At 35.5% G+C, this 57,671-nt stretch carries 55 protein-coding genes (2 of these 55 only partly in view); 43 read left to right on the top strand and 12 right to left on the bottom strand.

The window, feature by feature from the left end:
- Together C7J90_RS07250 and C7J90_RS07255 are read left to right on the top strand one after the other, a co-directional pair.
- Positions 1–586 carry the 3' portion of a cytochrome d ubiquinol oxidase subunit II gene (locus C7J90_RS07250; RefSeq protein ID WP_103208855.1) on the top strand. Its footprint begins 434 nt before the window's first position, so only the last 586 of its 1,020 coding nucleotides appear in the window; the start codon falls outside the window, past its left edge; it ends in the stop codon at positions 584–586.
- Between the two features lie 281 nt (positions 587–867).
- Entirely contained in the window at positions 868–1,527 is a 660-nt protein-coding gene (locus C7J90_RS07255; protein WP_103208853.1) for a potassium channel family protein, read from the top strand.
- A gap of 68 nt (positions 1,528–1,595) precedes the next feature.
- Here C7J90_RS07255 and rnjA read toward each other — a convergent pair whose 3' ends face one another.
- Positions 1,596–3,281, bottom strand: a complete 1,686-nt coding sequence (gene rnjA, locus C7J90_RS07260; protein WP_103208852.1) for a ribonuclease J1 — start codon at positions 3,279–3,281, stop codon at positions 1,596–1,598.
- On the bottom strand, positions 3,281–3,496 hold the full coding sequence (locus tag C7J90_RS07265) for a DNA-dependent RNA polymerase subunit epsilon (protein WP_103208850.1): 216 nt from the start codon (positions 3,494–3,496) through the stop codon (positions 3,281–3,283). Before C7J90_RS07265 ends, rnjA begins: the two co-directional genes overlap by 1 nt.
- A gap of 491 nt (positions 3,497–3,987) precedes the next feature.
- Here C7J90_RS07265 and C7J90_RS07270 point away from each other — a divergent pair, with 491 nt between their 5' ends.
- Entirely contained in the window at positions 3,988–4,257 is a 270-nt protein-coding gene (locus tag C7J90_RS07270; RefSeq protein ID WP_103208849.1) for a hypothetical protein, read from the top strand.
- Between the two features lie 398 nt (positions 4,258–4,655).
- On the opposite strand, the gene def is transcribed toward C7J90_RS07270, so the two are convergent.
- Positions 4,656–5,207: a peptide deformylase gene (gene def, locus C7J90_RS07275; RefSeq protein ID WP_103208847.1), complete on the bottom strand. Its 552-nt coding sequence runs from the start codon at positions 5,205–5,207 to the stop codon at positions 4,656–4,658.
- Positions 5,208–5,457: 250 nt separating this feature from the next.
- On the opposite strand from def, the gene C7J90_RS07280 reads away from it, so the two are divergent.
- The 14 genes from C7J90_RS07280 (at position 5,458) to ltrA (ending at position 19,727) form a co-directional block, all read left to right on the top strand.
- Positions 5,458–6,090 (top strand): YkyA family protein, encoded by a 633-nt coding sequence (locus tag C7J90_RS07280; protein WP_103208845.1) that lies wholly within the window; start codon positions 5,458–5,460, stop codon positions 6,088–6,090.
- A gap of 157 nt (positions 6,091–6,247) precedes the next feature.
- Positions 6,248–7,360 (top strand): pyruvate dehydrogenase (acetyl-transferring) E1 component subunit alpha, encoded by a 1,113-nt coding sequence (gene pdhA, locus C7J90_RS07285; RefSeq protein ID WP_103208843.1) that lies wholly within the window; start codon positions 6,248–6,250, stop codon positions 7,358–7,360.
- 3 nt (positions 7,361–7,363) lie between these two features.
- Positions 7,364–8,341: an alpha-ketoacid dehydrogenase subunit beta gene (locus C7J90_RS07290; RefSeq protein WP_103208842.1), complete on the top strand. Its 978-nt coding sequence runs from the start codon at positions 7,364–7,366 to the stop codon at positions 8,339–8,341.
- 143 nt (positions 8,342–8,484) lie between these two features.
- A complete protein-coding gene (locus tag C7J90_RS07295; protein WP_103208840.1) occupies positions 8,485–9,780 on the top strand; it encodes a dihydrolipoamide acetyltransferase family protein in 1,296 nt (431 codons plus the stop codon).
- A gap of 3 nt (positions 9,781–9,783) precedes the next feature.
- A complete protein-coding gene (gene lpdA / locus C7J90_RS07300) occupies positions 9,784–11,190 on the top strand; it encodes a dihydrolipoyl dehydrogenase (RefSeq protein WP_103208838.1) in 1,407 nt (468 codons plus the stop codon).
- Positions 11,191–11,278: 88 nt separating this feature from the next.
- The gene (locus C7J90_RS07305) at positions 11,279–11,533 is read left to right on the top strand and encodes a UPF0223 family protein (protein ID WP_103208836.1); all 255 of its coding nucleotides are present in this window, start codon (positions 11,279–11,281) and stop codon (positions 11,531–11,533) included.
- Between the two features lie 115 nt (positions 11,534–11,648).
- Entirely contained in the window at positions 11,649–12,188 is a 540-nt protein-coding gene (locus C7J90_RS07310) for a helix-turn-helix domain-containing protein (protein WP_103208834.1), read from the top strand.
- A 15-nt stretch (positions 12,189–12,203) separates the two neighbouring features.
- Positions 12,204–13,286, top strand: a complete 1,083-nt coding sequence (locus C7J90_RS07315) for an ABC transporter ATP-binding protein (protein WP_103208832.1) — start codon at positions 12,204–12,206, stop codon at positions 13,284–13,286.
- 4 nt (positions 13,287–13,290) lie between these two features.
- Positions 13,291–14,097, top strand: a complete 807-nt coding sequence (locus tag C7J90_RS07320; RefSeq protein WP_103208830.1) for an ABC transporter permease — start codon at positions 13,291–13,293, stop codon at positions 14,095–14,097.
- Positions 14,094–14,906, top strand: coding sequence for an ABC transporter permease (locus C7J90_RS07325; RefSeq protein ID WP_103208827.1), 813 nt, complete (start codon positions 14,094–14,096; stop codon positions 14,904–14,906). The genes C7J90_RS07320 and C7J90_RS07325 overlap by 4 nt, the downstream gene beginning before the upstream one ends.
- Entirely contained in the window at positions 14,903–15,976 is a 1,074-nt protein-coding gene (locus C7J90_RS07330; RefSeq protein ID WP_103208825.1) for an ABC transporter substrate-binding protein, read from the top strand. The genes C7J90_RS07325 and C7J90_RS07330 overlap by 4 nt, the downstream gene beginning before the upstream one ends.
- 60 nt (positions 15,977–16,036) lie before the next feature.
- A complete protein-coding gene (gene auxB, locus C7J90_RS07335; RefSeq protein WP_103208823.1) occupies positions 16,037–17,050 on the top strand; it encodes a lipoteichoic acid stability factor AuxB in 1,014 nt (337 codons plus the stop codon).
- A 169-nt stretch (positions 17,051–17,219) separates the two neighbouring features.
- The gene (locus tag C7J90_RS07340; protein WP_103208821.1) at positions 17,220–17,864 is read left to right on the top strand and encodes a DUF4064 domain-containing protein; all 645 of its coding nucleotides are present in this window, start codon (positions 17,220–17,222) and stop codon (positions 17,862–17,864) included.
- Positions 17,865–18,440: 576 nt separating this feature from the next.
- Positions 18,441–19,727: a group II intron reverse transcriptase/maturase gene (gene ltrA / locus C7J90_RS07345; protein ID WP_106465124.1), complete on the top strand. Its 1,287-nt coding sequence runs from the start codon at positions 18,441–18,443 to the stop codon at positions 19,725–19,727.
- Positions 19,728–20,047: 320 nt separating this feature from the next.
- Here the strand turns inward: ltrA and C7J90_RS07350 are convergent, their stop codons facing one another.
- Positions 20,048–20,659, bottom strand: a complete 612-nt coding sequence (locus tag C7J90_RS07350; RefSeq protein WP_103209049.1) for a YktB family protein — start codon at positions 20,657–20,659, stop codon at positions 20,048–20,050.
- 116 nt (positions 20,660–20,775) lie between these two features.
- On the opposite strand from C7J90_RS07350, the gene C7J90_RS07355 reads away from it, so the two are divergent.
- Complete coding sequence (locus C7J90_RS07355; RefSeq protein ID WP_103209050.1) at positions 20,776–21,597, top strand: inositol monophosphatase family protein; 822 nt, start codon at positions 20,776–20,778, stop codon at positions 21,595–21,597.
- 186 nt (positions 21,598–21,783) lie between these two features.
- On the opposite strand, the gene C7J90_RS07360 is transcribed toward C7J90_RS07355, so the two are convergent.
- Positions 21,784–21,969, bottom strand: a complete 186-nt coding sequence (locus tag C7J90_RS07360) for a DUF5325 family protein (protein WP_103209052.1) — start codon at positions 21,967–21,969, stop codon at positions 21,784–21,786.
- Between the two features lie 99 nt (positions 21,970–22,068).
- On the opposite strand from C7J90_RS07360, the gene typA reads away from it, so the two are divergent.
- On the top strand, positions 22,069–23,919 hold the full coding sequence (gene typA, locus C7J90_RS07365; RefSeq protein ID WP_103209053.1) for a translational GTPase TypA: 1,851 nt from the start codon (positions 22,069–22,071) through the stop codon (positions 23,917–23,919).
- Positions 23,920–24,226: 307 nt separating this feature from the next.
- Positions 24,227–25,369 carry an NADH-dependent flavin oxidoreductase gene (locus C7J90_RS07370; RefSeq protein ID WP_103209055.1) on the top strand — a complete coding sequence of 381 codons (1,143 nt, stop codon included), beginning with the start codon at positions 24,227–24,229 and terminating at the stop codon, positions 25,367–25,369.
- A 258-nt stretch (positions 25,370–25,627) separates the two neighbouring features.
- Here the strand turns inward: C7J90_RS07370 and C7J90_RS07375 are convergent, their stop codons facing one another.
- Positions 25,628–25,798, bottom strand: coding sequence for a DUF2197 domain-containing protein (locus C7J90_RS07375; RefSeq protein ID WP_103209056.1), 171 nt, complete (start codon positions 25,796–25,798; stop codon positions 25,628–25,630).
- A gap of 2 nt (positions 25,799–25,800) precedes the next feature.
- Entirely contained in the window at positions 25,801–26,283 is a 483-nt protein-coding gene (locus C7J90_RS07380) for a hypothetical protein (protein ID WP_103209058.1), read from the bottom strand.
- Between the two features lie 135 nt (positions 26,284–26,418).
- Here C7J90_RS07380 and C7J90_RS07385 point away from each other — a divergent pair, with 135 nt between their 5' ends.
- The 3 genes from C7J90_RS07385 to C7J90_RS07395 all read left to right on the top strand — a co-directional run bounded on the left by C7J90_RS07385 (position 26,419) and on the right by C7J90_RS07395 (position 31,772).
- Positions 26,419–26,700, top strand: a complete 282-nt coding sequence (locus C7J90_RS07385; RefSeq protein ID WP_103209059.1) for an Fpa/YlaN family protein — start codon at positions 26,419–26,421, stop codon at positions 26,698–26,700.
- Positions 26,701–26,771: 71 nt separating this feature from the next.
- On the top strand, positions 26,772–28,004 hold the full coding sequence (gene ftsW, locus C7J90_RS07390; RefSeq protein ID WP_103209061.1) for a cell division peptidoglycan polymerase FtsW: 1,233 nt from the start codon (positions 26,772–26,774) through the stop codon (positions 28,002–28,004).
- 318 nt (positions 28,005–28,322) lie between these two features.
- Positions 28,323–31,772: a pyruvate carboxylase gene (locus tag C7J90_RS07395; protein WP_103209779.1), complete on the top strand. Its 3,450-nt coding sequence runs from the start codon at positions 28,323–28,325 to the stop codon at positions 31,770–31,772.
- Positions 31,773–32,618: 846 nt separating this feature from the next.
- On the opposite strand, the gene C7J90_RS07400 is transcribed toward C7J90_RS07395, so the two are convergent.
- Positions 32,619–33,527, bottom strand: a complete 909-nt coding sequence (locus C7J90_RS07400) for a COX15/CtaA family protein (RefSeq protein ID WP_103209778.1) — start codon at positions 33,525–33,527, stop codon at positions 32,619–32,621.
- Positions 33,528–33,734: 207 nt separating this feature from the next.
- On the opposite strand from C7J90_RS07400, the gene cyoE reads away from it, so the two are divergent.
- The 4 genes from cyoE to C7J90_RS07420 all read left to right on the top strand — a co-directional run bounded on the left by cyoE (position 33,735) and on the right by C7J90_RS07420 (position 36,900).
- Entirely contained in the window at positions 33,735–34,646 is a 912-nt protein-coding gene (cyoE, locus tag C7J90_RS07405; RefSeq protein WP_103209776.1) for a heme o synthase, read from the top strand.
- A gap of 34 nt (positions 34,647–34,680) precedes the next feature.
- A complete protein-coding gene (locus C7J90_RS07410) occupies positions 34,681–35,136 on the top strand; it encodes a DUF420 domain-containing protein (protein ID WP_372514446.1) in 456 nt (151 codons plus the stop codon).
- A 254-nt stretch (positions 35,137–35,390) separates the two neighbouring features.
- Positions 35,391–36,464 carry a CAP domain-containing protein gene (locus C7J90_RS07415; protein WP_103208476.1) on the top strand — a complete coding sequence of 358 codons (1,074 nt, stop codon included), beginning with the start codon at positions 35,391–35,393 and terminating at the stop codon, positions 36,462–36,464.
- Entirely contained in the window at positions 36,457–36,900 is a 444-nt protein-coding gene (locus C7J90_RS07420; protein ID WP_103208475.1) for a YlbF/YmcA family competence regulator, read from the top strand. Before C7J90_RS07415 ends, C7J90_RS07420 begins: the two co-directional genes overlap by 8 nt.
- Positions 36,901–36,994: 94 nt before the next feature.
- On the opposite strand, the gene C7J90_RS07425 is transcribed toward C7J90_RS07420, so the two are convergent.
- A complete protein-coding gene (locus tag C7J90_RS07425) occupies positions 36,995–37,921 on the bottom strand; it encodes a lysophosphatidylglycerol phospholipase D (protein ID WP_103208473.1) in 927 nt (308 codons plus the stop codon).
- Between the two features lie 156 nt (positions 37,922–38,077).
- Here C7J90_RS07425 and C7J90_RS07430 point away from each other — a divergent pair, with 156 nt between their 5' ends.
- Positions 38,078–38,323: a DUF2129 domain-containing protein gene (locus C7J90_RS07430; RefSeq protein ID WP_103208472.1), complete on the top strand. Its 246-nt coding sequence runs from the start codon at positions 38,078–38,080 to the stop codon at positions 38,321–38,323.
- Positions 38,324–38,331: 8 nt separating this feature from the next.
- On the opposite strand, the gene C7J90_RS07435 is transcribed toward C7J90_RS07430, so the two are convergent.
- The gene (locus C7J90_RS07435; RefSeq protein ID WP_103208470.1) at positions 38,332–38,721 is read right to left on the bottom strand and encodes a DUF7147 family protein; all 390 of its coding nucleotides are present in this window, start codon (positions 38,719–38,721) and stop codon (positions 38,332–38,334) included.
- A 62-nt stretch (positions 38,722–38,783) separates the two neighbouring features.
- On the opposite strand from C7J90_RS07435, the gene rsmD reads away from it, so the two are divergent.
- Positions 38,784–39,326, top strand: a complete 543-nt coding sequence (rsmD, locus tag C7J90_RS07440; RefSeq protein ID WP_103208469.1) for a 16S rRNA (guanine(966)-N(2))-methyltransferase RsmD — start codon at positions 38,784–38,786, stop codon at positions 39,324–39,326.
- 1 nt (position 39,327) lies between these two features.
- Positions 39,328–39,819 carry a pantetheine-phosphate adenylyltransferase gene (gene coaD / locus C7J90_RS07445; RefSeq protein ID WP_103208467.1) on the top strand — a complete coding sequence of 164 codons (492 nt, stop codon included), beginning with the start codon at positions 39,328–39,330 and terminating at the stop codon, positions 39,817–39,819.
- A 147-nt stretch (positions 39,820–39,966) separates the two neighbouring features.
- On the opposite strand, the gene C7J90_RS07450 is transcribed toward coaD, so the two are convergent.
- Complete coding sequence (locus C7J90_RS07450) at positions 39,967–41,097, bottom strand: nucleotidyltransferase (protein ID WP_103208466.1); 1,131 nt, start codon at positions 41,095–41,097, stop codon at positions 39,967–39,969.
- Positions 41,098–41,223: 126 nt separating this feature from the next.
- Between C7J90_RS07450 and C7J90_RS07455 the strand changes: the two genes are divergently transcribed.
- From C7J90_RS07455 to pheT, 5 genes are all read left to right on the top strand, one after another.
- Positions 41,224–41,754, top strand: coding sequence for a YceD family protein (locus tag C7J90_RS07455; RefSeq protein WP_103208464.1), 531 nt, complete (start codon positions 41,224–41,226; stop codon positions 41,752–41,754).
- A 52-nt stretch (positions 41,755–41,806) separates the two neighbouring features.
- Positions 41,807–41,980: a 50S ribosomal protein L32 gene (gene rpmF / locus C7J90_RS07465; RefSeq protein WP_103208460.1), complete on the top strand. Its 174-nt coding sequence runs from the start codon at positions 41,807–41,809 to the stop codon at positions 41,978–41,980.
- Between the two features lie 147 nt (positions 41,981–42,127).
- Positions 42,128–42,874, top strand: a complete 747-nt coding sequence (locus tag C7J90_RS07470; RefSeq protein WP_103208458.1) for a TrmH family RNA methyltransferase — start codon at positions 42,128–42,130, stop codon at positions 42,872–42,874.
- 349 nt (positions 42,875–43,223) lie between these two features.
- Positions 43,224–44,294, top strand: a complete 1,071-nt coding sequence (gene pheS / locus C7J90_RS07475) for a phenylalanine--tRNA ligase subunit alpha (RefSeq protein ID WP_103208478.1) — start codon at positions 43,224–43,226, stop codon at positions 44,292–44,294.
- The gene (gene pheT / locus C7J90_RS07480; protein WP_103208456.1) at positions 44,281–46,686 is read left to right on the top strand and encodes a phenylalanine--tRNA ligase subunit beta; all 2,406 of its coding nucleotides are present in this window, start codon (positions 44,281–44,283) and stop codon (positions 46,684–46,686) included. Before pheS ends, pheT begins: the two co-directional genes overlap by 14 nt.
- A gap of 116 nt (positions 46,687–46,802) precedes the next feature.
- Here pheT and rnhC read toward each other — a convergent pair whose 3' ends face one another.
- A complete protein-coding gene (gene rnhC / locus C7J90_RS07485) occupies positions 46,803–47,732 on the bottom strand; it encodes a ribonuclease HIII (RefSeq protein ID WP_103208455.1) in 930 nt (309 codons plus the stop codon).
- A 148-nt stretch (positions 47,733–47,880) separates the two neighbouring features.
- Here rnhC and zapA point away from each other — a divergent pair, with 148 nt between their 5' ends.
- From zapA to sdhA, 8 genes are all read left to right on the top strand, one after another.
- On the top strand, positions 47,881–48,147 hold the full coding sequence (gene zapA, locus C7J90_RS07490; RefSeq protein WP_103208453.1) for a cell division protein ZapA: 267 nt from the start codon (positions 47,881–47,883) through the stop codon (positions 48,145–48,147).
- Between the two features lies 1 nt (position 48,148).
- On the top strand, positions 48,149–48,667 hold the full coding sequence (locus C7J90_RS07495) for a CvpA family protein (RefSeq protein WP_158701917.1): 519 nt from the start codon (positions 48,149–48,151) through the stop codon (positions 48,665–48,667).
- Positions 48,668–48,740: 73 nt separating this feature from the next.
- Positions 48,741–50,441 carry a DNA polymerase/3'-5' exonuclease PolX gene (gene polX, locus C7J90_RS07500; protein ID WP_103208449.1) on the top strand — a complete coding sequence of 567 codons (1,701 nt, stop codon included), beginning with the start codon at positions 48,741–48,743 and terminating at the stop codon, positions 50,439–50,441.
- Positions 50,442–50,465: 24 nt separating this feature from the next.
- Positions 50,466–52,814 (top strand): endonuclease MutS2, encoded by a 2,349-nt coding sequence (locus C7J90_RS07505; protein WP_103208448.1) that lies wholly within the window; start codon positions 50,466–50,468, stop codon positions 52,812–52,814.
- A gap of 76 nt (positions 52,815–52,890) precedes the next feature.
- Positions 52,891–53,205 (top strand): thioredoxin, encoded by a 315-nt coding sequence (gene trxA / locus C7J90_RS07510; protein WP_103208446.1) that lies wholly within the window; start codon positions 52,891–52,893, stop codon positions 53,203–53,205.
- A gap of 157 nt (positions 53,206–53,362) precedes the next feature.
- Positions 53,363–55,153, top strand: a complete 1,791-nt coding sequence (gene uvrC, locus C7J90_RS07515; protein ID WP_103208445.1) for an excinuclease ABC subunit UvrC — start codon at positions 53,363–53,365, stop codon at positions 55,151–55,153.
- Positions 55,154–55,313: 160 nt separating this feature from the next.
- A complete protein-coding gene (locus C7J90_RS07520; protein WP_106465125.1) occupies positions 55,314–55,925 on the top strand; it encodes a succinate dehydrogenase cytochrome b558 subunit in 612 nt (203 codons plus the stop codon).
- 32 nt (positions 55,926–55,957) lie between these two features.
- A protein-coding gene (gene sdhA, locus C7J90_RS07525) for a succinate dehydrogenase flavoprotein subunit (RefSeq protein WP_103210147.1) crosses the window boundary here: on the top strand, positions 55,958–57,671 show its 5' portion. It continues 53 nt past the right edge of the window; 1,714 of the gene's 1,767 nt are visible here — the first part of the coding sequence; it begins with the start codon at positions 55,958–55,960; its stop codon lies off the right edge, out of view.

Raw genomic sequence — 57,671 nt, forward strand, 5'->3', positions numbered from 1 at the left:
AGATAGCCAAAATAAGATTGATTTAAATTGGGAAGAACTCTTTCTAAGTCCTTTTGGCTGGGCTGTTGTGTTTTTAGCAATTATTTCTGTTTTATATATTTCATCAGGTTTTTTAACATTTTATGCCTATCGTGCAAAAGATTGGGATGCTTATCACCTCTTGCGTAAGTGGTTTTTAATGTGGGGTGCGCCGATGATTGCTATTGCTTTATTTGTATTTCTATCTTTAAGAGTTCAAAATAAGGGGCATTTTGAATCAGCTGTTTATGATTATGGTTGGTTATTTGTATTAAGTATTATAGCTTTTATCATCGCTGGCTTATTGACCTATTTCAAAAAAGCACATGGCATTGCGTTTTTATTTGTCGTGATACAAATGGGAACAGCATTTTTTGGTTATGGATTGAGTAAATTACCTTATATTTTATATCCATATGTTAAAATAAATGACGCCGTTACCAATGATAGTATGGCTATTGTCTTGATTATAGCATTTATATGTGGTCTATTATTACTGTTGCCCTCACTGTATCTTATGCTTAAACTTTTTGTGCTTGACAAAGACTATGTGAGAGGAAGAAAATAGTAGTGTTACAATTTTATTTTAATAAAAGAGGTAGCACAATTACTTTTTAGAAACATTTCTGTTCTTCCAAAAGTGTGATGCTTTTAAAGAAAGTATTGATTTGGCAGATAAGATTGATATGATAGTAGATGATGTTTCTGAATCTAATTCAGTTCCATCTCAATAACGTTATCGAATAGGAGTGTGACGAAGGTTTCAGTATACTGAAATGTGTCCGCTCCTTTTTTAGAGTAGTGAATAGTGACTTATCATTAAAAAACTAACTATTTCGGAGGCATAGAATGGATAAGGAATACGTAGTTATTGGATTAGGCCGTTTTGGTGGCAGTATTGTACGTGAATTAAATGCATTAGATATGGATGTAATGGCTATTGATAGTGATGAGAATCGCGTTGATGAATATAGTGATATTGCAACGCATGCGGTGGTTGCAGATACAACTGATGAGGCTGTAATGAAAAGTTTGGGAATACGAAACTTTGATCACGTGATTGTTGCAATCGGAGAAAATATTCAAGCAAGTACTTTAACAACGCTAATCTTAAAAGAGTTAGGTGTAAAAAAAGTAACTGCCAAAGCCCAAAATGATTATCACGCCAAGATTTTAAATAAGATCGGTGCAGACACTGTCGTTCATCCTGAGCGTGATATGGGACGCCGTATTGCTCATAATGTTGCGAGTGCTACTGTACTGGATTACTTAGAGCTATCAGATGAACATTCTATTGTTGAGATGAAAGCAACTGAGTCGATGGCAGGACAAACACTAGTAGATTTAGATATACGCGCTAATTACGGCATTAATATTATTGCAATTAAGCGTCGAAAAGAAATTATTGTAGCACCTGATCCGAGTATGGCATTAGAGTTTGATGACATACTCATTATGATAGGTCATGACAATGACTTAACGCGTTATGAAAAGAAAATAGCACATTAGAGCAAAAGAGTAGTTGACCTTTTTAGAGATCAACTACTCTTTTTTGAGATAATTTATGTTACATGAGTTTATTTTTTATTATCGTTCACTTTCATAATAACAGGTAAAATCATAGGTTTACGTGCTGTTTTTTCAAATAGGTAAGGTTGTAATGTTTCGATGATAGATGATTTAATTTGGTGCCATTGGATTGAGTCGTTATGATTAAGCTTATAAATTACATCTTGTTTGATTTTTTTCTGTGCGTCATAAATTAATTGACCTGACTCACGCATATATACGAAACCACGAGAAATAATATCCGGGCCTGATAAGAGTTGATTAGTGTTAAAGTCGATACTAACCACGACGATAACAAGACCTTCTTCAGATAATAATTTACGATCTCGAATCACGACATTCCCAATGTCTCCAATACCACTACCATCAACAAGGACGTTACCAGAAGGGATGCGACTAGCAGTTCGTGCTGAGTCGCGAGTTAGTGCAAGTACATCACCAATATCATGGATAAATACATTTTCCTCTTTGACACCACAATCTACGCCAGTTTGACCGTGCGCAACAAGCATGCGATATTCACCATGTATCGGTAAGAAATATTTCGGTCTCATCAAACGAAGCATTAATTGTTGGTCACCTTGTGATCCGTGACCAGATGTGTGTATATTTGAAATTTTACTGTGAATAACCTCAGCGCCCGCTTGATATAAAGCATTAATAGTACGATTGATGCTTTTCGTATTACCAGGAATTGGCGATGAACTAAAGACTACTGTATCTTCAGGAATAATTTTGATTTGTTTATGTGTGCCGTTAGCAATTCTAGATAGAGCTGCCATAGGTTCACCTTGTGATCCTGTACATAAAATAAGCAATTGGTGTTTAGGAATGCTATTAATTTTATTAGGTTCAACAAATGTCTCCGGTGGGGCTTTAATATAACCGAGTTCCGTTCCGATTTTAATATTATTTTCCATTGAACGACCGAATGTTACAATTTTGCGATCATATTTAACAGCAGCTTCAACAGCTTGTTGAACGCGATAAATATTTGAAGCGAATGTTGCAAATATAATACGGCCAGTGCAATTTCTAAATATTTTATCGACATTTTGTCCGACTTCACGTTCACTTAATGTAAAGTCAGGCACTAATGAGTTTGTGGAATCGGATAAAAGACAAAGGACACCCTCATCACCGAGTTGGGCCATTTTAGAGATATTTGCTGGTGCTCCTACAGGTGTAAAATCAAATTTAAAGTCACCTGTGTGTATGATTTTACCTTCTGGCGTATCAACTATAACACCATACGTTTCCGGAATACTGTGTGTTGTTAAATAGAAACTGATTTCAAAATGTTTAGATTTAATTACAGTGTCTTCATTGATTTCATTTAATTCAGCTGTACGTAATAAATGATGCTCCTCTAGCTTATTACGGATAAGACCTAACGCTAAAGGGCCACCATATATTGGCACATTCAATTGTTTGAGCAGGTAGGGCACACCACCTATATGGTCTTCATGACCATGCGTGATAAACAGACCAACAATTTTATCTTGGTTTTGAACGAGATACGTATAATCAGGTATCACGTAATCAATACCAAGTAAATTATCGTCTGGAAATTTAATACCTGCATCAATAATGACGATTTCATCTCTATATTCGACGGCGTAAGTGTTCTTACCAATCTCACCTAAGCCACCAAGAGCATATACACCGACTTCATTTTTTTGAAGTTGTTTCATTACAGTGCCTGCTCCACGTTAAAATGCTCTGATTGTTTTTCATAATCTAAATGTGCGCCCTCTAATTTAGTTATGAATTCAATATTATAATTACGATCTTTTAAGTAACGACGTACCTGTTCTTCAGTATTTGCTTCAACATAAATGGACTGTGTATTCTCACGTACGATGACTTCATCTCTATTATGTTGGTAAAAAACTTTGAAAATTGACATTAATGTTTTCCTCCTAGTATTAAAAACTGTATATTCATGACATTGCACTATAACATCTTGATAAATAAAAAACATGAATTGAATAAATACGAAACACTCATAGAGTCTCATTCAATCCATCACTAATTACACTAAGATGTATGTGTAATGATATTTTAAATCCGTTCTTTTTTGAGTAATATAAGAGTTCAATCAACCTATATTTATGAAAATAAATTATTTGCAATCATTGAAAGTGCCATCCGAATCATCATAACGTGTTAATTACATGATGATTAATCGCAATAATCAATTCAAATCAATCAGTGAAAGCAAAGTAGATGCTTATCTGATAATAGACCGCTAAGGAAATTAATCCATTCTTATATTATACCCAGTTGGTTTTATTTTACATGATGTATGTAAAGAAATAAAGTGGAATGTGATAAAGTATAAAATATATGTGTTACGTTTGAACTGAGAATAACGATTCAAGAAAAAGGGTGATGATAATGAAAAGTGTCGAGCAATTAATTAAAGAAGTGCAAAAAGAACAGAATAGAACAGATAAGCAGTTGGAATCAATTCAATTTGAAATACGTCAAAATGAGGTTACAATGTTCTTTTTGTATCGAGAACCATTTGTGGATAGTGAGCAGCATCATTATATAAGGCATAATCATGATCCTGAATTTTTAGATAAGGAGACATTTGAAAATTTAAAAGAACAATTAATGGAGATGGATATTCCATTCACTGAGAGATCCGATATTTTTATGTAGACATTTTAAATAAGAAGAAACCTGGCTCGTTTGAAAAAAGGTTCTATAGTAAATCGGACTGGTGTATAAATAATTTCATTTATTTGATTGTTCCATAAAGCCTCACTTTTCTAGGCGCCTCAGAAGTCTCGGCTTAGGAAACAATCAAATTTGCTATATTTATTCACACCCCTAAGTTATAAAGTATGTTTTACCAACTCAATTTTACTGATTTATGTTGTATTAAAAGAGGCATTAATGTTCAAGGCTTTATGATCACATAACGAAAAAGGCGTTAAGCAATCCATTATTGCATAACGCCTTAATTTAATGCGACCAGTCCAATTTGACTGAGAGCCGAATAAAATGCGTATTTAAGCATTATTCAAACGAGCCAGGTTTGTTATATGAATAGGTCATTAAACTTCAATAGCATCGGCGTGGGGCTCTAAAGGATGATTAGCATCAATATGTTCATAAAACATAACACCATTTAGATGATCTAATTCGTGTTGGAACACGATAGCTGCGTATCCTTTTAAACGTAAACTGATTTCATTTCCTTCCATATCGTATCCTTTAAGTTTAATACGATAATGACGGTGAACCAAGCCAGGAATATCTTCATCCACACTTAAACACCCTTCCCCTGTAGGTAAATAGGCTTCTTGTACACTGTGGCTTACAATTTTAGGATTAATAATAACCATATCATAACTTTTGCCATTGCCATCATCTGGTAAATAGACAGCGAACATACGCTTTGAAACGTTAATTTGAGGTGCAGCAATCCCAACACCACTGCGTAAGTGATATTTTGCCGATATCTCTGGATCTTGACTATTGTGCAAAAAAGTTTGCATCGCTTCTAATGTTTGACGGTCCTCATCAGATAATGGGAATGAGACTGGTTCAGCCTTTTTATGAAGAGTTGGATGTCCATCTCTAATAATATCTTTCATTGTTAACATTTTTTGACACCTTCCTTAGATATAATATAACAAATTTGACGGATAATCGTCATAGTACATATCGCTTTATATTTATTCAGAAATACTTATTAATCTAATCTGTTAAAAATAAACTTTATCAACTTATCTTAAATTGTAACTATGGTTTAATGATTTTAACATAAATTTAAAATTAAAGCCTTTGCAAATATTTGATTTATCAATTATTTTTCATTAACATAACCATTGACAATTTAAGGAGGCTGAATGAATGAAATTCAAAAAGACACTAGGGGTTGCACTTGCCACAACATTTTTATTAGCTGCTTGTAATAATGATGATGAGCATATTGAAAGTTATAATGATGGACTGCAACAAATTCAAAAAGTTGAAACACCAATTCAAGATGTAAGTCAGCAAATGCAAAAGTTAGAATCTGAGAAAGAAAAACAAATGAAAAAAATAAGTGGCTCAAATATACCTGATGTTCAAGATGAAGTTCAAAAAGTATTAGATAATGATCAAAAGATAGGCGAGCAACTAAACAAAGAAAAAAATGCAGTTCAAAAATCAAAAGAAGAATTTGAAAAGATAAAAAAAGAATCTGCCAAAATAGAAGATGAAGATACTAAAAAGGAATTTGATGACTTTAATAAAGCAATGACAAATAAGTATGAAAAACATGAGGCATATTTAAAAGAATATGAAAATGTTTTAGCTAAAGAAAAAGACTTATTTCAATATTTCCAAGGTCAATCTGGCACACAAGATATTGTAGATCAAAAATCAAAAGCGTTAGCTGATGTACAAAAAGATATGAGCCAAAAAGTGAAAGCGTATACAGATGCTGTCAAGAAAACTCAGCGAGAGCAAAGGGATATCCAGCAATATTTGAATGAATAAACTATAACAGTTTTAAATGAGAATTATAACAGTTTCTAAAACTGTCGTGATATCAACTGTTACAGAACTTTAATTTAACTATTTAACAGTTCAACAGTTTTATGTTACACTAATTTAAGATGAATTATATATAAACGGGAAAGGTATGGTGAATTGAATGGCTGCTAAGTTAAAAGCCCAATTCGATGCTGAAAAAGTATTGAAAGATACTGAATCGAAATTTGAAATGGTTCAAATCTTAGATGCAGATGGAAATGTTACAAATGAAGATTTATTACCAGATTTATCTGATGATGAATTAGTTGAATTAATGAGAAGAATGGTGTGGACACGAATTTTAGACCAACGTTCTATTTCATTAAATAGACAAGGTCGCTTAGGTTTCTATGCGCCAACAGCTGGTCAAGAAGCTTCACAATTAGCATCACAATATGCGTTAGAAAAAGAAGACTTTATTCTACCTGGTTATCGTGATGTGCCACAATTAATTTGGCACGGATTACCATTAACGAAAGCTTTCTTATTCTCTCGTGGTCACTTTGTAGGTAACCAAATGCCTGATGGTGTTAACGCATTAAGCCCACAAATTATTATCGGTGCACAATACATCCAAACTGCGGGTGTAGCACTTGGTCTTAAAAAACGTGGTAAAAGTGCAGTAGCAATCACGTATACGGGTGATGGTGGTTCATCACAAGGTGATTTCTATGAAGGTATTAACTTTGCGTCAGCATACAAAGTACCTGCCATTTTTGTTATTCAAAATAATAACTATGCAATTTCAACACCTCGAGACAAACAAACTGCAGCTAAAACATTAGCCCAAAAGGCTGTTGCAGTAGGTATTCCTGGCATTCAAGTAGATGGTATGGACGCTTTAGCTGTATATCAAGCAACTAAAGAAGCGCGTGATCGTGCGGTTGCAGGAGAAGGTCCTACACTAATCGAAACAATGACTTACCGCTATGGACCTCATACAATGGCTGGTGATGACCCTACTAAATATAGAACATCTGATGAAGATTCTGAATGGGAGAAAAAAGACCCATTAGTACGTTTCAGAAAGTTCTTGGAAAATAAAGGTTTATGGTCTGAAGAAAAAGAAAATGAAGTAATTGAACAAGCAAAACAAGAAATCAAAACAGCTATTAAAGAGGCAGACAACACTGAAAAACAAACAGTTACTTCATTAATGGATATTATGTACGAAGAGATGCCACAAAACCTTTCAGAGCAATATGAAATTCATAAAGAGAAGGAGTCGAAATAAGCCATGGCACAAATGACAATGGTTCAAGCGATTAACAACGCGCTAGCAACTGAACTTAAAAATGACGAAAATACTTTGTTATTTGGTGAAGACGTTGGTGTTAACGGTGGTGTTTTCCGTGTAACTGAAGGTTTACAAAAAGAATTCGGTGAAGACCGCGTATTCGACACACCTTTAGCAGAGTCTGGTATTGGAGGCTTAGCATTAGGTCTTTCAACACAAGGTTATCGTCCAATTATGGAAATTCAATTCTTAGGTTTCGTATTTGAAGTATTTGACTCAATTGCAGGTCAAATTGCACGTCATCGTTTCCGTTCAGGTAATTCAAAAGTTGCACCTGTAACAGTTCGTGCGCCATTTGGTGGAGGGGTTCATACTCCAGAACTTCACGCTGATAATTTAGAAGGATTATTAGCACAATCACCAGGGCTTAAAGTTGTTATCCCATCTGGCCCATATGATGCAAAAGGATTATTGATTGAGAGTATCCGTAGTAATGATCCGGTTGTTTATTTAGAACACATGAAGTTATACCGTTCATTCCGTGAAGAAGTTCCTGAAGAGGAATACACGATTGAATTAGGTAAAGCAAACGTTAAACGTGAAGGTACTGATTTAACAATTATCACTTATGGCGCAATGGTTCAAGAATCAATGAAAGCTGCTGAAGAACTTGAAAAAGATGGTCATTCAGTAGAAGTAATCGATTTAAGAACTGTACAACCATTAGACATCGATACATTAGTTGCTTCTACAGAAAAAACAGGTCGTGTTGTTGTTGTTCAAGAAGCACAAAAACAGGCGGGTGTAGGTGCGAACGTTGTTGCTGAACTTTCTGAGCGTGCGATTCTTTCATTAGAAGCACCAATTGGACGTGTAGCAGCACCTGACACAATTTACCCATTTACACAAGCTGAAAATGTTTGGTTACCAAACAAAAATGACATCCTAGAACAAGCTAAAGCAACATTAGAATTTTAATTCACTTTAGCTTAGAGATAGAGACACTTGCGGAGAATGTGAGTAAAAACGTATTTTAATTTGTAGATACGTCTTTTGCCCCCTTCTCCTAAGTGTGTTATCACATTTATTAATTAAATTTAACTTATTTAGGAGGAAACAACGTGGCATTTGAATTTAGATTACCAGACATTGGTGAAGGTATCCACGAAGGTGAAATTGTAAAGTGGTTTGTTAAAGCAGGAGACCAAATCGAAGAAGACGATATTTTATGTGAAGTTCAAAACGATAAATCAGTAGTAGAAATCCCATCCCCAGTTTCAGGTACTATTGAAGAAGTACTTGTAGAAGAAGGTACGGTTTCTGTTGTTGGTGATGTTATCGTTAAAATTGACGCACCTGATGCAGAAGATATGCAATTCAAAGGTGGACATGATAATGCATCTTCAGAAGATAAAACTGAAGAAGCACCACAAGAAGAAAAAGCGACTGAAGCCCCTCAACAAAATGAAGAAGAGATTGATGAAGATAAGCGTGTTAAAGCAATGCCATCGGTACGTAAATATGCGCGTGACAACAATGTAAACATTAAAGCTGTCAATGGTACTGGTAAAAATGGTAGAATTACAAAAGAAGACGTCGATGCATACTTAAACGGTGGTGGACAAGCTAGCGCTACTGAACAAAGTACATCAACTGATTCTGCTGAAGAAGCACCTTCAACTACTACTGCACCAGCAGCATCAGCGCAAGGTGACTTCCCTGAAACGACTGAAAAAATTCCTGCAATGCGTAAAGCAATTGCTAAAGCAATGGTTAATTCAAAACACACTGCGCCACACGTAACATTAATGGATGAAATTGATGTTCAAGAATTATGGGATCACCGTAAGAAATTTAAAGAAATCGCTGCTGAACAAGGTACTAAGCTAACATTCTTACCTTACGTTGTTAAAGCGTTAGTTTCTGCACTTAAAAAATACCCAGCACTTAATACTTCATTCAATGAAGAAGCTGGAGAAGTGGTACACAAACATTATTGGAATATCGGTATTGCTGCTGATACTGAAAGAGGTTTATTAGTACCTGTAGTTAAAAATGCTGATCGTAAATCAATGTTTGCTATTTCAGATGAAATTAACGAACTTGCTGTTAAAGCGCGTGATGGTAAATTGACATCTGACGAAATGAAAGGTGCAACATGTACAATCAGTAACATCGGTTCTGCTGGTGGACAATGGTTTACGCCAGTGATTAACCACCCAGAAGTTGCAATTCTAGGTATTGGACGCATTGCTCAAAAACCTATCGTTAAAGATGGCGAAATCGTAGCAGCGCCAGTACTTGCATTGTCGTTAAGCTTTGACCATAGACAAATTGATGGTGCGACTGGTCAAAACGCTATGAATCATATCAAGCGTTTATTAAACAATCCAGAACTATTATTAATGGAGGGGTAAAATATGGTAGTCGGAGATTTTCCAATTGAAACAGATACTATAGTTATCGGGGCAGGCCCAGGAGGCTATGTTGCAGCTATTCGTGCAGCACAACTTGGACAAAAAGTAACAATCGTTGAGAAAGGTAATTTAGGTGGTGTATGTCTTAACGTTGGATGTATTCCATCAAAAGCATTATTACACGCATCACACCGTTTTGAAGAAGCACAACACGGTGAAGACCTTGGAATTAAAGCTGAAAATGTTACGCTTGACTTCAATAAAGTACAAGGTTTCAAAGGATCAGTTGTTAACAAATTAACTGGCGGTGTTGAAGCTTTACTTAAAGGTAACAAAGTTGAAATCGTTAAAGGTGAAGCTTATTTTGTAGATAGTAACAGTTTACGTGTAATGGATGATAAGAGTGCGCAAACTTACAACTTCAAAAATGCAATCATCGCAACAGGTTCACGTCCAATTGAAATCCCTAACTTCAAATTTGGTGGACGTATTTTAGACTCAACTGGTGCATTAAACTTAGATGAAGTACCGAAAAAATTAGTTGTTGTTGGTGGCGGTTATATCGGTTCAGAATTAGGTACTGCTTATGCTAATTTCGGTACAGAAGTCACTATCCTTGAGGGTGCTAAAGAAATCTTAGGTGGATTTGAAAAACAAATGGTTGCGCCAGTTAAAAAAGCTATGAAAGCAAAAGGCATGACTATTGAAACAGAAGCATTAGCAAAATCTGCTGAAGAAACTGATAACGGTGTTAAAGTCACTTATGAAGTTAAAGGCGAAGAAAAAACAATTGAAGCTGATTATGTATTAGTTACAGTTGGTCGTCGTCCAAATACTGATGAGTTAGGCCTTGAAGAGGTTGGTGTTAAATTAACTGATCGTGGATTAGTTGAAGTTGACAAACAAAGCCGCTCTTCAGTAAGTAGTATCTATGCAATTGGTGATATCGTTCCAGGATTACCACTTGCGCATAAAGCAAGCTACGAAGCTAAAGTAGCAGCTGAAGCAATTGCAGGTCAAAATTCTGAAGTCGACTACATTGGTATGCCAGCTGTATGTTTCACTGAGCCAGAATTAGCGCAAGTTGGCTATACAGAAGCTCAAGCGAAAGAAGAAGGCATTGAGTATAAAGCATCTAAATTCCCTTACCAAGCTAATGGTCGTGCATTATCATTAGATGATACAACTGGATTCGTTAAGTTAATTACACTTAAAGAAGACGATACTTTAATCGGTGCTCAAGTTGTAGGTACAAGTGCTTCTGACGTTATCTCAGAATTAGGACTTGCTATTGAAGCAGGTATGAATGCTGAAGATATCGCATTAACTGTTCACGCTCACCCAACTTTAGGTGAAATGAGCATGGAAGCTGCTGAAAAAGCGTTAGGTTTACCTATTCATACAATGTAATATAACCATATATAAGGGCTAGAACTGAAACGTGTTCTAGCCCTCCTATTTTTTTATAGAGCCGCATTATTAAAGCAGAGGTGATAATATGGAATACACATATCCTATTGATGTAGATTGGACGCAAGAAGATATACTGAAGGTAGTCCATTTCTTTAACATGATTGAGGCATATTATGAGAAAAGCACCATTAGTCGAGAAATATTGATGGATGCTTATAAAGACTTTAAAAGTGTTGTGCCTGGAAAAGCAGACGAGAAAAATATCTTTGAAACATTTAAAAAGCGTAGTGGTTATGACAGTTATGATGTCGTTAAAAAGGCAAAAGATCAACGACTTTAAAAAATAAGATTGTGTAAAAAAGTATTGTAATTTGAACTGTGATTTGGTATTTTTATTAAGCATTAAACAAAATGTTTAGTAAAAGTAAACAAATCACTTTTTTTAGGAGTAATCAATGGAAATTGGTCAAAAATTAAAAGATTTAAGGCGCTTTAAAAACTTAACACAAGAAGAGTTGGGTGAACGTACGGACCTTTCAAAAGGATACATCTCACAAATTGAAAGCAACAAAACGTCTCCGAGTATGGAAACATTTTTAAATATTCTTGAAGTATTAGGGACGACACCTCAAGCTTTTTTTGATATACATCAGGTTCAAAAGGTCCATTATCCAGAGTCAGCACAACTGACCTATGATGCGAGTGATGTGGGGTATCATTTGAAGTGGCCAGTACGTACATCAAATGAACATGAAATGGAGCCGCTGATTTTAACTTTGGCACCTCATTCAACATATAAGGACTTTGAACCTTCATCTTCAGACACTTTTGTTTATTGTTTAGAGGGGACTATTACGCTGAAGCTGGGGACAAATAGTTATACTGCTCAACAGGGAGATGCGCTTTATTTCAAGGCGCATATGACACATCAATTATTAAACGTGAGTAATCAATCTACTAAAGTGATGATTGTTGCTACGTCATCATACTTATAGTAAGGAGACTACACAATGAAGCAATTTTTAACAATGACAAATTTATCTAAAAGCTATGATCAACAAACAATATTGAAAAATATTGATTTAGAGATTGAAAGTGGGTTGTTTTATACCATTTTGGGGCCTTCAGGTTGTGGAAAAACGACTATTCTTAAACTCATTGCAGGTTTTGAAAAACCGGATGCTGGAGATATTGTTTATAAAGGGAAGCGTATGAATGAGATTCCATCAAATCAGAGACAAGTGAATACAGTGTTTCAAGACTATGCACTCTTTCCTCATTTAAATGTATTTGAAAATGTTGCGTTCGGTTTGAAGCTCAAAAAAATGGCCAAAAAAGAGATAGCTCAAAAAGTGAGTGAGGCATTAAAATTAGTCAAACTTGAGGAATATCGGCAAAGTTCAATTCAGGCATTAAGTGGGGGACAAAAGCAACGTATTGCCATCGCACGTGCTATCGTTAACGAGCCGGAGATTTTATTATTAGACGAGTCCCTCTCGGCATTGGATTTAAATTTAAGAACAGAGATGCAATATGAGTTGAGAGCGTTACAGTCTCGTTTAGGTATTACATTTGTATTTGTAACACATGATCAAGAAGAGGCGCTAGCTCTAAGTGATTACATATTTGTAATGCGTGAAGGTAAGATTGAACAATTTGGGACACCTACAGATATATATGACGAGCCCGTCAATCGTTATGTAGCTGATTTTATTGGAGAATCAAATATTGTAGAAGGAACGATGGTACAAGATTATATCGTCAATATATATGGTCAAGATTTTGAATGTGTTGATAAAGATATCATGCCAGAAACACAAGTGGATGTAGTGATACGCCCTGAAGATATTGAGATTGTACCTGAACATGAAGGACTATTCAAAGCTGTGGTTGTGTCTACGTTGTTTCGAGGCGTACATTATGAAATGATTTGTAAGGATGCCAAAGGATATGAATGGACGATTCAATCTACAAAGAATGTTGAAATCGATTCACGTGTAGGATTGAAATTTGAGCCGGATGCGATACACATCATGGTACCTGGTGAAACTGAAGAAGAATTTGATAAACGTATTGAAGGTTATGGGGTATAACAAAATGAGAAATATTAACAGATTCTTGGCGATTCCATATGTATTGTGGATGATCATTTTTATCATTATTCCAGTTATTTTACTTTGTTACTTTTCTTTACTGGATCAACAAGGACACTTCTCACTAGTCAATTATAAGCAATTTTTAACTTGGACGTATATGCAAATGTTATGGTCATCTATAGTTTATGCTGCAATTATCACTTTATTGTGTTTATTAATCAGCTATCCTGCTGCATATTGGATTAGACAGTCTGCCCACGCATCAACTTGGTTAGTGATCATGATTGTCCCAACATGGATGAATTTACTACTTAAGACATATGCATTTATCGGCCTTTTAAGTCATGATGGTATTATCAATAGAATTTTGAGTGTGTTTCAAGTGCCAACTCAAGATATATTGTTTACAGTTCCAGCATTTATCATTGTGGCCGTGTACATTTATATCCCATTCATGCTACTGCCTTTATACAATAGTATGAAAGATATACCACAACCCTTGATACTTGCAGCACAAGATTTAGGCGCAAATAAGTTTACAGTGATTCGTAAGGTAGTTATTCCACTCACATTAGAAGGGATTAAAACAGGAATACAAGTGACATTCATACCTGCGCTTTCTTTATTTATGATTACGCGTTTAATTGCAGGAAATAAAGTGATTAATATCGGTACTGCGATTGAAGAGCAATTTTTAGTGATTCAAAATTATGGAATGGGATCGACCATCGCATTATTCTTAGTCTTATTTATGGCTGTTATTTTGATATTCACACGTACAAAAAATAAAGGAGGCTTAATGCGATGAAGTGGTATGGTAAATGTTATTTATATATTTTATTGTTCATTTTGTATATGCCATTATTCTTTCTGATGTTTTACTCATTCAATAGTGGAGGAAACATGATTCGTTTTGAAGGATTCACATTGGAGCACTATCAAAGTCTATTTGAAAATAAAAGACTCCTCCAAGTTATTTTTAACACGATTGCCATTGCTTTATTGGCAGCTGCCTTTTCTACTGTGATTGGTATTTTTGGAGCGCTATTAATATATTCTGTACGTCATCAATCCATTAAATTATCATTATTAACGCTCAATAATGTACTTATGGTATCTTCAGATGTCGTTATCGGGGCATCATTTTTGATCATGTTCACAGCTTTAGGTCATTTTACTGGATTTGGGTTAGGGTTGATGTCGGTTTTAATATCGCATATTGCCTTTTGTATACCTATAGTCGTTATCATTATTTTACCTAAATTATATGAAATGAATGAATCCATCCTTGATGCAGGTCGTGATTTAGGCGCTTCAGAATTTCAATTGTTAAATAAAATAGTAATTCCTCAATTAATGCCTGGAATCATAGGTGGATTTTTTATGGCACTTACCTATTCATTAGATGATTTTACGGTTAGTTTCTTTGTAACGGGAAATGGTTTTAGTGTTTTATCAGTTGAAGTATATGCAATGGCTAGACGGGGTATTAGTATGGAAGTTAATGCAATTTCCACATTACTATTTGTTGTTATAATGATGGGACTCGTGATTTATCAATTGATTAAACACCGAAAAGCGAAATCTTTCTCCAAAAATAGAGGTGCTACATTATGAAACGACTGACACAATTAGTTTTGAGCGCAATCTTTTTAGGGTTAATATGCTTAGGGATTGGTTATTGGATCAACCATGGTCATATTGGAAACCAGTCAGAAGAACGATTATATGTTTATAATTGGGGAGAGTATATCGATCCAGAGCTGATTGATCGTTTTGAATCTGAAACGGGAATACGTGTGATATATGAAACGTTTGACTCAAATGAAGCGATGGAAGCTAAAATTAGAAATGGTGGTACGCGATATGATGTCGCTTTTCCAAGTGATTATACAATTGAAAAGTTAAGAAAAGGAAATTTATTACATCGTATCGACAAAGACGCTATTCCTAACATGAAACATCTAGATCCTAGTTATTTAAATCAACCGTTTGATCCTAATAATCAGTATTCCATTCCTTATTTTTTTGGCACGGTTGGCATTTTGTATGATCAAGAGGTTTATCCGAATATTCGCTTTGATAGTTGGAATGATTTAAAAAAGCCTGAACTTAAAAATGACGTTCTTTTAGTGGACGGTGCACGTGAAATAATGGGTTTATCATTAAACAGTTTAGGATACAGTTTAAATGATACGAATCAAACTCATCTGGCTGAAGCAGAGTCTCATTTAAAATCATTTGCTCCAAATATTAAAGGGGTTGTCGGTGATGAAATTGCAATGATGTTAGAACAACATGAAGCGAATGTAGCTGTAATTTGGAGTGGCTCTGCCGCACCGATATTCAACGCAGACGATCGTTTTAATTACGTTGTACCTAAAGATGGTTCGAACTTGTGGTTTGATAATATGGTCATTCCAAAAACAGCACAGAATGTAAAAGGTGCGCATCAGTTTATTAACTTCTTATTGGAACCAGATGTTAATAAACAAAATACAGAATGGGTAGAATATGGGACTCCAAATCAAACAGCACGTAATATGCTACCCGAAGAAATCCGTAATGATATACGTGTTTATCCTACCAAAGAAGAACAGCAAAGACTTGAAGTTTATAAAGATTTGGGACCAGACGTATTAAACGAATATAATGAACGGTTTTTGAACTTTAAAATGGCACTATAAATATTTAGACATTAAGATATAATGATGTTATAGTTAACAAATTGAATAAGGAGTGAAATTATGGCAAGAGATGCATATACACAAATAAGGCGTCCTTTGAATCGACTTGCTGAAAAAATACTGGGATGGCTCAGTTGGATTTTGATATTAGCAACCACAGTTGTAGCAATGTTTTTTGGATTAGTCCTATTCAGTAATGAAAACTCCATCCAAAACCTAGAAAATGCTATCGCTAATAATAGTTTCTTTCAAGAATTATTGACGAATAATAATATGACGTCTACTCAATTAGTGATTATGTTTCAAAATGGAGTTTGGGCTTTTATTGTTTATTTGATAATTTGTTTGTTGATTTCATTCCTCGCATTGATTTCAATGAACTATAGAATAGTATCGGGGTTATTATTTTTATTAGCGACTGTTATTACGCTTCCATTATTTTTTATTTTAGTTCCTTTATTCTTTTTTATTGTCGCTATGATGATGTTTATTCGTAGAGACAAGGTAGATTGGGTACCCGCATACCACCAACCCATCTATGATTATGAAGAAAAGCCAATCAGTAAACAATATGAGCATTCCCATTATGATGAGGAACCCATCACTCGTCATCAAGATAAAGTGACATCAGAGACAACATATGAAGCACAACCAGAAATTTTATCAAGAACGGCAAAATATAATCATAAAGTTACAAAGTCAAAAGATATACCTGAACATTCAGATGAAAATCACAATGAGAACCCTCATTCTACAGAGCAATTAAATGACAGTGTCCCACCATTTGAAGGGGAACGTGATGCTTATGATTCATCGGATAACAAACCTTATCATGAAAATGAATATGTTACACAAGATACAAGATACGAAGCGACCCAACCTTTAAAAGATGAACAGAAAGAACAACGAAAAGCTGAAAAAGCTAGGTTAAAAGAGGAACGTAAAGAAAAGAAGAAACAACAGAAAGAAGAGCGAAAAAAACGTCCGAGTGCGACGATACAACGCCGTAAAAATTTTGAAGATCGTTTAAAAATTCAACAAGAACGTGCGAATGAAGATAAATCAAATAAGTAAGCACAGTATGTTTATTAATTAAATATATAAATTAGAAAGAATAGAATGAGAGATTTTAAAAAAACAATTAATTCTCTGTTCTATTCTTTTTAAATATATCAAGAGAATTATTATGATTTAGGTTTAAAGTTTCTGTAAGAGGTAATAGAGGCATTAGGAGGTTGATAATATGGCAGATCAATATGTCTATCAAAATGAAAATGAAGCGGATCAATTTAATCATCATTCTAACCAAAGTGGTTTTATTAAAAGAACAGTAGAAAAAGTATTAACTTGGGTTGGTATTATTCTACATTTGATTTGGGCAATTATAGGTACAGTAGGTATTTCGCTTTTACCTCAATTGGCCAATAATGGTGAAATTAGAGAAGCTTTGAATGAGCAAGGTCAAAATGCTGATGAACTTGCCAATCAAAGTGTTTCGGTAGGTTCATTAATTATTCCGTTTGGGATACCCCTTGTTTTAGCAATCATTGCTGTTTTCCTATTCAAAAAGCGTATATTAGCTGGTATTTTATTAGTTATTGCTGCGCTGACAGGTTTATTCTTAAGTGGTAGCTTAATTGCAGCTATATTATGGTTGATTGCAGGTATTATGTTGTTTGCGCGTAAACCTAAAAATAACATTAATCCAAATTATAATACTGCACAACATGAACACATTAATAGCGATCGACATAACGAACATTTTGATAAATCAAAAGTGAATGATTTAAAATCAGATGTTAGTGAAAAGCGAGTGAATGACCTCGAAACAAAGGATTCATATGAAGATAAAGCTAAAAATAAGTTTGACGATTTTAAAAATAAATAACACGTAAAAAGTCTAGACATCAATCCCAAAATAATAGCGTAGAGATGATTGAATTATCTCTACGCTTTTCTGTGCGCCCGGCATGGGTAACATCTTGACGGTGAAAGTCCGTTACAGGCTTGGTAGTAGGAACTGTTAGCGAAAGACAAGGGTGTCCATTGCGAAGTGGAATCTGAAGGAAGTCGGACGCAAACACTCGCACTGACGAACAGAAACATCATACAAGGCTATGTAGAATGGATGAATCTGCAGAACAAGATAAAGTCCAATACTACCCGAGTTCTATATAGTAAATGATGCGGTGGCATGAGTGGAAAGAGGTTACATCTTACCCGGGGAGGTCTCATCAGCGGTACTCTACCGTAGTAACAACGAATGATGAGAAGTCAGCAGAAGTCATAGTAGGGAAAATGTACCGAAGGACTGAACAATATTCAATACAAAGTAAAGATTGGAGGTTATAGATTTACGACGTACAGAATACGGTTTAATCGGCAGCTTATGGAAGGATAAGTAGTGGAACGAAAAAAAAGAATACATAAGTGTGTACAGTAAATCTTAGGTGAAATGAAAGAAATGTATCGTAAGTCTCCATCATTGATGGAGCTTGTTGTAAGACCAGACAACATAGAAAAAGCTATCAAGAAAGTTAAGAAAAACAAAGGTGCTCCTGGAATTGACGGCATGAAAGTCAGTGAACTTCGTGCTCACTTTGCGCAGTACTTTTCACAGATAACGAAAAAACTGCTTGAAGGCACATACCAACCTCAAGCAGTTCGAAAAGTGCAAATTCCCAAACCAAATGGGAAAATGCGTGTGCTTGGTATCCCTGTCGCTAGAGACAGGGTAATACAACAAGCGATTAAACAAGTGATTGAACCCAGCATCGACCGAACATTTTCGAATCATAGCCATGGTTTCAGACCTAATCGTAGCACAGGAACAGCACTTAAGCAATGCGCTATTTACTACGAAGAGGGCTATAAAATAGCCGTGGATTGTGATTTGAAACAGTGCTTTGACATGTTAAATCATGATAAGCTGATGTATTTGTTCGAACGCCATGTTCAAGATAAGTCAATTTCAACATTTATCCGTAGAAGTTTACAAGTAGGTGCCATTGACCTATCTGGCGAAGTCGCAGAAAGAAAGATAGGTGCACCACAAGGGGGCGTTATCTCTCCTTTACTATGTAATATCTATCTACATGAACTGGATAAAGAACTCGAAAAGCGTGGACACCGGTTTGTACGCTATGCAGATGACTTTGTCATCTTTGTACGGACAAAACGTGCAGGTGAACGCGTAATGATGAGTGTAACGAAATTCATTGAAAAGCAACTGAAGTTGGCTGTCAATGAAGATAAAAGCAGAATAGGAGCAGTCACACGTTTAAAGTTCTTGAGTTGTCTAATAACCAAGGTAAATGGGGTTTGTCGTTTCAGACCGACTACGGAAGCAAAAAGAAATTTAATACGCGTCTTAAGGAAAATAACGAAACGAAATAGACCCGGTACCTTTAAAGACATTATCACTGAAATTAACCAAGTGACGAGAGGCTGGATAAATTACTTTGGTAGAGGTTTTATCAGAGAATTTATTGAAACCACGCAATCTTGGTTAAACCGCCGACTTAGACAACTCATACTTAAACGGTGGAAAAGAGTAAGAACTAAGTATAAGATGTTGCGCCAATATGGTCTTGACCATAGAAGTGCGATGAAAATCGCACAGTCTCGAAAAAAGTACTGGCGACTATCAAACACGCACGAGGTTCATCGTGCACTTACAACAAAACAACTCTACAAGTGGGGACTGATACCATTACCCCAGCTTGCAGAGTTGGCTTACGCAAGATATTGAACCGCCGAGTACGGAACCGTACGCTCGGTGGTGTGAGAGGACGAGTAGTCAATTAATGGCTACTCTCCTACTCGATTCTATCAATCATTCGTATTGTTTGGCTCGCATTTCCTAGGGGGGCGAGCCCCGGTCTCGACGCTCATCCTATTTCCTCAGGCGTCTCGCCAACAATACGACGTTATATATATGTCATTTTACGTCAAAATACTTTAAAAAAAGACACTTTCGTATCATTGAATGAATCATCTCATTATAAGAAAACTTCGAGATATTTATGTCCTAGCCTGTTTAAATTAGCAGATTTTAAATGATAACAATGATTAGTTGTAAAACTTTAATAGGTGATTCAATGTATCTTCTATGAAAGCGATAAAACTTTCATCGCTTTTTAATGCATCAGCTTGTGGTGTGATAGCTCTAGCGATAAAAAACTCGCCTTTTTTTACATTTTGAGCACGACGAATGCCTTGTAAAATGTCTTCCTGAGTCATCTCTTTAATCATGGACTTTTTAGGTTGTGTATGATCTAGAGAAATTTGGAATCCAGCAGGTAAATTAAGAATGTCGGTTAATTTGTTTTCAAATATTTGTGCATCATGGCCTTTATTTTTATCTTCATGCATAATACCGTACATAACGAAAAGGTGATCCTCAAATAAACCAATTTGAAAATGGGGCATCATCTTGTAACCGCGTTGATTTGTAGCGAATGCGACCCACGTATCTTTAGGTGGATTAACTGTACGTCGTGCATGTTTTGCAACGTGTGGATAAAAGGTCTCACCTGTTAAAGAAGTGAGGTATTCAGCAAAGTATTTGCCTAGCGCATGGAGTTGCGGTCGTATATGTTCATTTAATGCAGTCATACGTGCATCTAAGCCATCTATCTCAAAAACTTTGAAATCTTCTGGTTTAAAAGTGTATGTGGTCATAATTTTACTCCTTAGTTTAAAGTTCTGAATTGATTTAATTGTAGCATAATAAAAGCGTTAATACATTTAAGTTAACTCATTTTCATGTATAATAAGAATCAATAGGAGTGAAGGAAATGTATTTATATGATTATGCTAAAAGCCTTGTGTTAGAGGCAGGTAATAATATTCGCAAGTGGATGCATGAAGATTTACGTATTGAAGAAAAATCAAACTCTAATGATCTTGTAACAAATGTAGATAAATCGATTGAAAAATTTTTAGTCGCTCAAATTAAAGACACATACCCAAATCACCATATTATTGGGGAAGAGGGGCATGGTCACGATATTGATTCAGATGAAGGGATAATTTGGGTCATTGATCCTATTGACGGAACTTTAAACTTTATACATCAACGTCAGAGTTTTGCTATTTCTATTGGGATTTTTAAAAATGGTAAGCCTTATGCTGGTTTTGTTTATGATGTTACGAATGATGTGCTGTATCATGCGAGGTCGGGTCAAGGGGCTTATCAGAATGAAACGAAACTACCGTTTTTAAAAGAAACAACGGTTTCAGAGAGTATTATAGGGGTCAATCCGAATTGGTTGACTAAGCCTAAACTGGGTTCTATTCTACAGCCTATTGTCAATGACTCGAGAAGTGCACGTGCATACGGCTCAGCAGCGCTTGAGATTGTTTATGTCGCTACTGGACAGTTAGAAGCATATATGACACCGAGGTTGCAACCATGGGATTTTGCGGGAGGTTTGATTATACTTCAAGAGGTTGGAGGACGCATTACTAACTTTTTAGGAAATGCGCTATCCATTACGCAGTCGAATTCTGTCATCGTAGGTAATCAAGCGATTCACCATGAGATATTAGTGGATTATATGCAGCCCCATGACGAAATATTACAAGAGCTACATCAACGTTTTAATCAAAATAATTAAATAAGCATTGGCTGAAATTTGATATCTTTAATCCATTTACTTGTTACAATGACATTAAGCTCAAAATGAGGTCGGAAGGACACAGTCGTTTGTGTTCTTCCGACTTTTTCATAAATGATGTGATTTTTTTATGACACTATGTAGAATGTTTTGATATCACTTATGAGGTTAACGTTTTAAAAGGCATTAAAACCAATTATTTTCTTTATATTTTTTTTTCAGTGTAAAACCGTATCCTAATGTTATTAATAATAGGATAAAAGTGACAATCATCCAAAAGATATTGCTCGCAGCGATTGCAAAACTAAATGTTGTTAAAAAGAATACAGCAATAAGTGCTAGTACAAAAAATATTGTTTTAGATTTCTTCATCTATCTTGACCACCTCACTGTTTCATCGATTAATTTATATGATATAATAAACAAGTTGCAAAAGAAAGTGATAATTTACCCAAGAAAGGAAATAAAAGAATGACAAAATTAAGAGAAGATGTTCGTAATATTGCGATTATCGCTCACGTAGACCATGGTAAGACGACTTTAGTTGATGAATTATTAAAGCAATCTGGTATTTTCCGTGATAATGAACATGTAGAAGAGCGCGCGATGGACTCGAATGATATAGAGAGAGAGCGTGGTATTACCATACTAGCTAAAAATACAGCTGTAGATTATAAGAATACGCGAATTAATATTCTTGATACACCTGGACACGCTGATTTTGGTGGCGAAGTGGAGCGTATTATGAAAATGGTAGATGGTGTAGTTCTTGTTGTGGATGCATATGAAGGTACAATGCCTCAAACTCGTTTTGTACTTAAGAAGGCTTTAGAACAAGACCTAAAACCAGTTGTTGTTGTAAATAAAATTGACAAACCTGCTGCACGTCCTGAAGGCGTTGTAGATGAGGTGTTGGATTTATTTATAGAGCTTGATGCTAACGATGAACAGTTAGAGTTTCCTGTGGTGTATGCATCGGCAGTGAATGGTACAGCAAGTTTAAATGCGGATGAGCAAGATGAAAATATGAAATGTTTATACGAAACGATTTTAGAATATGTACCAGCGCCAGTGGATAATCGAGATGAACCTTTACAGTTCCAACCAGCATTACTAGACTACAATGATTATGTAGGTCGTATTGGTGTCGGACGTGTTTTTCGAGGCACAATGCGAGTGGGAGAAAACGTATCATTGCTTAAATTAGATGGCTCGATTAAGCATTTCCGTGTGACGAAAATCTTTGGTTATTTCGGTTTAAAAAGGGAAGAAATCCAAGAAGCCTATGCTGGGGATTTAATTGCAGTTTCTGGTATGGAAGATATCAACGTAGGTGAAACAATCACACCACAAGATCATCAAGAAGCGTTGCCAGTATTACGTATTGATGAACCAACACTTGAAATGACGTTCCGTGTGAATAATTCTCCATTTGCTGGAAGAGAAGGGCAATATGTTACAGCACGTCAAATTCAAGAACGTCTAGACAATCAACTTGAAACAGATGTATCACTGAAAGTCACACCAACTGACTCACCAGATGCATGGACTGTTGCAGGTCGTGGTGAGCTCCACTTATCTATTTTAATTGAGAACATGCGACGTGAAGGCTTTGAGTTACAAGTATCAAAACCTCAAGTTATTTTGAAAGATATTGATGGTGTATTACACGAACCTTTCGAAAGAGTACAAGCTGAAGTACCTGAAGAGCATGCTGGAGCTGTCATTGAATCATTAGGACGACGTAAAGGTGAGATGGTGGACATGGTAACCACTGATAATGGCTTAACACGTTTAATCTTTAATGTACCAGCTCGTGGTTTAATTGGTTATACGACTGAGTTTATGTCAATGACACGTGGCTATGGTATTATCAACCACACATTTGACGAATTTCGTCCACGTATTAAAGGGCGTATCGGTGGCCGTAGAAATGGTGTGCTTGTCTCAATGGATCAAGGTAAGGCAAGTGAATATGCAATCTTAAACTTAGAAGACCGTGGTGTTAATTTCATGGAGCCGGGTACAGAAGTTTATGAAGGAATGATTGTAGGTCAAAATAACCGTGAAAACGACTTAACTGTAAATATTACAAAAGTGAAACACCAAACAAACGTCCGTTCAGCGACAAAAGATCAAACAGAAACGATGAAACGTCCTAGAATTTTAACGCTTGAAGAGGCGCTTGAGTTTATTGATGACGATGAATTAGTAGAAGTAACACCTGAAAATGTCCGTTTAAGAAAGAAAATTTTAAACAAAGGTCAACGTGAAAAAGAAGCAAAACGTCTTAAACAAATGATGGAAGATGAAAATAAGTAATAGCCTGACAATGATAGTCGCAGGTTGAGCTTGTTTAAATGCTTAAGAAGTATCAAAATTACCGAGATGGGGCTGGGACATAATCTCAATAATCGAAAAACTTCGAGGTTTTCGTAAGAATTTACAAAAACTCTTGAAGTTTTTCCTTTCATTAGATGATACGAAAATGTCTTATTTTTTTAAGTATAATAGTGAATGATGACATGGAGTTATGAAGTCATGACGATAGCATTATTAATAATGAGATTATTTGATTCATGTTATCGAACGTCCTATAGATGATATGATTAAAAAGGAGAGGTTACCAATGGAACAAAAATTTGAACCTTTATTCCAATCACTGCATCTTGCTAATGGGCAAGTGCTTAAAAATAGATTCGTACTAGCTCCGTTGACGCATACGTTGTCAAATAGAGACGGGACAGTATCTGATGTGGAATTAAATTATATCGAATCACGAGCGAAAGATGTTGGATTGGCAATTACAGCAGCAAGTTATATTAATCGTGAAGGACAAGCCTTCCCAGGACAACCCTCCCCAGGACAACCCTCCATCTCAAAAGAGTCAGATCTTCAAGGATTACAATCGCTTGCAAAAGTGATGAAAACGAATGGCACTAAAGCTGTTATACAAATCCATCATGGAGGAGCAAAATCATTACCAGAATTTGTACCTGATGGAGATGTGAAAGGGCCTAGTGAAGTGTCGACGGTCGGTTTCGGAAAAGCTGAACCTCACGACGTTAGAGCGATGTCAAATGAAGAAATTGAACAAGCTATTAAAGATTTTGGTTATGCTACACATTTAGCAATATTAGCTGGATTTGATGGGGTTGAAATACATGGTGCCAATCACTATTTAATTCACCAATTTGTGTCACCGTATTATAATAGACGATCAGATGAATGGGGAGACCCTTTGCGCTTTCCAAAAGCGGTCGTTGATGAAGTCATCCGTACTGTACAGAATGAAGCGACTGAAGATTTTATAGTCGGTTATCGCTTTTCGCCAGAAGAAGTAGAAGAACCGGGTATTACGATGGAACTAACCAAGCAATTGATTGAGGTCTTAGTTGAACAGCCACTTGATTATTTACATGTTTCATTAATGGATATACATTCTAAAACACGTCAAGGTCAATATAAAGGTCAGAAGCGAATTGATTTACTTTTAAAATGGATTGAGCAGCGTTTGCCATTGATAGGCATAGGCTCTATTTTTACAGCTCAAGATGCGCTTAGTGCTTTTGAATCTGGCGTACCACTCATTTGTATGGGACGGGAACTATTATTGGATCACAATTTTGTTCAAAAAATTAAAAGTGGTAAAGCAGATGAGATAATTTCGCATTTCGATCATAAACGTGAAGATAAACATCATTTACCAGATGCTTTATGGAATGCATTTGCTCAAGGAATGTACCCAGTTCCTCAAGTTAAAAATGATTAATTCAATGATACGAAAGTGTATATTTTTCAAAGTATAATAGTGAATGATTCCATGCATAAACGACGTATTGATGACGAGACGCCCGAGGGAATAGGATGAGTGTTGAGACCGGGGCTCGACCCACCCCCTAGGAAATGCGAGCCATACAATACGAATGATTGATAAAAGAAAAGCGTAGAGGTGATTCAATCATGAATCATCTCTACACTATTATTTTGGGATTGATGTCCCAAGCCTTATTTTGATATATCACAGTTGTTATACTCTACGATGAAAAGGTCTTTTCAATTGTTTAGGTGTATCGACTCTACTTTTACATTCATCGCACATAAAAGTTTTGATGGGGTTGTTTTTTAATTGTTTAGCCAACAGTGTATTCTCATCGAGTAGTACTTCTGTATTACAAAGAATGCATGTGACTTTGCGCATGATTACAACACCTCGATGTGCGTGACATGACTAAACTGATATTGATAACCTTCATTTGGCATATAAACGAAACTGTCGACGCCATCATCTTCATATAGTCTTTTACCATCTTTGGCAAATTGGAAGAATAAATAAGGCAATAAATGAAATGGGATTTCTATAGCTTCGTCACTGTTAGACAGACGAATCGTTTTAACTTCAGGATAAGGTTCGGCATTTTTAAAAAATGGTGTCATATTAATGACAAATGAATCTTTTAAAACTGCTCGTTTTTGATACTCGATTTCTGAGTTTAATGTTGGAGGATTCGTTTGACCTTCAAGAATTGCCCGATTCCATTCCTGATTGTCTTCAAACTTGATGGGTTTCTTACCTTCAAAAACACCATTTTCTAAATCAGAAACTGTAATTTTTCGATCATCAAATATCCACGTTGTACTATCTAGAGTAATTGGAAATTTGACTAACCCTTTGATTTGAATCATATTAAGCACTCCCTAAGTATAGTTATAAGTTAGTTTATCATATTTACAGCGATACGTATTCCAAATTTACTTGCTTTTTACGAGGGGATAAGATAAAATTTTTAAATGAAAACACATTTATAGGGGGAGTACGTTTTGAGTACAAAAAGTAACTTTGAGTCTGTTGCGTATGACCAATTGCATAAAGATGCTGACCGTATTTTACAATTAATTAAAGTACAAATAGATAATTTAACATTACCTCAATGTGCACTGTACGAAGAGGTTTTAGATACACAGATGTATGGTTTGCAAAAAGAGGTTGACTTTGCGGTGAATATTGGTTTAGTCAACTCTGAAGATGGTAAACAGTTAATGCTTAGTCTTGAAAAAGAATTATCAAAATTACACGAAGCAAATACGAACGTGTCAAAATAAACATATGTAGTGCAACGATAGAATCAATTTTTATTTTGATATCAATGCGATGAATTGGATGATTATCATATATGAATAATATGAAAAAGCTCTTTCGATATATTTTGAAATCCTCTAAATATATCGATTTTCCATTATTAATTACTTACCTTGCACTTTGCTTTATTGGATTGACAATGGTTTATAGTGCAAGTATGGTTGCTGCGACGAGAGGAACCTTAACAGGTGGTGTTCCTGTTTCGGGAACATATTTTTATACACGACAACTCGTATATGTCATTATTGGCTTTTGTATTGTCTTTGTGATGTCATATATCATGGATGTTAAAATTCTTAAAAATCGTAATGTTCAACTTGGGATGATGGGCGTGATTATATTCCTTCTATTTGCGACTTTAGGATTTGGTAGTGAAATCAATGGCTCCAAAAGTTGGATTAACTTAGGTTTTATGAATTTACAAGCATCGGAGTTATTAAAAATTGCGGTTATTTTATATGTGCCGTATATCATCGAACGTAAACGCAAAGAGATTCAACGCCAACCATCGGCCATCATCGGCCCTATTATTTTAGTCGGATTTTGTTTAGGTCTTGTGCTTATGCAAAAAGATGTCGGCCAAACATTGCTAATTGCAGGAATCTTTTTTAGCATTATTATCTATTCAGGTATAGGTGTTAAAAACTTTTTAAAGATCGGAATGTTTTCTGGTTTAGGTCTGTTAGTTGGACTATTTTTTATTTTTGTGTTCCATATCAATATTTTACCTGATTATTTAACAGCTCGCTTTAGTGCGATTGAAAATCCCTTTAACTATGAAGATGGTATCGGGTATCATTTAGCGAATTCTCTATTAGCTATTGGTAACGGAGGATTGTTTGGTCGAGGACTAGGGAATAGTGTTATGAAGCTCGGTTACTTACCTGAAGCTCATACAGATTTTATCTTTGCTATTATTAGTGAAGAGTTGGGGCTTGTAGGAGCACTAATTGTATTAGGTCTCATTTACTTTATCGTTTATCGTGCCTTTACACTGGCTTCACGAACGACATCTTATTTTTATAAGTTAGTATGTGTTGGTATTGCGAGTTACATAGCCTTACAAGCGTTTATTAATCTAGGAGGTATCTCTGGTTTAATTCCATTGACAGGTGTACCATTACCGTTTATTAGTTTTGGTGGCTCTTCAATGATGAGCTTAAGTATTGCGATGGGACTATTGCTTATTATAGGTAAGCAAATTAAGTATGACGAGGCAAAAAAACGTTATATGGCCAAGCAAATGAAACAAACGTCTAGATATTAAATATTTTAATTATTTTTATGAAAAAGGTCAGGACTCTGATATGCTGTATGAGGTCCTGGTCTTTTTTTATAAGCACATTAAGATACGCTCATTAATCCTTACAATCTTTTTAGTAGATGAGATGCATTGATTTTTTGACAATATCACATAGGAAAAGTAAAATAGTAATGTGATTCAATATATCTTATCAAAAATGATAAGGTATACTTATGTGTTCAATTTAGAGCTCATTAGTATTTGTTATTATAAATTTTATTTAAATTACGATATAATAGAGTATATATTTTTAGAATTTTCAGAATAGTAGGAGGCGCGAAAATGAAAAAGATACATAAGCTACTGGTAGCAAACCGTGGTGAGATTGCAATTCGTATTTTTAGGGCAGCAACGGAATTAGACATAGAAACTGTAGCTATTTATTCAGCAGAGGATAAAGGTGCATTGCATAGATATAAAGCAGATGAGTCTTATTTAGTAGGTGAATCGTTGAAGCCTGGCGAAAGTTACCTCGATATTGAAGGTATCATAGATATTGCTAAAAATGCCGGTGCTGATGCAATTCATCCGGGTTATGGTTTTTTAAGTGAGAACAAACAATTCGCCGAACGCTGTCAAGAAGAAGGGATTATTTTTATAGGTCCTGAAACACGTCATTTAGATATGTTTGGTGACAAAGTTAAGGCGCGAACTACAGCGATTAATGCCGGGCTTCCTGTCATACCTGGTACAGATGGTCCTGTCGAACGATATCAAGATGTCAAAGCCTTTGCAGATGAAGTTGGATACCCACTTATGGTCAAAGCCACAAGTGGTGGTGGCGGTAAAGGTATGAGAATTGTGCGCCAAGAAAGCGAGCTTGAAGAAGCATTTGAACGTGCGAAATCAGAAGCTCAAAAATCTTTTGGTAATAGTGAAGTTTACGTTGAAAAATACATTGATCAACCGAAACATATCGAAGTTCAAATCATAGGAGATACACATGGCAATGTTATCCATTTGTATGAGAGAGACTGTTCAGTTCAGCGACGACATCAAAAAGTAGTTGAAGTTGCGCCATCAGTGAGTCTAGATGACGATTTACGTGGAAAGATTTGCGATGCAGCTGTGCACTTAATGTCTCATATTCAGTATGTGAATGCCGGTACTGTTGAATTTTTAGTTTCAGGAGATGCGTTTTATTTTATAGAGGTGAACCCACGAGTACAAGTAGAGCATACAATTACAGAAATGATTACAGGTGTGGATATCGTTAAAAGTCAAATTTTAATAGCAGACGGTGGTGATATTCATCAAAGTGATATTGCAATACCACAACAGTCAGACATTCATACTCTAGGCTATGCTATACAGTGTCGTATTACAACAGAAGATCCAACGCAAGATTTCATGCCTGATACAGGTCGTATAGTAGCATATCGTTCAACGGGTGGATTTGGTGTTCGCTTAGATGCGGGAGATGCTTTTCAAGGTGCTGTGATTTCGCCGTATTATGATTCATTATTAGTAAAAGTGTCTACACATGCATTAAGTTACAAAGATGCGCGTGAAAAAATGGAACGTTCGTTACAAGAAATGCGTATTCGTGGCGTCAAAACGAATATTCGCTTTTTAAGAAATGTTATTAATCATGACAAGTTTATTACGGGCGACTATACAACTAAATTTTTAGATCAGGCACAAGAACTTTTTATTGTTGAACCTTCGCGTGACAGAGGAACGAAAACTTTAGAATATATTGGTAATGTTACTGTAAATGGGTTTCCAAATGTTGAAAAAAGGTCTAAGCCTCATTTTGAGCGTCTAATTTTACCAAGCTTAGATCTAAAAAAGAAACAACAGTTAAAGGGAACGAAACAACTTCTTGATGAAAAGGGACCCAAAGCTGTTGCAGATTGGGTTAAATCACAAGATGATGTGTTAATCACAGATACGACATTTAGAGATGCACATCAATCGTTACTGGCAACTCGAGTACGTACACATGACTTATTAAATATTGCACCAAAAACTGCAGAAGTCATGAATGATAATTTCTCTTTAGAATTATGGGGAGGTGCGACGTTTGATGTAGCTTATAACTTCTTAAAAGAAAACCCTTGGGAGCGTTTGACTCAATTGAGAAAAGCAATTCCTAATGTATTATTTCAGATGCTATTACGTGCATCTAATGCAGTAGGTTATAAAAATTATCCTGATAATGTCATTCAAAAATTCGTTGAAGAAAGTGCGAAAGCAGGTATTGATGTATTCAGAATTTTTGACTCTTTAAACTGGGTTGAACAAATGAAAGTCGCAAATGAAGCTGTTCAAAAGGCAGGGAAAATTTCAGAAGGTACGATTTGTTATACTGGTGACATTTTGAATGTGGAACGATCAAACATTTATACAATTGAGTATTACGTCAAACTTGCTCAAACATTAGAACGTGAAGGATTCCACATGTTAGCGATTAAAGATATGGCTGGTTTATTAAAGCCACGTGCTGCTTATGAACTGATTGGTGAGTTGAAATCAGTCGTTGATATACCAATCCACCTTCATACACACGATACAAGTGGAAATGGTGTATTAACATACAAACAAGCGATAGATGCGGGTGTCGATGTTATTGATACAGCGGTTGCTGCCATGTCAGGACTAACAAGTCAACCAAGTAGTAACTCACTATACTATGCAATGAGTGGATTTGATCGTCGCGTTCGTATGGATATCGACGGTCATGAAACTTTATCACACTATTGGGATACAGTGCGCCCATATTACAGCGATTTTGAAAGTGATATGAAATCACCGCACACTGAAATTTATCAGCATGAAATGCCAGGTGGACAATACTCAAATCTTAGACAACAAGCCAAAAGTTTAGGATTAGCTGAAAGGTTCAATGAAGTCAAAGATATGTATCGTCGTGTGAACTTTTTATTTGGAGATATCGTCAAAGTTACCCCGTCATCAAAAGTTGTAGGGGACATGGCATTGTATATGGTCCAAAATGATTTAGACGAAACTACAGTGATTAAAGATGGTCATAAGCTTGACTTTCCAGAGTCAGTTGTATCCTTTTTTAAAGGTGAAATAGGCCAACCTGTCAATGGATTTAATAAACATTTACAAGAAGTTATTTTAAAAGGGCAACAACCTCTAACAGAACGCCCTGGAGAGTATCTTGAACCAATTGATTTTGACGAATTGAAACAAGAGCTACAAAACATCCAAGACGAAGAAGTCACAGAGCAAGATTTAATAAGTTATGCGTTATATCCAAAAGTTTATGAACAATATGTTAAAACATATCAGCAATTTGGACGTATTTCAATTTTAGATACACCGACATGTTTCTTTGGTATGAGAGATAATGAAACGATAGAAATAGAGATAGATAAAGGTAAAATTCTAATTGTTACATTAAAAACAATCACAAAACCAGACGAGAATGGCTTTAGAACAGTATTTTTTGATATGAATGGACAAGCGCGTCGTATTCAAGTGAAAGATGAAAATATCAAAGCTGAGAATGTATTAAAGCCAAAAGCTGATAAAAGTAATACAAATCACATCGGCGCACAAATGCCAGGTACCGTTATCGAAGTGAAAGTAAAAGAGGGTGACCAGGTCGAGGTTGGACAGTCATTGCTTATTACAGAAGCTATGAAGATGGAGACAACCATTCAAGCCCCATTTAAAGGAACAGTTAAGAAAGTGTATGTTACTGCGAATGATTCTATCGCGACACAAGACTTATTGATTGAACTAACACCTGAAACATAAATCGTATTGATATGTAAATGAAAAATTAAATATAGATGTGAAAGCGGCTGTGACATAATATCTCAGTAATCAAAAAACTTCGAGGTTTTCGTAAGAATTAACGAAAAATCTCGAAGTTTTTCCTTTAACTAGATGACTAATTGAATAATATGGGTTCTATAGTAAATCGGACTGGTGTATAAATATTTCATTTATTTGATTGTTCCATAAAGCCTTGCTTTTCTAGGCGCCTCACCTCAACTCATTTTAAGATTGAACTTACCCAATCTTAAAATGGATTTTCGATTACGGCAAGATGCCTCAGAAGTCTCGGCTTAGGAAACAATCAAATGTGCTATATTTATTCACATCCCTAAGTTATAAAATATGTTTTACCAACTCAATTTTACTGATTTATGTTGTATTAAAAGAGGCATTAATGTTCAAGACTTTATGATCGCACAACGAAAAAGGCGTTAAGCAATCCATCATTGCATAATTCCTTAATTTAATGCGACCAGTCTAATTTGACTGAGAGCCATAATACGAAAGTGTTTTTTTAAGTATAATAGTGAATAAGACACGCATAAATGAAGTATTGATGACGCGAGACTCCTGAGGAACCAGGACTAGCTAAAGATTACAGGCTGAAGCTGTCCCCTTGGAAAGCGAAGTCATATCATACAAAGTTTTATCATAAAAAGAAGCACTAAGACACATTTTTACTAAAAAGCATCTTAGCGCTATTTATTTTAGGATTTATGTTCTAGCCGTTCCTTTATTTACAATATTTCAGAATTTGAAAAGTTTTTATGCTCTATTTAGGTGTTGTTCAATTTTTAATGAACATTTACAACAACTTTTGCATTATTGCTCGCCACGGTTTGATCTTAAAATTAATAAAATAAAGTAAGCGATCATACCGAATAAATAGGTAATAAATAGTGCATGGAAAAGTGCGATGATTAAATTCACTTCTGTAAATATCGACAATGCACCTGTTAAAGCTTGAAGTAAAACGAGTATAAATGTCGCAGTATAACCGTAATGGATTGTGCGAATGTTTGAGTAATTTTTGACTGCATGAATATAAGAGATTAAAACGATGATAAAGACACACATTGCTAAAAAGCGATGTGCAAGTTGAACCCAGTCTTGCGCTGTGTGTGGTAACAAATCGCCAAATGGTAGTGGCCAAGATCCATATGCCAAACTTGCTTCAGTATGTCTCACAAGTGCGCCTGTGTAGATACCAACGTATGTGATTCCAGCCATTAACCAAGTTAAAATTTGAAGCGGCTTATGAATATGCACAATATTAGCTTCGTATTTTTGATCCAAACCAAAAATAAGCAATGTCAATAAAAAGACAGACGAAAAGCTAATCAAGGATATGCCAAAATGTAGTGCCAAAATATAATCATTTTGTTGCCACATGACTGCTGCAGCTCCAACTAGTGCTTGTATTAATAAAAAGCTAACGCTAATGATACAAAGTGGTTTGACTTCTTTAATGTGACCAATGTTCTTCCATGACGTAATCACTAGCCACAATACAACGATTAATGAAATACCTGATACAGCTCTATGGCTCAGTTCGATAATGGTTTCAATTGGTAAATTTTGAGGTAAGAAAGCGCCATGACATAGTGGCCAGTCTGACCCACAACCATCTGCAGAGCCAGTTTTCGTTACCAGTGCACCACCAAGCTGTACCCATGTCATCATGAGTGTCGCTAAAATGGAAAGCCATTTTAGGTTGCGTTTATTAAACAATACTAAACACCCCGTTATTCTAATTTGATATAAATGTGAAGATACATTTAGGCTCATTATAACAGAAATTATATCAGTAGATATGTCTATTTTTGAATGTTTTATGAATGTCGCTAAAGTGTCATAAATTTTCCTTATTATATCTAGTCAATCGTTATACTTTGATATATCATATATATTATATGACAATCTAAAGGGGGGTATTGAATGTCAAAAGCAGATGTGATGAGTCAAACTACTGGACGTATAACTTACAAAGAATTCAAGCAAATTATTAAGTTAGGTCTTGTTCAAGGCAACTTAATCCCAGCTTTTGCAGGTGCTTGGTTAGCAGTGGTTATGACACAACACGCCTTTCTAACATCAATTCCACAAATTTTAATGACATTATTAGGTTCTGCACTTATTATGGGTGGTGCATGTGCAATCAATAACTATTATGATCAAGATATTGATGCATTAATGCCCAGTAAGCAAAGCAGACCGACAGTGAATCAACGAATCTCAGATCGGAACTTAGTCGTTTTAAGTTTCACGATGATTTTAGTAGGTGAAATACTATTATTTATGATTAATATCCCTGCCGGCGTAATAGGTTTAGCAGGTGTTGTAGGGTATGTTTCTTTATACTCGATTTGGTCAAAACGTCACACAACTTGGAATACTGTAGTGGGGAGTTTTCCAGGTGCGGTTCCACCTTTAATAGGTTGGGTTGCCATTGATGGTCAACTGAGTGTGATGGCTTGGGCTTTGTTTTTAGTTGTATTTTGTTGGCAACCTGTTCATTTTTATGCCCTTGCGATTAAACGTAAAGATGAATATTCAATGGCTAATATTCCAATGTTGCCTTCTGTAAAAGGTTTTAAGCGTACGCGTATAGGTATGTTCATATGGTTGATTGCTTTATTACCATTACCTTTTTTGATGTATGACTTAGGTATTACGTTTATAGTATTAGCGACATTGTTAAATTTAGGTTGGATTACTTTGGGTTTAACTAGTTTTAAAGCCTCAACAAAAGAAATGAAATGGGCGACAACGATGTTTGTATATTCTCTTAATTATCTCGTTTTATTTTTCGCACTTGTTGTGGTGATTTCTTTAATTAAAATGATTTAATTCTAAAAGAGTGAGGAATGAAATAATGGATTTAATGAGAATCTTACCCATGATTAGTACAGCATGTATTTCAATTAGTGCTATTTTTGTTGCGATTGGCTGGCGTCACATTTATATGCGTCGAATTGAAAAGCATAAAAAGAATATGTTAACAGCTGCGACATTAGCGGTCATATTTTTTATTATTTATGCGAGTCGTACATTACTTCTTGGCAACACGGCATTTGGGGGCCCTGATTCACTCAAGCCGTTCTATACGATATTTTTAATATTCCATATTGTACTTGCGACAGTTGGAGCTGTTATGGGAATTATTCAAATTACGACAGCATTAAAGGAAAAATATCATATTCATCGTAAAGTAGGTCCAACAGCATCAGTCGTTTGGTTCTGTACAGCGATTACAGGGCTTGTGACTAATATTTTACTATATGTCTTATACCCAGGTGGAGAAACGACTTCATTACTTCGTGCAACTTTCGGTTATTAGAATCAGAAGTTGATATGAGATGTTAAGGACTGTTTTTAATTAAATATGCTAGAAATATAAGAGGTGACTCAGAAATCTGAAAGTTTGATTCAGAATTTCTGAGTCATCTTTTTTAGTATTGCATGATAATATATGTATACAGTATTCAGTGGAATATCTAAATGTTTATAGAGATTTTTATTTAAATTTATTGTTAAACATGCGACAATGATTTTCATAATAGTTATTCACAATCATAGAGGGGAGATCTAAAAATGAAAAGTTTAATTATAAAAATTATTGGTATTATGTTACTAGTCGTGTTTTTAGTTTATTTATTTTATTCCCCTCAACTTGAGTTTGATGTTTTAGAAAATCCGAATCGCTCAACTTCCAAAACTGATCACAATGATAAAGCGCCACAATCAAATCAAAATATGAACCCCAAAATAACTTCGGGACTTGGGACGTTGATTGGTAAACCTATGGATAAAGTTACAGAAAAATTAGGGCAAGCCGATCGTACTTATCATTATATGAAGAAATATAAAACATTTATCTTTCAACAAAAGGATGCCTATATCATTGTTTTATCTAAAGCAGGTAAAGTCAACGCTATTTATATGACTGGAGAGGGGTCTCGGAAGATGTCAGGGCCTATTAAAGTCAATGACAATGCTACAAACCTGTATAATTCTTATTCAATGAACACAGAGCCGCATTTTGAAGTGAATCAAAAAGCGTATCATTTTGAATTATCCGATTTTGATACTAAAACGCAGGCTTTAATTCAGTTTGATGATATATATACACAAGTTTTTATAGACCAACAAAGAAATAAGATTCAGGGCATTCGTTTTTTAGATAAGGAAGCATTGGCAGATATTAATCCGTATTCGGAACAAAATGATGATCCCTTAACAAAAGAAGAATTAGATCAAGAAGCAGAACGCCAAACAGCTGATCAGACGAAAAATCAATTGTTGACATTATATGATCTTACAAATGAAATGAGAAAACTTAACCATCGTGAACCATTAAAAGTAAATGCAACGCTCGAGAATGTTGCGACTGTAGATTTGTTTGATGTTGTCGATGGAGGGAGTGCTGAGTTCAAGGAAGGCCGTTTAACAGATTTGGTGAATCAAACGCGCTTAGATTATCAAACAGTGTCTCAAAATGTTGGTTATAACTTTAATGATGTACCGACAGTTGTGCATGGATGGATTAATTCAGATACACATCGTTCGAGAATGTTAAATAAATTATATGATGAAATGGGTGGCGAAGTAGATCGTCATTATTATATGTTAATATTTTTAGAGAAGGGGGAGGATGATCGTGTTTGACGAAGAAGTCATCGCTATATTAGATGAGACAGATCAATTAGCGGATATGATTCAAGCTTCTGAAACCTACGAGCAATATGCAACCGCTAAGGCTAAACTTGAAAGTGATGCCACTGCGCAACGTTTGTATCAAGACTTTTTGAAAAGCAAAATGAAGTTTGATGAAGTACAAAGGTTTGGGCGTTATCATCCGGATTATCAAGAGATTATGTTAAAAACACGTCGACAAAAGCGTGCCTATGAAATGCATCATACAGTGATTCAATACAAACAAAAAGAAACGGATTTGCAAGCACTTATAGATGAAGTTGTTCTGACTATCGTATCTAGTGTATCTGAGCATATCAAAGTCGACGTTGGTGTGCCATTTTTTAAATCTGATGCGGGATGTGGATGTAATAGTGGTCACGAGTGTGGATGTAACATAAATAAGTGATATTAAATGAACGACTATCAGAATTGCACTGAAGACGACATCAATGAATCAGTTTCAGTGCAATCGTTGATAGTGGATATGTGTGCCATAATCGTTATTTAGAACGAGCGGTATTTAGAAATTGCGCCCCTAATTCAGGTCGGTCTGTAACGATCGTATGGACCCCCATATTGATGAGGTCTTGCATTTGATCAACGCTGTTCACCCCATAAAAGCCAGGTGCAATATGCCGCTTATTGAGCCAATTGACTAATGTAGGTTGAGCGAGTGGAATGCCTTTAAATGAGGTAGGCATTTGAAAAGTATCAGCTGTTCCGTCGTATATTTGGCTTAGTCCAGTATATAGTTTGAGTATTGCATCTGTCACTTCAGCTTGACTTGCCCCAACTGCAATGGAATGATGATTATATAAATTAAACCGCTCAATTTGCGCCTTGTAAAAACTTGTAACCAACACCCGATCTTCTGCACTTTGCTTCTTTATTACATCATATAAGCATTTTGCAGCGATGCGTCCTTCATAACTATTCGGGTGGTCTTTGATATCGATGTTAACCAATTGGTTTGGATAACGCTGTAGTAATTCTTCTAGTGTAATAATTTTTGCGTTTTTATGATTGCGGTAGGGTTTGTTGCCATTAATATCTGTAAAATGAAATCCAGCATCAAGCTGTTTGAGTTCTGTTAGTGTGTGATTTGAAACTAGGCCAGATCCATTCGTTGTACGGTCAACATCAGCGTCGTGAAAAATAATCACTTTTTCATCTTTAGTGATTCTGATATCTGTTTCAAAGCCAGTGAGACCTAATTTTACAGAGTGGTCGAATGCTAAAAAAGTTGATTCTGGTCTTTCTTTCATACCACCACGATGGCTAAAAATATATGGGGCTTCATGTTGGAAAAAAGGTTTAATCTCACGTGGTACGGGTTTGTTTTTAAATTTTTTAAGCAAAAGTAAACTGCCGAACAAACCAGATATGCCCATAATTGCACGCGTTATACATTTATTTGTTTTGGTCATAAGTTCACACTCCTTTATAATGAGAAGAGGATATATTAACTGTACTACAATCAGTTTGATTAGAATAGTAAAGTGAAGTCTAATAGATAAAGTTTTATCGATTGAATTGATTAAAAATATAATATGAGATTAACAGAACAAAGGTGAGGTGAAAATATGGAAATCATTCAACGGGATAAGTTAATTGTCTACTTAAAAAGTATGAAACATGAACGACATATTCGAAAATATGGTCATATTGTGTATTCAAATAAAAAAGATAAATATATAACTATGTATGTCAGCCAAAATAAGATTGATGATACAGTCAATCATCTAATGAAGCTAAAATATGTGACTAAAATTGAAGGGTCTCCTTATAAATACTTAAAAAAAGAGTATGACAAAGAAGACCGAAGTTAGGTATGGTGCTATTCTAAAGCGGGTATCCAATGTTGTAATCGCAGAACGCTCTTTAAGTAGTTAAAGTATAAATCTAGCTCTGGATAATCGTCTGGAGCGTGTACATCCACACCTACAGTTTCAATATCATAAGGTTCAATAAATGACTGGATTAAGTCGAATTTTTGGTTTGTATGAGGGTATGGGTATTTGAATGCATTCAACATCATATACATCGCTTGAAACTTTCGACCTTCAGTAGGTTGCATAATGATGGCAACAGAAGACCGTTGATGTTGAGATTTGGGTGTGTGAAAATAGACAATGCGACTAATTCTTAGATGGTTATAGTCAATGAGTGCTTTAAATTCAAATAAATCCGTTAAACCATTGCCAAGAACGATAAAAGATTGTTGCATTTTTTTGCCTCCTTATAAAATAAAGTATATTAAAAAAGATATAAGAATGGAAGTGTGGGTCAATGCGTGTCATTTCTGGTAAACACAAAAGTAAAATTTTAGAAACATTGTCGGGTCGTCATACTAGACCAACAATGGATAAAGTCAAAGAAGGCATATTCAATAGTTTATATGATGTTAGTGGAATAGGGCTTGATTTATTTGCTGGAAGTGGAGGACTTGGAATTGAGGCACTTTCTCGTGGAATGGATAAGGTCATATTTGTAGACCAAAACATACGGGCAGTACAAATTATTAATCAAAATCTCAAAAAATTAGACTTAATTTCACAAGCCGAAGTATACAAAACTAATGCGGATCGAGCATTAAAAGCATTACATAAAAGGGAAGTTCAATTTGATATTATCTTTTTAGATCCACCTTATGAAAAAGGGCTCATCGATAAAGCATTAAAGAAAATCCATGAATTTGATTTATTAAAAAATGATGGTATTATCGTTTGTGAATATAGTCATCGAGAAGTGATAGATACTGCTTTATTTGAAGAGGTTAAACGTTATCATTATGGCTTAACAGATATTTGTGTTTTGAAAAGAGGAGAGTAACATGGTTAATACGAAAGCGGTCATTCCGGGAAGTTTTGACCCTATTACAAATGGACATATAGATATCATTGAAAGAAGTGCTGATCGTTTTGACGAATTATTGGTTTGTGTATTAAGGAATAGTAATAAAAAAGGCACTTTCACACCAGAAGAACGAATAGAACTTATTCAATCATCCGTTGCACATTTACCAAATGTTACAGTACATTCTTATGGAGGACTGTTAGTTGATTTTTGTGACAAAATGGGTGCAACTACGATTATACGTGGATTAAGAGCGGTAAGTGACTTTGAGTATGAATTACGTTTAACATCAATGAATAAAAAGTTAAACGAAAAGGTAGAAACGTTATATATGATGACATCGACTGACTATTCTTTTATTAGTTCGAGTGTTGTGAAGGAAGTGGCACAATATGATGCGAACATATCTGAATTTGTACCACCACAAGTTGAGAAAGCATTACTTGAGAAGTTCAATCACTTGAATTAATTCGAATAGCGCTGCTTTAAAGAATTGTTGAATAATAGAATCCGTTATCATGATTTTATTTGCTATGCTCTCATCTCTACTTAAACGGATTGATGGCGTCAGTACAGATGAGAGTGATGAGGATAGATATGTGCCTTGAATCCAAATTCATTTTATGAAGACGGGTGTATTAAAGTCGTCCTGAGTGGATTCGGATAAGAGATTATAAATATGTGTTGCTTTGATTTCGTGACGGAATAGGTGGGCATTTTGTTTGTTTACATTTGTAACAAATTGACGGTTAGGATGTCGTTCTTTAAGTGTTTTTAAATAACGGCGTCCTTTATTTGACATCGCCAAAATACGAATACCTTGAATCGTTTTATCGGCATCACTGTATTTAAAATTCAACAATATATTCATTAGCAGTCTTTGAATATGCGTATAGGTATAACGCTTTGTTTTGAGCAGTTGCATCAAACTGTCGTAATGTGTTGATGAACGTAAGACATACTGCAAGCGATTTTGAAAACCTTCAGTCATTGTATATATATGTTGTAATTCTGTATCAGAGCGCTGTAATATAGACAGTTTTATCATTTGATATAAACGTTCTGTATTATTAAAAGGGTTGATAAATAATTTATGGTTTTCACGAGGTACCATCTTTTTCCAATCCTCTTGGCCTTTTGCTATGTTTTTACGTATAGCAGATCCGCTTGCAAATGACGTATGATTTAAACCTTGCTGGTGATGATGGGTATGTATGCGTGGGATAGTATAAGGTTCGATTGATGATTGCAATTGAATCAGTTGCTTAATATAGCTAATCCCTAAGGTGTTGTTCGGGTGTTTTAACAATGTTTCATGGGTTTGTTCACTAATGATACGCGCATAACTCTTTCCTTCTTTAAGCAATGTTTTGAAGTCCGGTCGCTGTTCAATGTCGATTAATTGATGTGCGACTTTTTTTAGTGCATCAATATTACCAGACTCACTTCCGAAGCAAAGTGTATGTGCATCTAGATAATCTGCAACCTTAATGCCCATTTCAGCAAATGTATCACTAGATGAAAGTGAACCTAGTAAAGGCAGTTCAACAACTAAATCAACTTCAGATACAGCCATTTGAGCGCGTTGGAATTTATTGAATAGTGCAGGTGTTCCACGCATCATAAATTGTCCACTCATAATGGCAATGGAAATATCGGATTTGGTAAGTTTCTTTGATTTTTGGACATGATATTGATGCCCATTGTGGAAGGGATTGTATTCTGTAATTAGTGCAACACTTTTCATTTGCAATCTTTCCTTTCGTGTCTCATTATGAGTATTGTAACAGAAGATAACTTGTTAAGAAAAAATCTTGACAACTTACACATCAAAAGTTAAAATAAATTTTGTGCTTGTTAGAGGTGAAGCCATATGAAATGGTCAATAACACAATTAAGAAAATACCAAGGACAACCTTTTAATTTTAATCAAACACTTGATATGAGTTCGCTTGTCAAAATGCTAGATATTATTGATTTATCACCAGTACAAGCTGATGGTGAATTGCATGTCAAATCGAATGAAGTTGTCGCACACTTACATTTGAGTGGCACGTATACGATGCCTTGTGCACGTACTTTAGTACCTGTTGAAGTGCCTTTTGATACTACAACGACAGAGGTGTTTGATTTAGATGGTTTGTACGAGGATGAGGACGATGAACACTATCATCTTGTTACAGATGGCATGATTAATCTTCGTGATATCGCAAAAGAAGTTGTCATGCTTGAGAAACCGATGCGTGTTTTTGCTAGTAATAGCGATGACATGTTAACTGGTGGTCAAGGTTGGCAAGTTATTGACGAGGATGATTTGGATAATGACCCATCTCAAGATGAATCAGAAATAACAGTCGATCCAAGGCTTCAAAAATTACAACAATTATACGATGATAATGATTAGGCTCGCTATTATGCGATGCGTCATATGAATCGAGTAAAAGGGAGGATTTATCATGGCAGTACCAAAAAGAAGAACTTCTAAAACTAGAAAAAACAAACGTCGTACACACTTCAAATTAACAGTACCAGGCATGCAAGAATGTCCAAACTGTGGTGAATACAAATTATCTCACCGTGTATGTCCAAATTGTGGTTCTTACAAAGGCGAAGAAGTCGTTTCTAAATAAGACTTATTTGATAAAAGAATAGCTATTCGAAATCGTTTTAACGTCTTGCTTGAGTGGATGTTGAAGCGATTTTTTTATTTTTTATGTTAAAATATTATTATGATAAGAGATAGTACGGTTAATTATTGATTGAGAGTGAGGATAGTTATGGAATTCATTACATCTATTCAAAATGCAAAAGTTAAAAACTATAATAAATTAAAAAAGAAACGTGTGAGAGATCAACAAAACCGAGCGATTATAGAAGGATTCCATTTAATAGAGGAAGCCGTTAAAGGTCAAATTAAAATCGAACAACTGTTTATGATTGAACCTGATCGTGTCGCCCCTCTATTAAAAGAAAATGCACAGGAATGTTATCATATTAACCAAAAAGTTGCAGAAACATTGTCGGGAACAGTGACGCCACAAGGTGTATTTGCCGTGATAGAAAAACCTCACATTCAAGTAGATAATGCAAGACGTGTATTGATATTAGACCGTATACAAGACCCTGGTAATGTTGGTACGATTATTCGTACGGCTGATGCGGCAGGGTTAGATTTGATTGTTTTAACGAAAGGGACTGCAGACATATATCAAGAAAAAGTGTTAAGAGCAAGTCAAGGTAGTGTATTTCATATTCCAATCAAATTTGTTGAGGACATTCATCATTATATCGATCAATTTGAAGGACCTGTTTTTGGATCTGCTTTAAGCCAGGCTGTGTCGTATCAAACTGTAAGACCACAACAAGAAACATTTGCATTAATTGTGGGGAATGAAGGTGAAGGGGTAGACACGTCATTGCTTGAAAAAACGACACAGAATTTAATGATACCGATACAAGGTCAAGCTGAAAGTTTAAATGTTGCTATTGCTACGGGAATTTTAATGTTTCATCTTAGAGGTTGAATCTTTGATGATGCCCATATATAATAGCATTATTAACAGTTTTATATGAGCTCATAAAAAGACGTAAACTATTATCGAAGTTGTTGAAGGGAAGATTTACAGTAACTGAGAGTAAATCTCGACTTACATAGTTTTTTCACTTTTTGGCTACTTAAAGAGATTTAAGTCGGACTTATAACCGTTATCATTATAAATTCAGAGCGTGCGTATTTTGTGATACGCAAAACTGGGTGGTACCACGGAATAGACTTCGTCCCATTGTAAATATAGGGATGGAGTCTTTTTTCGTGTAATGATTTATATCATGATTGAGGTTACAAATGAAGATGAACATAAAGGAGGAATTTACATGACACAAAATGAAGAAATGTCAAACATCCAACAACAAGCACTAGTGGATATTAATGAAGCACAAGATGAAAAAATGTTACAAGATGTGAAAGTAAAATATTTAGGTAAGAAAGGTCTCGTAACAGGCTTGATGAAACATATGAAAGACTTACCTAAAGAAGAAAAGCCAGCATATGGTCAACAAGTGAATGAAGTGAGACAGGCTATTGAAAAAGTAATTGGAGAACGTCAACACATTTTAGCTGAAGAACGTTTAAACCAACAACTTTCTGAAGAGTCTATTGACGTTACTTTACCAGCTCGTAAAATGACAAATGGTGCAAAACATCCTCTCACACGCACTGTAGAAGAAATAGAGGATTTATTTTTAGGTTTAGGTTACGAAATTGTAACAGGGTATGAAGTTGAAAAAGATTACTATAATTTTGAAGCACTAAATCTCCCTAAATCACACCCAGCACGTGATATGCAAGATAGCTTTTATATTTCTGAAGAAACATTATTACGAACACATACATCGCCAGTACAAGCACGTACGATGGAACAACGCAAAGGAGAAGGACCAGTCAAAATCATTTGTCCTGGTAAAGTGTATCGTCGTGATTCGGATGACGCTACACACAGTCATCAATTTACACAAATTGAAGGTCTAGTTGTAGATGAAAATATCAAAATGAGTGATTTAAAAGGGACACTAGAGTTGCTTGCTAAATCTTTGTTTGGAGCAGATCGAGACATTCGCTTACGTCCAAGTTATTTCCCGTTTACAGAGCCTTCAGTTGAGGTGGATGTATCATGTTTTAAATGTAAAGGAAAAGGTTGTAATGTTTGTAAACATACAGGCTGGATTGAAATTTTAGGAGCAGGGATGGTTCATCCGAATGTGTTAGAAATGGCTGGTTTTGATTCAAATCGCTATTCTGGTTTTGCGTTCGGTATGGGGCCAGATCGTATCGCAATGTTAAAATATGGAATTGAAGATATTCGTCATTTCTATACAAATGATGTGCGATTTTTAAATCAATTTAAATCTGTAGAGGACAGAGGTGAAGAAGATGTTAATCTCTAAAGAATGGTTAGAGGAATATGTAGATATTGATGTTTCGATTGAAGCATTAGCAGAACGTATTACACGTACAGGTATTGAAGTTGATGACATCACTGATTTAACAAAGGATATCAAAAATTTAGTAGTAGGATACGTTGAAAGTGTTCAACAACATCCAAATGCTGATAAATTGAACGTGTGTCAAGTAAACATCGGTGAAGGTGAGCCGGTTCAAATTGTTTGTGGTGCACCTAATATTGGTCAAGGCCAAACGGTTATCGTAGCTAAAGTAGGTGGTAGATTACCTGGTGGTGTCAAAATCAAGCGTGCGAAATTACGTGGTGAAGTCTCAGAAGGTATGATTTGTTCGCTTCAAGAGATCGGACTTTCAAGTCATGTAACACCTAAAAAGTTTGAATCAGGAATTTATCAATTTGGAAATCCAATTGAACCTGGAACGGATGCTTTAAAAGCGCTATATCTCGATGATCAATTAATGGAGTTTGATTTAACACCAAATCGTGCAGATGCTTTAAGTATGCTAGGCACGGCTTACGAAGTAGCAACACTGTACCAAAAAAAGGTGCAGAAGCCAAATGTTCAATTTAAAGAAGGTAAAGTACAAGCTAGCGATGAAATTAAAGTAGACATTCAAAATCAAGATAAAGTACCGTATTATAGCGTTCGTGTCGTCAAAAATGTCACGATACAACCCTCTCCGGAATGGATGCAAGCACGATTAATGAAGGCGGGTATTCGCCCTATTAACAATGTTGTTGATATTTCAAATTATGTACTACTTGAATATGGTCAACCGTTGCATATATTTGATCAAGATCAAATAGGTTCAAGTGAAATTGTAGTACGACAAGCTAAAGAAAATGAAAAAATGACGACTTTAGACGATCAAGAACGTACACTTACAACTTCTGATATTGTCATTACAAATGGTCAGACACCTATCGCATTAGGTGGAGTAATGGGTGGCGATTTCTCAGAAGTTAGCGAAAAAACAACAAATGTTGTTGTAGAAGGTGCGATATTTGATCCCGTTTCCATTCGCCACACATCGCGTCGTCATAATCTACGCAGTGAGTCTTCAAGTCGGTTTGAAAAAGGGATTGCGACTGAATTTTTAGATGAAGCAGTTGATCGTGCTTGTTATTTATTAGAAACATTTGCATCAGGTGAGGTATTAATTGATCGTGTAGCGGAAGGTAGCTTAGGCTCATTGCTTTCAACAATTGATATCACTGCTAATCAAATTAATAAAACGATAGGGTTGAATTTAAGTCAAGATGAAATCGTAGCTATATTTAATCAACTCGGATTTGATACTTCTATCAACGGCGATACTATTGCTGTAAATGTACCATCACGTCGAAGAGATATTACTATTCAAGCGGATCTAGTTGAGGAAGTCGCAAGAATATACGGCTATGATAATATTCCGTCTACACTGCCAGTATTTAAACAAGTGACTCACGGTGCATTGACAGATCGTCAACGTAAAACACGTATTGTTAAGTCTGTGTTAGAAGGTGCTGGGTTATCTCAAGCGATGACGTATTCATTAGTGGATCAAGACCGGGCAACGGCATTTACAACTGACACACATTCAACTATAAAAGTGTTAATGCCAATGAGTGAATCATATTCAACACTTCGTCAAAGTTTAATACCTCATTTAATCGATGCGACACAATATAACGTTGCTCGCAAAAATCAAGATATTGCATTATATGAATTGGGGAATGTCTTTTTCGGTAAAGAAGAAAACGAATTGCCAGATGAGGTTGAGTATTTAAGTGGTATCATGACAGGAACGTATATGTCGAATACATGGCAAGGTAAAAAAGAAGAAGTGGATTTCTATTTAATCAAAGGTGTTGTGGAACGTATTGCAGATAAATTAGCATTATCTTTTGATTATGAAAAAGGGGAAGTTGAAGGATTGCATCCAGGTCGAACAGCATTCGTTTTAATGAATGGAGTGCGTGTTGGATTTATAGGGGAATTACACCCAAGTGTAGCTAAAACGTATGATTTAGCACGTACGTACGTATTTGAGTTGAATTACGAAATGCTTATGACTGAGGCAGTAGGTTATATAAATTATACTCAAATCCCAAAATTCCCTGGCGTTTCGCGAGATATCGCTTTAGTGGTGGATTCAGATGTGCAAGCACGTGAACTCATTCAAGTTATTGAAGAGAACGGTGGACATCTGCTAAAAGATGCTTCAGTATTCGATGTTTACGAAGGGACACATATCGAAAGTGGCAAAAAATCAATTGCTATTCACCTTGAATATTTAGATACTGAAAATACATTAACTGAAGAAAAAGTCGCAGAAGTGCACCAAGTTATTTTAGAAGCATTGGAAACAAAAGGTGCTTCGTTAAGAGGATAATCAGATTTAATGCGTTTTAATTGAGTCGAAAAGAAGGACTGAAGTTGTGGCGAAACGGATTTTTTCCAGAAGAAAAAGTCGTTAAGTCGCAACTTCTATGCCTTCTTTTTTAGAGTTTAAATATTCCGTTGACTCTTTTTTTGGATAAGTTGTATAGCTTTATTTCGATTACTAAAATGTTTTTTTGTTATTGCATCTAAAGTAGGTAAGTCATATTTTTCTATGATTTTAGCAGCAATTAAATCTACTTTTTGACTAGCGCCTTTAGGGATATCGATATGATAATGTTGAGACAAAGCATCCATATGTTTAACAAATGCATATCTTGAAATAATACTTGCTGCAGCAATTGCAATAGATTTCGATTCACCTTTTGTTTCATAATTGGTAAGATGATCAAAAGGAACGTCTCCTAGTGCATAACGTTGGTAAACCTCGCGTTTTGCAAACTGGTCGATGACGATATAGTCTAAATGTGAAGTATCAATTTTTTTTAAAACGTTTTTAATACATTCGTTATGTAAAACAGCTTTCATTTTGACTTGAGACCAACCATCGTTTTGTCTTTCGTTGTACTTTGGGTTTTTTAGAACAAGTAATGAATGGGGGAGAAACGTTACGATTTGTTCGGCAAGTTGAACAATTTTAGTATCTGTTAAACGTTTGGAATCATCTACACCCAACTCTTGAAGTAACAGTGCGTGTTCTTTTGAAACATAGCATGCACATACGGTCAATGGACCGAAGTAGTCTCCACTTCCTGCCTCATCACTACCGATACAATTTGACAGGTTGTATTCTATGTGGCTTGGAACGGCTGAGACTGAAGAAGGAGTGGTGATTGATGCTCCTAATAATTGTGAAGCAACTGCGTCGGCATTTTTGCCTTGGAACATGACTTTTTGAGACTGATAGATTGTAATCGTAATACCGTTATATTGAGTGCGAGCACGCATGCCAGGTCCTAAACGGGATGTATCAAATTGAAGCTGTTTTTCGAGTTGTTCAATTTCTTGAAGCGTTAATTTTTTAACAACATTTGACATTTCATATGACCTCTTTTCATTATTTCCTTTTCAAGATTAACATATTTAAATTGAATTTTTGAATAAGAAACGAAACATACACAAACTAAAGTATCTCGTGTATAATGAACCATGATAATAAATTATAGAAAAGGCTAGGTGAGTAAAGATGGGTGAGTTTAAAAATCGAATCAACGTGACGATAAATGACCAAAATTATACGATTGTTGGGGAAGATGACCCTGAGCATATTCGTTATGTTGCTGACTTAGTTGATCGTAAAATTACTGACTTAGGTCGACGCAATGCGGGGCTGGATTCTGTACGTAAATCTGTATTAACTGCAGTGAACGTTATGCATGAACTTGTATTATTAGAGGAAGAAAATGCTCGCTTAAGAGAAGAGATTCAAAAATTGAAGTATAGAGGAGAGTAATGTGTACGAGTTAATAGGTGGGATTGTCATTGTCATTTTTGCATTATTAGGTTTCTATAAAGGTGCAGTAATGTCAACATTGTACTTTCTAGGGACATTATTTTCGATTTGGATAGCACATCGCTTATATCAGCCATTTAGCAAGCACCTTGACTTATTCATTCCTTTTCCTAAAACAGTTGCGTACGACACGCAGTATGTTATTCAATTTGATGACCCGAGTAATCAATTTACAAAGTTAATAGGGTTTATACTTATTATTATTGTCGTAAAAGTGCTATTACGTCTTTTAATGAGTAGTATGAGCGGAGTACTTCATACTTTTCAACGTCCGTTATTATCTAGACTTTTTGGAGTCATTTTAGGTGTAGGCACAGGCTTTATTGTGTTGCATTTTTTGTTTTATATATTTGCTTTATATCCAAGCGACTTGCTACAATCAGCAATGAAAGCATCATTGGGCGCGCAAAAAATTGTTTTAGATATGCCTTTTTTATCAAACGTAACATTGAATTTATAATCAAAGACAAACTAGGGTTGGAACGTATATTATAAGACAAGCGTTTCACCCTCTTTTTAATGAGGTGAATGTCGTGACAAAAAAAGATATTATTCGATTATTAGAAACAATTGCTACTTATATGGAATTGAAAGGTGAAAATGCATTCAAAATTTCAGCATACCGTAAAGCTGCCCAAAGTTTAGAGGTGGATGAACGTACGCTTGATCAAATTGATGATGTGACAACACTTAAAAATATTGGCAAAGGTGTAGGAGAGGTCATCAATACGTATGTTGAGACGGGAGAGTCTCCGGTTTTAGATGCACTTAAAGAAGAAGTTCCAAGTGGCTTGATACCATTGCTTAAAATTAAGGGATTGGGCAGTAAGAGGATTGCAAAATTGTATCAAACTTTAAATGTAACTGATAAAGAATCTTTTCAAAAAGCTTGTGAGAATGGGGAAGTCAGTGCTTTAAATGGTTTTGGTAAAAAAACAGAGCAAAATTATTTAGAAGCTGTTAAAGCGTTAGGTTCAAAAAAAGACCGGTATCCGATTGGAACGATGATCAAACTTAAGCAAATGATTTCTGACTATTTAAGTCATATTGATGAAATTGAACAATATGAAGTTGCTGGTAGCTTTCGTCGAATGAAGGAAATGAGTAAAGATTTAGACTTTATTATTAGTACGTATGAGCCTTTAAAAGTCCAATCCGCTTTGTTAAAAATTCCTAATAAAGTAGAAGAGGTTGCAGTAGGACATACAAAAGTTTCTTTAGAACTAGAGTATGATGATGAAGTTATTGGTGTAGATTTTAGAATGATTGAACCCGCGAGTTTTTATCATACGTTGCAACATTTTACGGGTTCTAAAGCGCATAATGTTCGTATTCGTCAAATCGCTAAAAAATCCGGAGAAAAAGTAAGTGAATATGGTATTGAACAACCGGACGGCTCATTGCTACAATTAAAGAGTGAAAAAGAAATATATCAACATTTTAATGTAAATTGGATTGAGCCGAGTATGCGTGAAGATGGATCTGAGTTTGATAAAGATTTATCTGAAATCGTTACACTTGATGATATTCAAGGTGATATTCATATGCATACAACTGCTAGTGATGGTGCATTGAGCTTACGAGAAATGATAGAAGCTAATATCCAAAAGGGATACGCCTATATGTGTATAACAGATCATTCAAGAAGTTTACGGGTAGCGAATGGTTTGTCAATAGAGCGATTGATGAAACAAAATGAAATGATTCGCTCATTAAATAAAGAATACACAGACATTGATATATATTCAGGGACAGAAATGGATATTTTGTCAGATGGGACGTTGGATTATCCAGATGATGTCTTGGCACAATTAGATTATGTGATTGCTGCGATTCATCAAAACTTTAATCAATCTGAATCAGAAATCATGCACCGTCTTGAAAGTGCGTGCCACAATCCATACGTGAGACACATCGCTCACCCGACTGGTCGCATTATCGGACGCCGCTCAGGATACAATGTCAACATGGATCAATTAGTACATTTATGTCGCGATACAGGGACAGTGTTGGAGATAAATGCAAATCCACAACGTCTTGATTTAAGTGCTCAAATCTTACGTGACAATCCTGGACTTAAATTGACAATTAATACCGATGCACACCATGATGCACATCTGGATTTTATGAAGTATGGCATAGCAACTGCACAAAAAGGATTTGTAAGAAAAGAGCAAGTCATCAATACAATGACACGTGAAGCATTTCGTGACTTCATTAAACAACCAAAGTAGTTCAAATAGAAAATGAGGGATTGAATGAAACAGAAAACCTTAGAAGTATTAGAATTTAATAAAGTAAAAGCATTAATCCAAAAAGAAGTCATCAGTAATCTAGCTGAAAGGAAAGTAGAACAACTGACTCCAGCGACTGACTTCAACACTGTCGTTTTTCAAATAGATGAAGTTGATGAAATAGCACAAATTTATAATCAGCATCGTTTGCCAAGTCTAAGTGGATTAACTGAGGTTCATCCTTATATTAAGCGTTCTCAAATTGGTGGGACACTCAATGTTCAAGAGTTGAACGCCATTAAGCAATTAATACAAGTGCAAAATCAATTTAAAACATTTTATCATCAACTTGTAGAAGAGGAAGAAGCAGTACGTTATCCTATTTTAGATGACCGCATGGTTCATTTACCTGTGCTTACGCATCTTTATCAGTCGATTCACCAAAAATGTGATCAATATGATTTATATGATCACGCAAGTTATGAATTACAAGCAATACGCAGCCGAATTTCTAAAACGACACAAAAAGTAAAAACACAACTTGATCGTATTGTTAAATCAACAGGGAATCAAAAAAAATTATCAGATAGTATTGTTACAGTTCGTAATGAACGTAACGTTATTCCAGTTAAGGCTGAGTATCGACAAGATTTTAATGGTATTGTGCATGACCAGTCAGCATCAGGACAGACATTATATATAGAGCCGTCTTCAGTTGTGGAATTAAACAATCAAATTAGCCGTTATCGCAGTGAAGAAGCGACTGAAAGAAATCGTATATTAGCCGAACTTACAGCTGAAGTTGCTGCAGAGGCAGATGCATGCCTCATTTCAGAGGATATCATGGGGCACCTTGATTTTTTAATTGCAAAAGCTAGATATGGAGCTAAGTTAAAAGCGACAAAGCCGTCATTTACTGAAGGCAAATCAATCTATTTACCGAAAGCATTCCATCCATTGTTAGACCTTGATTCGGTTGTAGCAAATACTATTGAATTTGAAGAAGATATCCAAACAGTGATTATCACCGGCCCTAACACAGGTGGAAAAACAGTAACATTAAAAACATTAGGTTTGATTGTCCTGATGGCTCAATCAGGATTGCTCATTCCAACACTTGATGGCAGTCAATTAGGTGTCTTTGAAAATGTTTTTTGCGATATTGGCGATGAGCAATCTATTGAGCAATCATTATCAACGTTTTCGTCACATATGAAAACAATTGTCAATATTTTGGAAGAAGCCAATAAGAGGAGTCTTATACTGTTTGATGAGCTGGGTGCGGGCACAGACCCAAGTGAGGGTGCGGCATTAGCAATGAGTATTTTAGATTATGTTCATCGTGTAGGCGCGCTTGTAATGGCTACTACGCATTATCCAGAGTTAAAAGCATACAGCTATAATAGACCAGGAGTTATGAATGCAAGTGTTGAGTTCGACGTTGATACCCTAAGCCCGACATATAAATTATTGATGGGCGTGCCAGGTCGCTCAAATGCTTTTGATATTTCTAAAAGATTAGGCTTGAGTTTAAAGATTATCAATCATGCTAAGTCAATGGTCGGACAAGACGAAAAAGAAATTAACGAAATGATTGCGTCGCTCGAAAGAAATGCGAAACGTATCGATAATCAACGAATCGAACTTGACCGATTAGTAAGAGAAGCCCAAACATTGCATTCTGATTTGACAGAGGCTTATGAAAAATACCAAAATTATGAATCACGTTTAATGGATGAGGCTAAAGAAAAAGCAAATCAGAGAGTGAAAGCAGCAACTGATGAAGCTGATGAGATTTTGAAAGATTTGCGTCGCATGCGAGATCAAAAAGGTGCAGACGTTAAAGAACATGAACTCATTGATAAGAAAAAGCAACTTGAAAATCAATATGAAGCGAAATCAATCAAACAAAATGTGAAAAAACAAAAATGGGATGAGATTCAAGCTGGAGATGAAGTCAAAGTATTATCATATGGCCAAAAAGGCGAGGTACTAGAGGTGTTAGATGGGGATGAAGCGGTCGTTCAAATGGGAATCATTAAAATGAAATTACCGATTGAAGATCTTGAAAAGAAAGAAAAACCTAAAACAGTACCTAGTAAAGTGATTACACGTACAAATCGCACAGCCATCAAAATGGAGCTTGATTTGAGAGGATATCGATATGACGAAGCTATGGTAGAGTTAGATCAATATTTAGATCAAGCGGTTCTGAGTAATTACGAAGAAGTCTATATCATACACGGCAAAGGAACAGGTGCATTACAAAAAGGCGTTCAACAACATTTAAAGCGCCATAAAAATATTGCAGAGTTTAGAATGGGAACCCCTGGTGAAGGCGGCTTTGGCGTTACAGTAGCTAAAATTAAATAATAAGCAACTTAAATGAAAAGAAGAAAGTAATTTGTTATAATGCCTTTATCATATATTTTCAAGGAGGCAACTTCCTATGGCTTTAATTGAAGTAACAGATTCGAATTTTAATGAACAAATCAATAATGGTGTTAAATTAGTAGATTTTTGGGCAACTTGGTGTGGGCCTTGTAAAATGATTGCACCTGTACTAGAAGATTTAGCTGCAGATTTTGATGGTAAGGCAGACGTTTTGAAACTAGATGTGGACCAAAACCAAGCAACGGCAGCTAAATACGAAGTCATGAGTATTCCAACGCTTATCGTTTTTAAAGATGGTGAGCCTGTAGATAAGGTCGTTGGTTTTCAACCGAAAGAAAATCTTGCCGAAGTATTAAATAAACATTTATAATAGGCAATCATTGATGATGACACATTAGGGTTGAGACATTTCATTGTCTCAGCCCTAAAATTTTGACATCCTCGATTGTTTGAGATGTTTGTAAATGACACTTTTCGGTGAGATGATATGATAAATGTGGGATTTGATAAGTAAGTAGGTGAACAAGATGGAAGATGTGAAAACAAAAATAAGGCAAAAGTTATCTGTATTGCCAATGGAGCCAGGATGCTACTTAATGAAGGATAGACAAGGTCAGGTCATTTACGTTGGTAAAGCAAAACGGTTAAGAAATCGAGTGAGGTCCTATTTTACTGGTGCACATGATACTAAAACAACACGTCTAGTTAAAGAAATTGTTGATTTTGAATATATTGTAACATCGAGTGAAACGGAGTCTTTGTTACTTGAATTAAACTTAATCAAAAAGTATCAACCTCGATATAATGTATTACTTAAAGATGATAAAAGTTATCCCTTTATCAAAATTACAAATGAGCGCCACCCTAAATTAATCGTGACACGCCGAGTGAAAAAGGGAAGCGGTAAATATTTTGGTCCATATCCGAATGCCTATTCAGCACAAGAAACCAAAAAGTTACTTGATCGCATCTATCCATTTCGTAAATGTGATAAAATGCCAGATCGGTTATGTTTGTATTATCATATTGGGCAATGCTTAGGACCGTGTGTTTATCCAGTTAATCAATCAGAATATGAAAAAATGTCGAAAGAAATAGCTGACTTTCTTAATGGTGAGGATAAAACGATTTTAGACCATTTAGAGACACGGATGATGAAAGCTAGTGAAAATTTGGAATTCGAACAAGCGAAAGAATATCGTGATCTTATTGAGCATATTCACAATTTAACGAAAAAGCAAAAAATCATGTCTTCTGATCAAACAGTACGAGATGTTTTTGGTTATAGTGTGTATAAAGGATGGATGTGTATTCAAGTCTTCTTCATCAGACAAGGGAATTTAATTGAGCGTGAGGCGACAAAGTTTCCCCTTCAGCAAACACCAGAGGAAGAATTTTACACCTTTATCGGGCAATTTTATCAGTTGAATCAACATTTCTTACCTAAAGAAGTACATATCCCAAAAGGAATGGACAAAGAGATGATTGCTTCAGTAGTAGATACGACAATAGTTACACCACAACGAGGTCAAAAGAAGCAATTGATTGATATGGCTAATAAGAATGCATATATTTCGCTTGAAAATAAATTTGAAATGATTGCAAGAGATGAATCAAGAACGATTAAAGCAATAGAACAGCTTGGTGATGCGATGGGAATCCAAACCCCTATTAGAATTGAAGCATTTGATAATTCAAATATTCAAGGGGTGGATCCAGTGTCAGCCATGGTCACATTTTTGGATGGTAAGCCAGATAAAAAGTCCTACCGTAAATATAAAATTAAAACAGTGAAAGGGCCGGATGATTATAAGTCGATGCAAGAAGCGGTAAGACGACGATATAAGCGAGTGCTTAATGAAGGACTACCATTACCAGATTTAATTATTGTTGATGGTGGTAAAGGCCATATGTCAACTGTCATAAATGTTTTAGAAAACGAATTAGGTTTAGATATACCTGTAGCAGGACTGGCTAAAAATGATAAACATCAAACGTCAGAGTTACTATATGGAGAAAATGCGCAAGTTATTCCTTTGAAGAAAAATAGTCAAGCATTTTATTTATTACAGCGCATTCAAGATGAAGTTCATCGATTTGCAATATCATTTCATCGTCAAACAAGAGCAAAAACCGGAATGCAATCAATACTAGATCAAGTAGAAGGCATAGGACCTAAACGTAAGACTAAGCTGTTGCGCACATTTGGATCTATTAAGAAAATGAGAGAAGCGACAATTGACGAATTAAAACAAAGTGGTTTACCAGAAAAAACAGCTCAAATTTTATTGGAAACATTAAATGATAAAGATGTATAAATTTGGTATGAGAATCATTCTCATACCCAAATTTGTCACATTTAGTGTTACAATATGACTGAGTTGATTTCTTTTTAATTAGATATGCAAACGTTTTCTTTGCGGATAGGGCAACAAAAAGGAAATCAAAATATAAAAGTATTACAGGGGGGACTTCCTTTTGGCACAATCTCAGAATCAATTCTACCTTAGACGTTTACATTCTTTGTTAGGTGTAATTCCTTTAGGTGCGTTCTTATTAGTGCATTTAATGGTTAACCATCAGGCGACACAAGGGGTAGAAGCATTTAACAAAGCAGCTGGTTTTATGGATTCATTACCATTTTTATATGCTTTAGAATTTATTATGATTTATATACCAATTTTATACCATGCAATTTACGGTATTTATATTGCGTTTACGGCGACTCATAATATCGGGCATTATTCATATACACGTAACTGGCTATTCTTGTTTCAACGTATATCGGGATTACTTACATTTTTATTCGTTATGATTCACTTATGGCAAACACGTATTCAAAAGTTATTTGGAGAAGAAGTCAATTACGATATGATTCATGATATCGTTACAAACCCGTTTTGGCTTATTTTCTATATCGTTTGTATTATTGCTGTAGTGTTCCACTTTGCGAATGGTTTATGGTCATTTTTAGTGACTTGGGGTATTTTACAATCTCCAAAATCACAAAGCGTTTTTACTTGGATATCATTAATTATTTTCATCGTGGTTTCATATATTGGTGTAAGTGCAATCTTGGCATTCGTTTAAGAGTTTAATCATTTTAGGGGAGTGAAATTTCTATGGCAGAGAAGAAAATTATTGTTGTCGGTGGAGGACTTGCCGGTCTAATGGCAACAATTAAAGCAGCAGAACAGGGTGCACATGTTGATTTATTCTCAATTGTTCCTGTTAAACGCTCTCATTCAGTTTGTGCACAGGGCGGAATTAATGGAGCGGTGAATACTAAAGGTGAAGGAGATTCCCCATGGATTCACTTTGATGATACAGTTTATGGGGGGGACTTCTTAGCTGATCAACCTCCTGTTCAAAAAATGACAGAAGCAGCACCGAAAATTATTCACTTACTAGACCGTATGGGCGTTATGTTTAATCGAACAAAAGAAGGTTTATTAGACTTCCGTCGTTTTGGTGGGACTTTGCATCATAGAACGGCATTTGCTGGTGCGACGACTGGCCAACAGTTATTATACGCTTTAGATGAACAAGTGCGTAGTTTCGAAGTGGATGGCTTGGTGACTAAATATGAAGGTTGGGAATTTTTAGGCGTCGTAAAAGATGATGAGAATGCCGCACGCGGTATCGTTGCTCAAAATATCACCACTTCTGAAATTCAATCATTTGGTTCCGATGCAGTCATTATGGCAACAGGTGGGCCTGGTATTATATTTGGTAAAACAACTAATTCAATGATTAATACAGGGTCAGCAGCATCTATTGTTTATCAGCAAGGGGTCAAATACGCGAATGGAGAATTCATCCAAATTCACCCAACAGCGATTCCTGGTGATGATAAGTTACGTTTAATGAGTGAATCAGCTCGTGGTGAAGGAGGGCGTATTTGGACGTATAAAGACGGTAAACCTTGGTATTTCTTAGAAGAGAAATATCCAGATTACGGTAACCTTGTGCCGCGTGACATTGCGACTCGTGAAATTTTCGATGTCTGTGTTAATCAAAAATTAGGTATTAACGGTGAAAACATGGTCTATCTTGACTTATCTCATAAAGATCCACATGAATTAGATGTTAAATTAGGTGGTATTATTGAGATTTATGAAAAATTCACAGGTGATGATCCACGTAAAGTGCCGATGAAAATCTTCCCAGCAGTCCACTATTCAATGGGTGGTTTATATGTTGATTACGATCAAATGACGAACATTGAAGGTTTATTCGCTGCTGGAGAGTGTGATTTCTCTCAACACGGTGGTAACCGTTTAGGTGCGAATTCACTACTGTCAGCAATATATGGTGGTAGTGTTGCAGGTCCAAATGCCGTAAAATATGTTGAAAATATCGAGAAATCTTATGTTGATTTAGATGAAGATATATATCGTAAACGTGAAGATGAAGAGCAAGAGCGATTTGATCAATTGCTTAACATGAAAGGAACTGAAAATGCCTACAAACTTCATCGCGAACTAGGAGAAATCATGACTGCTAATGTGACAGTCGTTCGACACAATGAGAAATTACTTGAAACTGACAAAAAAATCGTTGAATTAATGAAGCGTTATGAAGATATTGATATGGAAGATACTTCACAATGGAGTAACCAAGCTGTATTCTTTACACGTCAATTATGGAACATGCTTGTGTTAGCACGTGTTATTACGATTGGAGCATATAACCGTAACGAATCACGTGGTGCACACTATAAGCCAGAATTTCCTGATCGTAACGATGAAGAATGGTTAAAACATACATTAGCTGAATACAAAGGGCGCCACGAAAAGCCAGAATTCAGCTACAAACCTGTCGATGTTAGCTTAA

The organism is Staphylococcus felis, from assembly GCF_003012915.1.
Classification (GTDB): Bacteria; Bacillota; Bacilli; order Staphylococcales; family Staphylococcaceae; genus Staphylococcus; species Staphylococcus felis.

Bases quoted from the DNA above. Each gene is read 5' to 3' on its own strand.
- C7J90_RS07255 (WP_103208853.1), top strand. From the start codon at position 868: ATGGATAAGGAATACGTAGTTATTGGATTAGGCCGTTTTGGTGGCAGT.
- rnjA (WP_103208852.1), bottom strand. From the start codon at position 3,281: ATGAAACAACTTCAAAAAAATGAAGTCGGTGTATATGCTCTTGGTGGC.
- C7J90_RS07265 (WP_103208850.1), bottom strand. From the start codon at position 3,496: ATGTCAATTTTCAAAGTTTTTTACCAACATAATAGAGATGAAGTCATC.
- C7J90_RS07270 (WP_103208849.1), top strand. From the start codon at position 3,988: ATGAAAAGTGTCGAGCAATTAATTAAAGAAGTGCAAAAAGAACAGAAT.
- def (WP_103208847.1), bottom strand. From the start codon at position 5,207: ATGTTAACAATGAAAGATATTATTAGAGATGGACATCCAACTCTTCAT.
- C7J90_RS07280 (WP_103208845.1), top strand. From the start codon at position 5,458: ATGAAATTCAAAAAGACACTAGGGGTTGCACTTGCCACAACATTTTTA.
- pdhA (WP_103208843.1), top strand. From the start codon at position 6,248: ATGGCTGCTAAGTTAAAAGCCCAATTCGATGCTGAAAAAGTATTGAAA.
- C7J90_RS07290 (WP_103208842.1), top strand. From the start codon at position 7,364: ATGGCACAAATGACAATGGTTCAAGCGATTAACAACGCGCTAGCAACT.
- lpdA (WP_103208838.1), top strand. From the start codon at position 9,784: ATGGTAGTCGGAGATTTTCCAATTGAAACAGATACTATAGTTATCGGG.
- C7J90_RS07305 (WP_103208836.1), top strand. From the start codon at position 11,279: ATGGAATACACATATCCTATTGATGTAGATTGGACGCAAGAAGATATA.
- C7J90_RS07310 (WP_103208834.1), top strand. From the start codon at position 11,649: ATGGAAATTGGTCAAAAATTAAAAGATTTAAGGCGCTTTAAAAACTTA.
- C7J90_RS07315 (WP_103208832.1), top strand. From the start codon at position 12,204: ATGAAGCAATTTTTAACAATGACAAATTTATCTAAAAGCTATGATCAA.
- C7J90_RS07320 (WP_103208830.1), top strand. From the start codon at position 13,291: ATGAGAAATATTAACAGATTCTTGGCGATTCCATATGTATTGTGGATG.
- C7J90_RS07325 (WP_103208827.1), top strand. From the start codon at position 14,094: ATGAAGTGGTATGGTAAATGTTATTTATATATTTTATTGTTCATTTTG.
- C7J90_RS07330 (WP_103208825.1), top strand. From the start codon at position 14,903: ATGAAACGACTGACACAATTAGTTTTGAGCGCAATCTTTTTAGGGTTA.
- auxB (WP_103208823.1), top strand. From the start codon at position 16,037: ATGGCAAGAGATGCATATACACAAATAAGGCGTCCTTTGAATCGACTT.
- C7J90_RS07340 (WP_103208821.1), top strand. From the start codon at position 17,220: ATGGCAGATCAATATGTCTATCAAAATGAAAATGAAGCGGATCAATTT.
- ltrA (WP_106465124.1), top strand. From the start codon at position 18,441: ATGTATCGTAAGTCTCCATCATTGATGGAGCTTGTTGTAAGACCAGAC.
- C7J90_RS07350 (WP_103209049.1), bottom strand. From the start codon at position 20,659: ATGACCACATACACTTTTAAACCAGAAGATTTCAAAGTTTTTGAGATA.
- C7J90_RS07355 (WP_103209050.1), top strand. From the start codon at position 20,776: ATGTATTTATATGATTATGCTAAAAGCCTTGTGTTAGAGGCAGGTAAT.
- C7J90_RS07360 (WP_103209052.1), bottom strand. From the start codon at position 21,969: ATGAAGAAATCTAAAACAATATTTTTTGTACTAGCACTTATTGCTGTA.
- typA (WP_103209053.1), top strand. From the start codon at position 22,069: ATGACAAAATTAAGAGAAGATGTTCGTAATATTGCGATTATCGCTCAC.
- C7J90_RS07370 (WP_103209055.1), top strand. From the start codon at position 24,227: ATGGAACAAAAATTTGAACCTTTATTCCAATCACTGCATCTTGCTAAT.
- C7J90_RS07375 (WP_103209056.1), bottom strand. From the start codon at position 25,798: ATGCGCAAAGTCACATGCATTCTTTGTAATACAGAAGTACTACTCGAT.
- C7J90_RS07380 (WP_103209058.1), bottom strand. From the start codon at position 26,283: ATGATTCAAATCAAAGGGTTAGTCAAATTTCCAATTACTCTAGATAGT.
- ftsW (WP_103209061.1), top strand. From the start codon at position 26,772: ATGAATAATATGAAAAAGCTCTTTCGATATATTTTGAAATCCTCTAAA.
- C7J90_RS07395 (WP_103209779.1), top strand. From the start codon at position 28,323: ATGAAAAAGATACATAAGCTACTGGTAGCAAACCGTGGTGAGATTGCA.
- cyoE (WP_103209776.1), top strand. From the start codon at position 33,735: ATGTCAAAAGCAGATGTGATGAGTCAAACTACTGGACGTATAACTTAC.
- C7J90_RS07410 (WP_372514446.1), top strand. From the start codon at position 34,681: ATGAGAATCTTACCCATGATTAGTACAGCATGTATTTCAATTAGTGCT.
- C7J90_RS07415 (WP_103208476.1), top strand. From the start codon at position 35,391: ATGAAAAGTTTAATTATAAAAATTATTGGTATTATGTTACTAGTCGTG.
- C7J90_RS07425 (WP_103208473.1), bottom strand. From the start codon at position 37,921: ATGACCAAAACAAATAAATGTATAACGCGTGCAATTATGGGCATATCT.
- C7J90_RS07430 (WP_103208472.1), top strand. From the start codon at position 38,078: ATGGAAATCATTCAACGGGATAAGTTAATTGTCTACTTAAAAAGTATG.
- C7J90_RS07435 (WP_103208470.1), bottom strand. From the start codon at position 38,721: ATGCAACAATCTTTTATCGTTCTTGGCAATGGTTTAACGGATTTATTT.
- rsmD (WP_103208469.1), top strand. From the start codon at position 38,784: ATGCGTGTCATTTCTGGTAAACACAAAAGTAAAATTTTAGAAACATTG.
- coaD (WP_103208467.1), top strand. From the start codon at position 39,328: ATGGTTAATACGAAAGCGGTCATTCCGGGAAGTTTTGACCCTATTACA.
- C7J90_RS07450 (WP_103208466.1), bottom strand. From the start codon at position 41,097: ATGAAAAGTGTTGCACTAATTACAGAATACAATCCCTTCCACAATGGG.
- C7J90_RS07455 (WP_103208464.1), top strand. From the start codon at position 41,224: ATGAAATGGTCAATAACACAATTAAGAAAATACCAAGGACAACCTTTT.
- rpmF (WP_103208460.1), top strand. From the start codon at position 41,807: ATGGCAGTACCAAAAAGAAGAACTTCTAAAACTAGAAAAAACAAACGT.
- C7J90_RS07470 (WP_103208458.1), top strand. From the start codon at position 42,128: ATGGAATTCATTACATCTATTCAAAATGCAAAAGTTAAAAACTATAAT.
- pheS (WP_103208478.1), top strand. From the start codon at position 43,224: ATGACACAAAATGAAGAAATGTCAAACATCCAACAACAAGCACTAGTG.
- pheT (WP_103208456.1), top strand. From the start codon at position 44,281: ATGTTAATCTCTAAAGAATGGTTAGAGGAATATGTAGATATTGATGTT.
- rnhC (WP_103208455.1), bottom strand. From the start codon at position 47,732: ATGTCAAATGTTGTTAAAAAATTAACGCTTCAAGAAATTGAACAACTC.
- zapA (WP_103208453.1), top strand. From the start codon at position 47,881: ATGGGTGAGTTTAAAAATCGAATCAACGTGACGATAAATGACCAAAAT.
- C7J90_RS07505 (WP_103208448.1), top strand. From the start codon at position 50,466: ATGAAACAGAAAACCTTAGAAGTATTAGAATTTAATAAAGTAAAAGCA.
- trxA (WP_103208446.1), top strand. From the start codon at position 52,891: ATGGCTTTAATTGAAGTAACAGATTCGAATTTTAATGAACAAATCAAT.
- uvrC (WP_103208445.1), top strand. From the start codon at position 53,363: ATGGAAGATGTGAAAACAAAAATAAGGCAAAAGTTATCTGTATTGCCA.